The organism is Streptococcus sp. 1004_SSPC, assembly GCF_001069025.1.
Taxonomy (GTDB): domain Bacteria; phylum Bacillota; class Bacilli; order Lactobacillales; family Streptococcaceae; genus Streptococcus; species Streptococcus vestibularis.
In genome coordinates this window covers 1-55417 of sequence record NZ_JWGQ01000129.1, presented here as the reverse complement: position 1 = coordinate 55417, position 55417 = coordinate 1, and the positions used below count along the sequence as shown (strand labels likewise).

Sequence of the window (55417 nt, the reverse complement as noted above, 5' to 3'; positions counted from 1 at the left end):
CTTCTGACAAATGATCCCAAGAAACTTGAAATCTCTTATCAGACAACAGCAGGTCATAGCTTCGTTTCTTCAAAAATGAGCGATTCTGCCATGTCTAAGTTAAAGGATACCGTTTCTAAAAATATTACGTCAACTTATGTTGGAGCAGTGTTTAAGAGTATGTCTCAACTTCAAGGTGGTATGGGAACTGCAGCGAATGGGGCCAGTCAATTATATGCAGGTGCAGGAGCACTTCAATCTGGAAGTCAGACCTTGTCAAATGGTCTAGGGACTCTTGCTGGCTCTACTCAAACATTGGCTACAGGTGTTGATACCTTGAGTTCAGGCGCGTCTGCCTATACTTCAGGTGTGTCAACTTTGTCAGGCGCTTTGTCACAGTTAAACGCGAACTCTGAGGCCGTTAATTCTGCTGCAGGTCAATTTGTATCAGGAGCAGAGGCCATGAATACCTTAGTTACAGGTGCAGATTCGTTGTCAACAGCGCTCAGTCAAATGGCTACAGCAACAAGTTTATCCGAAGAACAGCAAGCACAGTTGTCAACCTTGTCAACTAATTTAACTGATTTAAATACAGCAATTCAAAATCTTAATACAGCGGTAAGTAACACATCATTACCAAGTGGAACATCAACAACATCAGTAGATACAAGTTCAATAGCGACTTATCTTTCAAATATTTCTTCTGCAGCTAGCTCTATAGCTACAGCTAGTGCAACTGATAAAGCAAATGATTTGGCTGCGGTACAAGGAACAGCTGCTTATCAAAGCTTGACGTCAGATCAACAAGCAGAGATTACATCGGCAATTAGTAATGCAGGATCTACAGCTAGTAGCTATGCTTCAACTATTGCATCAGATGTGTCAAGTATGTCAACGGCCTTATCTAGCTTGACAGGTACGACAACAACTAGTAGCGGAGATTCAAGTAGTTTAGCTTCTCTACAAACATCTATTTCAGGTATTGCAAGTTCGGCGAATGCTCTTCTTCCTGTAGCTTCATCAACGGTATCATCAATGCAAGCTAATATTGCTAATGTCAATTCGGTACTTGTCAATCAATTATCACCAGGAGCAATTCAAGTGGCTTCAGGTGTGTCAACCGCTCAAAGTACTCTAGCAACAGGTGCAAGCGCACTTTCAACTGGTTTGTCAACTTATACTGGTGCTGTTTCAACAATTGCCAGTGGCGCTCAAACTCTAGATGCTAACAGTAGTAGTTTAATGACCGGTTTTTCTACTCTTCAAAGTGGTACAAGTGCTCTCAATACAGGTGCCCAACAATTAGCAACTGGAGGGAACACTTTAACAAATGGCTTGACAAGTCTGTCAACTAACCTTTCTACATTATCTAATTCATTAAACAAGGCTAATCAGCAACTCTCTCTTGTTTCTGTAAACTCAGACAATGCAAAAATGGTGAGTGCTCCGCTCAAAGAGAAGAAAACTGATAAGGATAAGGTTGACACTAATGGTGTGGGAATGGCTCCATATATGATTTCTGTTTCTCTTATGGTTGTCGCTCTTTCAACTAATGTTATCTTTGCTAAGAGCTTGACAGGAAGAAAATTTACGAGCCGTTTTGATTGGACTAAAAATAAGTTACTTATCAATGGTATTATTACAACTATGGCTGCTATTGCGCTTTATATTGCCATTCGATTTGTGGGAGTTGAACCAAATCATCCATTAGCTACATTTGGTATGATTCTCCTTGTAGCATGGACTTTAATGGCGCTGGTTACAGCCCTTGTAGGTTGGGATGATAGATATGGCGCATTTGCTTCCATGATTCTGCTGCTTTTGCAACTAGGGGCTAGTGCAGGGACTTATCCAATTGAACTTAGTCCTAAGTTCTTTAAGATCATCCAACCATTCTTACCAATGTCCTACTCCGTATCAGGTCTTCGTCAAACTATTTCAATGACAGGACAGATCTCAGATCAAGTACGTATGTTATTCATTTTCTTACTTATTTTTGTAGTTGTAGGTATTATTATTTATAGACCAAAGTATGAAAATGAATAAACTAAAAGCCAGCTCTAATGTGAGCTGGCTTTTTATGTTATTCAACAGTTATATCACCGAGGTCTGAGGTAATGGTAAGTGTATTATCCTTTGAAATCTTAAGGTTATTTGTAATGTCAACCTCTCCTGAGTGACTATCGGCTTGAACATTGAGCGTGTAATCTTTAAGAGCTATTTCAATATCACCGGTTGTAACATCAAGTTTATTGTGACCATTGAAAATCAGGTTATCTCCAGAGTAATCTCCCATTGCAATAGATAAATCTAAGTTAGTAAAAAGTGTATGATCACTATCAACACTACCAACATCAAGGTTAGCTTTTAGTTGGCTGACAATCATTTTAGTAAAAGTTAGGTCCCCTACATTTAGATTAATGTCTGCTTGTTTGATGGTGCTATTACTTAAATCTAGATTTCCAGTTGCTAAATCAACCTTTAAAAAATCAATCGTTTGTTTTTTAGGGAGTGTAATGACAATGGTTTTATTTCTGACTTCCTCGTTGAGAGTAGAAAGCCTTACTAAATCTTTTAATCCGAAAAAGTTAATATGTTTGTTAGAAGTTGAATCTAATTCAGAGTTGTTATCATTGATAGTCAATTGACCATCCTTTACAGATGTGTCAATTGGATTTTTTGTTTTTTGGTAGTAAGAAAGCGTTGCTTTGTCAACGTCACCATTTTTTATAAGCACATTGTAGCTACTACTTTTAATATCAATTTTACTGAAGTCATCAACTTCTTTCTTGACATAATCTTGCTCACTTTTAGTTTGATTTTGTAAATCTATTAAGCCACCTTGGCTATAACCCCAAGCTACTAATCCTCCTCCTAAAAATAGAGAGGTAAGAGACACTCCGAGGACAATCTTTTTCCAAGTTTTCATGATTTTCTTCCTTTCTTGATGAGCCATTTAATCAATAGGGTAATTAGCTTTTCAATAAGTTTACAGATTTCAAATGAAATCAAAAGTAGTAAGAGTGCTCCTCCAAACATTAATAGACCTAGCCCTATTCCAAACAGTGTTGAAGCTAGTGAAACATTTAAGAGAGAGAAGCTTGTAAAGAAAGTGTAAACACCACTAATGAGTAAGGCAAAAGTAAGAGCTAAGGCAGTCACTATAACTGCAAAAATAATCAAAAGAAGTGTCAATAGCATAGCTAGGAAGAATAGTAGAATTGGTAAGGCGACTGGACTGGCTAAAACAGCTAGGATCGCAATCCAAAGGATAGTTGTTTTATTACGTAAGCTGCTCTTGTCCTCAACAATCTTTTCGTCTAGAAGACGACTAATGACTTCATGTGCGGCTTCCTTAGGTGTACCTAATTCTGCAATAACCTGAGCTTCATTTTCAGGTCCGGCCTCTTCAAAATATTCCATGAAATACTCGAGAGCCTCTTCGTAGTCCTTTTGTGGTAATTTTCGTAGATATTTTGTTAATTTGGCTATATATTCAGTCCTTGTCATGTCTTAATCTCCCTTCAACAATACCATCCAGAGTTTCTTTGTAGGTTAACCATTCTTCATTAAGAAATTGAAGTTGATTTTTTCCCTCTTGGGTAATACTGTAATATTTACGTTTACGCCCTTGATACGCTTGGCTATAGGTGGTCATATAGCCTGCTTTCTCAAGCTTTTTGAGAATAGGATAAAGTGTTGACTCCTTGATATTAGCCGCAAGCTTTATGGTTTGACTAATCTCATAGCCATAAGAGTCTTCTCTATCGATAATAGCTAGTATTAGGAACTCTATCAGGATTGACGATGTTGGAAAATACATAGTGTTCTCCTTTGCTTTTAGGATATGTATAAAAATTATATATAATTATTTTATACATTGAGTGTATCTCTTTTAGAAAGATATGTCAATATTTTATATATAAAAATTTTATATAATAGGGCTATTTTCTTTTTTATGATAATATGAAGTCAAGGAGTTCTTATGACTATTAAAGATAAACTAGCTCATTACGAGCCGAAGCCGCTAGGGGAGAAAAGACGCTATGCGGTGCTTTTACCCCTAATATATGATGTAAAAACTGATAAGTATCAAATTCTTTACCAAGTACGAAGTGAGCATATTTCTCAACCAGGTGAGGTCTCTTTTCCTGGTGGCCGTGTCGAAGATGGTGAGACTTTTCAAGAAGCTGCTATACGAGAAACATGTGAGGAACTAAACTTAATTCCTGACCAAATAGATATTTGGGGAGAGATTGATTATCTGATTCATCAGGGGAGAACTATTCATTGCTTTGTTGGAAAGATAAATATAGAAAATTGGGAGCATATTCATCCAAATGAAGAGGTGAAACGGTTGTTTACAGTTTGTGTTGACACATTGTTGACAGAAGGTCCGATTTATTACAAAGTCACTTCTACCTTGAGTGATGCGAAAGGTTTCCCATTTTTCTTGGTAAAAAACAGAGAAAGATACAATTTTGGGTACAGTGAACGTCATATTCCTTTTTACAGGAACTTGACAGAGAATATATGGGGAATGACAGCTATGTTTACACATAGATTTACAGATATTTTAAAAGGTTTAGAGTCAAAATAAAAGATCAACGGTAATATGTTGATCTTTTTACTATTAGTTTGTTTGTTTACTAGGTGTAAAAAAGTAAAATCCATTTCTGAAATAGGGTATCGGGTAGGTCTTTAAAGCTTAATGTATGGATAGTTAGAGTATTACTAACATTGTTTTCAAAATAAATATTGAGTTTTTTATCTAGGTTGTAAAACTTTATATTGAACAATGACTTTTTCGCTTTATTGTATACTCTCTGCGATAGGAAGGGAGGAGTAAGATATTAATAGAGCCTATTATGCTTTTGTGCTCTTTTGACTAGAACTAATAACTGTTATATTTGGTAATAAAAAAGCCATGAAAATAAGATTTTCATGGCTTCTTTATTCAATTATTTCACCTCAGTAAAGATTACGTGTTTACGCAATTTTGGTGAGTATTTCTTCAATTGAAGACGGTCTGGAGTGTTACGTTTGTTTTTTGAAGTAAGGTACAAGCGTTCACCAGATTCTTTGTGTTCAAGTGTAATATTTACGCGCATGGTATCTCCCTTCTATTATTTAGCTTCGTTAGCTTTAGCGATTTTACGTCCTTTGTAGTATCCTTTAAGTGATACACGGTGAGAACGTGAGTAATCTCCAGTTGTTTCGTCAAATTGTACTGATGGAGCAGTCAATTTGTAGTGTGTACGACGTTTGTTTTTCTTCGCTTTTGAAGTGTGACGTGCAGGTACTGCCATTTCTTTATTTCCTCCGAATTAATATTTATGTTCTTGATTTTAAATCAACTATAACAGAATAACATATCTTTTTTGTAAAGTAAAGTTACTTGACAAAAAAACTTGCCAAGAAAATATATAGTTAAAAACTATATATTGCGATAGTAAATATATATTTCACAGCTATAAGGGTAAGTGCTAGAATAGGCTTATTATAACGTTAAGTGAAAGAATAAAAAGGAGTAAATAACTATGAGTAAAGTACATTATCATTTTGATCATGTTGGTTCTTACCTTCGTCCACAAGCTCTAAAAGAAGCACGTGAAAAATTTGCCAATGGTGAGATTTCGCAAGAAGAATTACTGAAAGTGCAAGATGAATTGGTTAAGGAATTGGTTCACCATGAGGTAGAAAATGGTCTTCAAGTAGTTTCTGATGGTGAATTTGGTCGTTCTTGGTGGCACCTTGATTTTCTATGGAATTTAACTGGTTTTGAAGCTTACCAACAAGAAGATTCATATAAATTCCATGGTGCTAAGACACGTACAACCAACGTTCGTATCAACGGTAAAATTGCCGAAAATCCTAATCATCCCTTCTATCGCGACTTTGAATATCTTAAATCAGTGACTCCTGAAGGAATCACTCCAAAAGTCACTATTCCAAGCCCATCACTCATCATTAACCGTGACCACCGTAGTGATCTCTATGCAGACTACTATGATTCATGGACTGATTTCCTTGATGATTTGGCTAAAGCTTACCATGATACCATCCAACATTTCTACGATTTGGGTGCACGTTATGTGCAATTGGATGATACAACTTGGGGTTATTTGATTCAACAGTTTGAGAATGAAAGAAATAATCCTGAGAAAACAGCTGAGTTGGCAAAAATTGCTGAGGATGATGTGTACACTATCAATAAAGCTTTGAAAGGTCTTCCAGAAGATTTGACTTTGGCTACTCACATTTGTCGTGGGAACTTTAAGTCTACGTACCTTTTTGAAGGTGGCTATGATTCAGTAGCTAAGTATCTTGGTCAATTGAACTATGATATCTTCTTCTTGGAATATGATGATGCGCGTTCAGGTAGCTTCGCACCACTTCCAACGATTTGGAATAACCGTGATCATGTTGAATTGGTACTTGGTGTGATTACTTCTAAGGATCCTAACTTGGAAAATGTAGATGCTGTCATTGATCGTATCTATGCAGCGGCTGAACTTGTACCACTTAAGAACCTTGGGATTTCAACTCAATGTGGTTTTGCCTCAACTGAAGAAGGTAACATTTTGACTGAGCAAGACGAGTGGAATAAATTGCAATTGATTAAAACTATTACTGATAAGGTTTGGTCATAATAGAGAAAGTTCAGAGAACAGGCTCAGCTTGTTCTCTCTTTTTATGAATATAGAAAGGAAGTGTCATGAACTATAAAGAGGCAGGACGGAAGATTAATCATTGTGGCAGGCAAAGAGGTCTGTTTCTTTCTTACGTTGAAAAATCCTCCACCATTTCCCAAAAGCTGTATAATTATGATAGAATAGAGTGATTATATCTGTAATAACGGAAAAGGAGGGCAGGTCTATTTGAGGCCTGTATCATCATTATGAAACTTCAAAAACCTAAGGGAACGCAGGATATTTTACCTGCGGATAGTGCTAAATGGCAGTACGTGGAAAATGTTGCACGTGAAACATTTAAGAAATACAATTATGGTGAAATTCGTACACCTATGTTTGAACATTACGAGGTCATTTCACGTTCAGTAGGTGATACAACTGACATCGTTACTAAGGAAATGTATGATTTTCATGATAAGGGAGACCGTCATATTACACTTCGTCCAGAAGGGACAGCACCAGTTGTACGCTCTTATGTAGAAAACAAACTCTTTGCGCCAGAGGTTCAAAAACCTGTTAAAGTTTATTATATTGGGTCAATGTTCCGTTATGAACGTCCTCAAGCAGGACGCTTGCGCGAGTTCCACCAACTAGGTGTAGAGTGCTTTGGATCAAAAAATCCAGCAACAGATGTTGAAACCATTGCTATGGCTTACCAACTCTTTAATACGCTTGGCATCAAGGATGTTACTCTTCATTTGAATAGCCTTGGAAATACTGAGAGTCGTCTGGCTTATCGTCAGGCCTTAATTGACTACTTGACACCAATGCGTGAAAGTTTGTCAAAAGATAGTCAACGTCGTTTGGATGAAAATCCTTTGCGAGTGCTCGATTCAAAAGAAAAAGAAGATAAGGTTGCAGTTGAAAATGCTCCATCTATCCTTGATTATTTAGATGAAGAAAGTCAAGCGCACTTTGACGAAGTACGTACTATGCTCGATAGTCTTAACATTCCTTACGTGATTGATACTAATATGGTACGTGGTCTTGATTACTACAACCACACGATTTTTGAATTTATTACCACTATTGATAAGTCTGAATTGACAATTTGTGCAGGCGGTCGTTACGATAGTTTGGTTGAATACTTCGGTGGTCCAGAAACAGCTGGTTTTGGTTTTGGACTTGGTTTAGAACGCTTGCTTTTGGTTCTTGATAAACAAGGTATTGAGCTTCCGGTGGAAGAAAGTCTGGATGTGTACATTGCAGTACTTGGTTCAGGTGCCAATGGCAAAGCTCTTGAGTTAGTTCAAGCTATCCGCTATCAAGGATTTAAGGCTGAACGTGATTACCTTGGACGTAAGATTAAGGCGCAATTTAAGTCAGCAGATACCTTCAAGGCCAAGACGGTCATCACATTAGGTGAGAGTGAAGTGGAGTCAGGTCAGGTCAATGTCAAAAATAATGCTACTCGTGAGGAAGTTACTGTAAGTTTCGAAGAGCTAACTAAAAACTTTGCAGCAGTCCTCAAGCAGTTAGAAAAGTAGGGGGCATATGGTTAGTATAGTTGATATGCTCAAACGGAGTGAAAAGTTCAGTTTGGCTTTTGATCGTAGTATGCCCATTCGTTTCCAACAACAGTTTTGGCAGTTGATCGCCTTTCTTGATAAACATGACATTACTTGGTTCAATGATGAGACTGCAAGTGATCATGCGATGTGCCAGCAATTACTTGGTCAAGTTTGGCGTCAAGATTGTCAAGATGTGGTCTTGAGTTTTGAAACCCAGGAACGTTATTTGGGGTGGCAGGTAGACGAGGAAACTGATGAACTTAGTGTTATCATTGAAGATGTTTACGGATTTCGTTGGAATAGCTTGCTTGACTTAGAAACAGCCGATTATCACTTTGAAGATTTTGAAGAGTTTGCTGAAGATTACGTAGATACTAGTGATTTGTTGAAACAATTTGGCAAATAGTTTTATAAAAAAGAAAGTCTATTAAAATTCTAACCTGAAATGGGTGGGGTTTTGATGGGCTTTTTGCTATAATAGTTAAGACTAAAAAATTAACGAAAGAAGTGTATTTATGGAACGTTCTATGTATGCTGGACGTGTTCGTAGTGAACACATCGGAACTACTATTACTTTGAAAGGTTGGGTATCTCGCCGTCGTAATCTCGGAGGTTTGATTTTTATCGATCTTCGTGACCGTGAAGGTTTGATGCAGTTGGTTGTTAACCCTGAAAATGCGGATGCTAATGTTGTTGAAACAGCTGAAAGCTTGCGTAGCGAATTTGTTATTGAAGTAACAGGAACTGTTGAAGCGCGTGAACAAGCTAATGCTAATTTGCCTACAGGTGCTGTCGAACTTAAAGTTGAAGACCTTAAAGTCCTTAATACTGCCAAAACAACACCATTTGAAATCAAAGATGGTGTTGAGGCTAGTGATGATACACGTATGCGTTACCGCTACTTGGATCTGCGTCGTCCAGAGATGTTGGAAAACTTTAAGCTCCGTGCAAAGGTAACCCACGCCATCCGTAATTATCTTGATGACTTGGAATTTATCGATGTTGAAACACCAATGTTGACAAAATCTACACCAGAAGGTGCTCGTGATTACTTGGTTCCAAGCCGAGTTAGCCAAGGTCACTTTTATGCTCTTCCTCAAAGTCCTCAAATCACTAAGCAATTATTGATGAATGCTGGTTTTGACCGTTACTATCAAATTGTTAAGTGTTTCCGTGATGAAGATTTGCGTGGAGACCGTCAACCTGAGTTTACACAAGTTGACTTGGAAACGTCATTCCTTAATGAGCAAGAAATCCAAGATATTACAGAAGGCTTGATTGCTAAGGTTATGAAAGAAACTAAAGGAATTGAAGTTACACTACCATTCCCACGAATGTCTTATGATGATGCCATGAATAACTATGGTTCTGACAAGCCAGATACACGCTTTGACATGCTTTTACAAGACTTGACAGAGGTTGTCAAGGGTGTAGACTTCAAAGTGTTTGCTGAGGCGCCAGCTGTTAAGGCGATTGTTGCCAAAGGAAATGCAGACAAATACTCACGTAAAAGTATTGACAAGTTGACAGAGTTTGCCAAACAATTTGGCGCTAAGGGTCTTGCTTGGGTTAAGATGACTGACGGTGCTCTAGCAGGTCCAGTTGCTAAATTCTTGACAAGTATTGAAGATAAGTTGACAGATACTTTACACCTTGAAGAGAATGATCTAGTTCTTTTTGTAGCAGATACACATGAAATCGCTAACAACACACTAGGTGCTTTGCGTAATCAAATTGCTAAAGAACTTGACATGATTGACAACACTAAATTCAACTTCCTTTGGGTTGTTGATTGGCCAATGTTTGAGTGGTCTGAAGAAGAAGGACGCTATATGTCTGCTCACCACCCATTTACTTTGCCAACAGAAGATTCTGCAGCAGAGCTTGAAGGGGATCTTTCCAAGGTACGTGCTGTAGCTTATGATATTGTCTTGAATGGTTATGAGCTTGGTGGGGGTAGTCTACGTATCAATCATAAAGACCTACAGGAACGTATGTTGAAAGCCCTTGGTTTCTCTGAAGAATCAGCCTATGAGCAATTTGGATTCCTTCTTGAAGCCATGGACTATGGTTTCCCACCACATGGTGGTTTGGCTATCGGTCTCGACCGCTTCGTCATGCTTCTTGCAGGTAAAGATAATATCCGTGAAGTGATTGCCTTCCCTAAAAATAATAAGGCATCAGATCCTATGACTCAGGCTCCAAGTCTTGTGGCTGATAAACAGTTGGAAGAACTTGCCCTTCATGTAGATTTAGAAAATGAATAAAGCACCTCTTCATAAACATGTTAAATTTGTAGCGAAAAAGTCTGCGAAGAAAATGGGTATTTTGCAGGCTGCACGTAGTATTTCCCGTGAAAAATATACTGAAAAAGTCTCAGCTTCTTTACTTTACGGGCTCTTATCGTCAATCGCCGTTAATTTCTTTTTTCAACCTGGACATGTTTACTCCAGTGGAGCAACAGGTTTGGCACAGGTTTTATCGGCATTGAGTGTTAGAACTTTGGGGTTTGAGATACCAGTATCATTGACTTTCTATGCGATTAATATTCCACTTTTGATTTTAGCTTGGTATAAGATTGGCCACAAATTTACCATCTTCACCTTCATTACGGTAACAATGAGCTCCCTTTTTATTCAGGCGATGCCTCATGTGACCTTAACGGAGGATCCATTGATTAATGCTATTTTTGGTGGTCTGGTCATGGGAACAGGGATTGGTTTCGGTCTAAAATCACGTATCTCTAGTGGAGGAACAGATATCGTCAGTCTTACTATTCGTAAGAAAACGGGTCGTGATGTTGGGAATATCTCCTTGATTGTCAACGGAATTATCATGATTTTTGCAGGTATACTTTTTGGTTGGAAATATGCCCTTTATTCAATGGTGACAATTTTTGTCTCAAGCCGAGTAACGGATGCGATTTTCACTAAACAGAAGAAAATGCAGGCAATGATTGTTACAAGTAATCCAGATCCAGTTGTACGAATGATCCAGAAGAAACTCCACCGTGGAGTAACGTTGATTAATGATGCGGAAGGAACATATAATCACGAAAAGAAAGCCGTATTATTGGCGATTATTACGCGTGAAGAGTATACTGACTTCAAGCATTATATGAGAAAAGCAGACCCTAAAGCCTTTGTCTCCATTGCAGAAAATGTACATATTCTAGGTCGTTTTGTTGATTTAGATGACTAACAAAAAAAGAAAGTTGACGAACGTTAGCTTCTTTTTTGTTGGATAGAATTCTTGACGAAATGCTTGCTTGACTTTACAATATCAGTATGATTAGATTTTTAATTCCAACCGCAAAAGAAATGAAACCCAATAAGGAAGTTCCATCCCAAAAACTATCTGAAAAGAGTGTAGCTATTCTAACAGAAATGGCAAAATTATCCACAGATGACTTATCCACAGTTTATAACATTAAACCTGAGCAGGCTCGCAAAGAAAAGCAGCGCTGGGATAGAATTTTGTCTGGAGAAGCAAGGAGCTATCCTGCAATAGAGCTTTTTAATGGCTTGATGTATCGCCATATTAAACGTAGTGACTTATCCACATGTGAAAAAGATTTCTTAAGCCAACAGGTGTTTATAACATCTTCTTTTTATGGGATTATTCCAGCTTTTTATTCAATTCAGGAACATCGTCATGATTTTCATACCAAGGTTAAGGTTAATGGTCAGTCCTTAAAAAACTACTGGCGTTCTGAATATGATAAATTCTTAGAAGAAAGTCAAGTTTCAGTTGTTTCCTTACTTTCAAATGAATTTGAAGATGTCTTTAGTCCAAGTCTTCGTAAGCAGTTATTCACAGTTAGTTTTATGGAAGACCGTAATGGCCTTCTTAAGACACATTCAACGATTTCTAAAAAGGCTAGAGGAGCCTTTTTGACAGCTGTAATGAAGGAAAATTGTCGAACCATAGATGCCTTACGAGAATTATCCTTTGATGAGTTCTACTATCGTAAGGATTTATCTTCTGATAGTGAATTGGTTTTTGTAAAGAAAGTTAAAAAAGCCTGAGTTACAAACTCAGACTTTTTTATATCATGTCTTTACGATCGACTTGCTCATAGTTGTTTTGACCGTCATTCAACTTGTCCCAGATAACAACCTTTCCTTGATCAAGAGATTTTTTGACATCAATAATACGTTGATTAGATGATCCTCGAAACTGGAGCATAAGGTTCTTCTTAGTAATGTCAAAACGTCCATCTACAAGAATGTCAACGAGATGAAGAAGTTCTAGCTTATCAGGAGTTTCAAGCATTAGCTCTTCCCAAGTATAACCAGTCCAAGACCAAATGTCTTTTTCGGGTAGTTCCTTATGAATGCGTTTGACTAGGGGAATGAGAATTCCTGTGTTTAGGAAGGGTTCACCACCAAGTAGCGTGAGACCTTGCACGTAAGGTTGAGCTAGATCCCTCATGATTTGTTCTTCAAGTTCTTTAGTATAGGGAATTCCTGCCTTAAAGGACCAGGTGGCAGCGTTATAGCATCCCTTACAGTGAAACATGCAACCAGATACGTAAAGGGAGTTACGTACGCCTTCACCATCAACGAAATTAAAAGCTTTGTAGTCAATAATGCGTCCTAGGCTAAGTTCTTCAGACTTCCATTCCTGTGGCTTTGGTGTATTCCATGTCATGATTCTACTCCAAATCTATCCAATAGCGCTCAGTTTCATGGCGAATGTCCTCCAACTGACCACCGTTGGCTAATATAACAACTCGGCTAGCAGGATTCTTGATACTACAAGTGACCAGAACACGATGAATATTCTTTTCTTTAGCTATTTGTAAGCCTTGACGGAGAGATTCTTTCGCATAACCCTTTCCTCGTTCGGATGGACGGATAGAGTAGCCGATATGGCCCCCTTTTTCTAGTAAGTAGTCATTTAATCGGAGACGAAGGTTGAGAAAGCCAAGAGCATGGCCTGCTTCGTCAAAACTAACCAGCTGGATAGCAGGAACCCAGTTTTCAGGAATATTTAGTCCCGCTTCCGCTTGAAGATTTTCTTCTAGCCACTCTTCATAAACAAAATTGTCGGGGTTCCAAAATCCACCATCATGGGAAGATTTCTCCCTTTCAAATTCAGTCATCATATCTAAGATAGCTTCTTTATCTGTGTGACTTGGTCGGCGTAAGATCATATTATTTCTTCTTTCCAGCTTTTTTCAAAAGGGCTTGGACACGTGCTTTTTTATCGTTTTTGACGGTTGCATTTTTTTCGTGGTAACGTTCCACTTGTTGCATACCTTTATAATCTAATTGATATTTTCCCATTATATTCCTTTCTAAAAATGAAATAAGCAAAGCAGTTGGAAGGTATCATCCAGCTGCTTCTAGTTTATTATAATGTATTCTAGGTCTTATTAAAGGTGTTTACCTTCATATTTTATGGTTGAACCATTCATATGTTTCACACGGGCAGAGATTTCTTTGTGGCGTCCTTTAACCATAGGGCGAGCCTGTGGATTTCCTAAATAACCACATGTGCGTTTGACGACATCAACTGTTTTTGGATCTGTGTTGCCACAGTTAGGGCACATGAATCCACGTTCTGTTGGGGTGAAGTCCCCTTCAAAGTCACACTTGTAGCATTTATCTATTGGAGTATTCGTTCCAAGATAACCGACACGGTCATAAGCAAAGTCCCAGACAGCTTCGAGTGCTTTAGGGTTTTGCTGGAGGACTGGATATTCACAATAATGGATGAATCCACCAGTTGCGCCAGCTTCTGGGTAAGCTTTTTCGAATTCTAATTTTTCAAATGGTGTTGGATTTTTACGAACATCGTAGTGGAAAGAGTTGGTGTAATATTCTTTATCTGTGATATCAGTCACGACACCGAATTTTTCAGTATCCAAACGACAGAAGCGATCAGTCAAACTTTCTGATGGTGTTGAATAAACAGAGAAATGATAATCATATTCGTCAGACCAACTTTCACAAGCATTTTTCATAGCTTTTACGATATTTAAAGTAAATGCCTTGGCTTCTAGATCTGTCTCCCAGTCACTACCATAAAAAACAGATGCTACTTCATAAAGCCCAATATAACCAAGTGATACGGTTGCACGACGATGTTTAAAGAGTTGATCTACATTGTCGAACTTGCCAAGTCGTTGACCGAATGCACCATACTGATAAAGAATAGGTGCATTGGCAGGTGTAGCTTCTTTTACCCGTTCAACTCGGTAAACAAGAGCATCTTTAGCAATTCCTATTCTTTCTTCAAAAATTTCCCAAAATTTATCCTGGTCTCCTTTAGACTCTAGGGCAATTCTAGGAAGATTAAGGGTGACTACGCCAAGATTCATTCGTCCAGAATTAACTTCAACGCCATTTTGATCTTTCCAACCCTGAAGGAAGGAACGACATCCCATAGGGGCTTTGAAGGAACCTGTCAATTCAATGATTTTGTCATATGATAGGATATCTGGATACATACGCTTAGTAGCACATTCAAGTGCTAGCTGTTTAATGTCGTAGTTAGGTGAATTAGGTTCCAAGTTAAGTCCGCGCTTTAGGGTGAAGATGAGTTTAGGGAAAATGGCTGTACGGTGTTCGGAGCCAAGTCCTAAAATACGAACTTGTAGGATGGCTTTTTGGATTTCACGCTCAAACCAGTTTGTTCCCAAACCAAAACCGAGAGAGGTGAATGGTGTTTGACCATTTGAGGTGAAAAGTGTATTTATCTCGTACTCAAGAGATTGCATAGCATCATAAATATCTTTACGCGTTTTAGCACGAGCATAGTCTTCCTGTTTTTCCTCAGTCACCCATTCTTTAGCATCTGCTAAATGTTTCTTGTAGTTGAGTTCTGCATAAGACGCTAAGAACTCATCGATGCGGTCTGCTGTACATCCACCATACTGACTAGAGGCAACATTTGCGATGATTTGTGAAATTTGTGCTGTTGCAGTTTGAATGGATTTGGGACTTTCTACTTCAGCGTTACCGATTTTAAAACCATTTGCCAACATACTTTTGAAGTCAATCAAACAACAGTTTGTCATAGGCGTGTAAGGGCTGTAGTCTAAATCGTGGAAATGGATATCTCCCTTTTGATGAGCATTTGCTACATGTGGAGGAAGCATCTTAAGTCCAACAGATTTTCCAACAATACCTGCGGTTAAATCACGTTGTGTATTGTATAAATCACTATCCTTATTAGCATTTTCATGAACAACAGCCTGATCTTTATTAACCAGCTTGTTAATGGTGAAATTGATATCAGTAGCCTGAGAACGCTCAAAATCACGTTTGGTACGGTAGTTAATGTATTCTTGAGCAATAGCGTATTCGTTAGCTTCGAGTAACTCATGCTCTACGATACTCTGAATTTCGTATATTTTGATATTGTGAGAGAATCGATCATTGATTTCGGCCACAATACGGGTGGCAATTCCCTCCAATTTAGTCTCAATTATTGGTGTGATAGGTGTAATAGCCTCACTTGCTTTGAGAATAGCTTCATATATTTTACTTGAATCAAAGACAACCATACGACCATCGCGTTTGATGACTTTGATATCAGGGTTGATTGTAACCTTTTCTTTTTCTAATGTAATCATCTAAAAATCACCTCGTTACTAATTATAGCACTAGGCAAAAAAAAATCAATATATTGTGGTATATTTTTATTCCAACCACTATATATTGATTTTTCGACCTATTTTAGGACGTAAACAGTATATCGTTCAACGCCTTTTACAGGGGCTTTTTTATAGTTTTTTGAAAGTGTCGATTTAACCTCAGAAGGCAATTGCGTATCTTGCTGGACAACGATATATTGTGCAGAGTCCTGAATAAGAGTGTCTAAAAGAGCCTTTTGATGACTTGATTTAGCTGTGTTAAGTTCTGGAAGAACAAATGGTGAAGCTGATTTACGATTACTTTTCAAATAAATTTTTGCTGATGAATCATAAACGTAAATAGTTTCATCTTTCTTGGTATTTTTAGCGAGGTAATTTGCGACAGTGCTACGTTCAGCATTATTTCCTAAATTAAATAGGAACATGATGATTGGCATAGCAAAGGCAAATGCAAAAACTATTATAGGTAAGAAATAATTACGGCTAAGGAAGATACCAAAAACTTTTAGCGTGTGGATTTGGTTAGCATTACGACGTCGGTGAGAGGTTCGCTTCGCTCTTTTTTTAATAGCATCATCTAAAGAAAGTGCTGTCAAGACTAGACCATAAGGTACGATGTTGAGAATACTGTAAAGTCCAAAACTTTGAGAGAACAAGCTGTAAACCACTGTAAAGATAAAACTAAGGAGTAGTACCCACTTGATACTCTTATCTTTAGCATCGCCCATAAGGTGGTTGCTTGTAGTAAGTGCACCAATAAGTAATCCAGAGCCGATAACAGCAAAACTTTGGTAAGCTAACGTGAGTAGAAAGTTATTTTTTTCTACAGCGAGTTGTGTAAAGTTGTAAACCAAAACTTGGTTAACATAGTCTGATGTAATTTGTAAATTTAGGATAAAGTAAAGACATAGATACAATACTAGAATGTTACCAAAAATAATACAAAGAACTTGATAAAAACCACGAGCAAAGTGTTTGTTGACAAGATTGTAAACGAAGATTGTCACAAGTGACAATATCCAGAAAATAAGAGTTCGAGCTTCAAAAAGAGCTCCCGCAGTGCCAGCGAAGCCGTAAAGAATAAAGGCTTCATCACGACTGTGACCCGCAAAGTAACGAGTTAAGAAGAAGATGGCACCTAGGACAAAAGGCATGGCAAATTGGATAGGGTAGAGACCACCAAAACCAAATGTGCCGTTAATTATAAAGAAAATGATACTAATTAGAGTGGCAATCTCCTTATTACTTGTCATGTGCATGACAGTCTTGTAAAGGTAAGTACCAGAAAGATAGTAGGTAAGGGTTTGTATAGGAATTAGCCAAAGAGTTGATCCTAAACGGAAAGCCAGAGAAACTAGGAAGTAATAAAAGAACCCACCTGTCGCAAAAAAGTCAGAGTAAGGTAAGCTACCATTGGCAAACATTTTTGCAATGTAAAGGTTTTGAGACTGTATATTATTGGAAAAGTCTGTAAAGTAGGGAACTGATATACTAAAAATACTCAAAATCAAACTGAGAATCAGAATATGACCTTTATGCTTCCGTGAAATTGAAATCTTAGTTTTTTTCTCTGTTTGAGAAGAATTAGAATCGTCTGTATGTCCCTGAATTGTCACTTCAATCTTTTCGGATTGCTTATCTTGTGTATGAGATCGATGGTGGCTTCGATGATAACCTTGGTAGCCACTTGAATCTAAAATATTGTCTTTGTTGTATGGACTCACAATTAAACTCCTTTGTTGACATTTGGAAAGTTATAAATAAAAGGGTCTTATCCCCTAATTGTCTTATTTAAAGTATATCAGATAATACCATTTAGTCAATTTTCCTCTAATTTCTTACATTTAAGAAAAAATTATCTAAAAAAGAGACTGAGATACAATATCCCAATCTCTTTTTAACAAGTCATTTCTTTACCTATGGCATTGCTTATTTATTAGTTTTCGTCGATAAAGCTATTGAAAACTTCTTCAATCATATCCCATTCAGCATCTGAATCTTCAGGGATTGGTTGAAGGTCGCCTTCAGTACCGTCTTCATTTTCAGTGAATGAGTATGCTTGGATTTCAATTTCTCCGTTAGCATCTTCTTCAGCACCAGCTGGTACCAAAAGAACATAGTTTTTACCAAATTCTTCGCGTCCATCAATAGTCAACAAGATTTCAAAAAGTGTTTCATTTCCTTGTTCGTCTACTAAAGTGATGACTTCATGATCATGGTTGTGGTCGTGATTGTGTGACATATTGTTCTCCTTTTTGAAGAGAGCGCTGAATAGTGATGAAAATCTAGTATATTTGCTTGGTAGTTTACTAGATTTTCGTATGGCTATTAGGTCTCTATTACACTTTCTTAAAACATTCGATCGAGGTAGTTTTGTAGAATAAGTTGGGCAGCTAATTTATCAATAACTTTTTTACGTTTACCACGGCTGACATCTGCTTGTTCAACTAACATACGCTCGGCTTGAACAGTTGTCAAGCGCTCATCTTGGTAATCTACAGGAATTCCAAAGATTTCCTTGATTTTGTCTCCATAAGCTTTGCTTGCTTCAACACGCGGTCCTTCAGTGTTATTCATATTTTTAGGAAGACCAACAACAAATTTTTCTATCTTATATTCTTTAACGAGCTCGCCTAGTCGGTCAAAACCAAACTCTTCAGCCTCCTCGTCAATTTTGATAATTTCAACGCCTTGGGCTGTAAAACCGAGGGGATCACTAATCGCAACTCCTACTGTTTTTGAGCCAACATCAAGTCCCATTACTCGCATTAGAGGTCAATTCCATTTCCTTTAAGATAATAGCGAACGAGTTCTTCAACGATTTCATCACGTTCGTATTTACGAATCTGGTTACGGGCGTCATTATAACGCGGAACATAAGCAGGGTCACCGCTCAGAACATAACCGACGATTTGGTTGATAGGATTATAACCTTTCTCAGCCAACGAACGGTAGACATTTGTCAAAGTATTACTGATTTCATCTTTGCTACCGTCGTCTAGGTTGAAACGAACAGTTTCATCTGTAAATCCCATACTGACACCTTCTTTCTATAAGAATTATCTGTTAGTTCTTTATTATAACATAAGTATAGCCAAAAGGGAAAGACGATGAACAAAAAAAGAGATGACTAAAGTCATCTCTCTATATCCAATAAGATTAAACGCGTTCAACTTTACCAGATTTAAGCGCACGAGCTGAAGCCCAAACTTTTTTAGGTTTACCATCAACAAGGATAGTAACTTTTTGAAGGTTAGGTTTAACGGCACGTTTAGTTTTGTTCATAGCGTGTGAACGGTTGTTTCCAGAAACAGTTTTACGTCCTGTAAAGTAACATACTTTAGCCATTTCGTGTTTTCCTCCTAGGTAGAATTTATTACGGATGTGCTAGCACCACATACCAAAACATTCTATCATAAGAATTTAGGTTTGACAAGAACTATTTATAATTTCTTTTTGTAACAAAATAGTATATGCTTATTATAATAAGAAAAAATCAGTTAAAAAAGGAGAGAAGATGCCAGATAATCTTGCTCTACGCATGCGTCCACGTACAATTTCAGAGGTGATTGGTCAGAAGCATTTAGTTGGTGAAGGTAAAATTATTTGCCGTATGGTAGAAGCAAATATGCTGTCGTCAATGATTCTCTACGGGCCACCAGGAATCGGGAAGACCTCAATAGCTAGTGCTATTGCAGGAACAACAAAATTTGCTTTTAGAACCTTTAATGCTACTGTTGATAGCAAGAAACGCCTACAGGAAATTGCGGAAGAGGCTAAATTTTCAGGTAGCTTAGTTCTGCTTCTAGATGAGATTCATCGTTTGGATAAAGCTAAACAAGACTTTTTATTACCACTCTTAGAGAATGGTAATATTATCATGATTGGGGCTACAACGGAAAATCCGTTTTTTTCTGTCACACCAGCCATCCGTAGTCGTGTACAAATATTTGAATTGGAACCACTCTCTAACGAGGATATTAAGGAAGCTATTCTAGGAGTTCTAGAGGATAAGGAGCGTGGCTTTGACTTTGATGTCCAGTTAGATGAAGATGCTCTAGATTTTATTGCTACGGCTACTAATGGTGATTTACGTTCGGCTTATAATTCCTTAGACTTAGCTGTCATGTCGACGCCAGCTTCAGAAGATGGATTTCGTCATATTACTTTAGATACAGTGGAAAATAGTTTACAACGTAGCTATATCACCATGGATAAAGACGGTGATGGACACTATGATGTGCTTTCTGCTTTGCAAAAATCTATTCGAGGCTCTGATGTTAATGCCAGTCTTCATTATGCAGCACGTTTAGTTGAAGCAGGAGATCTCCCTAGTCTAGCACGACGCTTGACTGTGATTGCATACGAGGATATTGGTTTAGCTAATCCTGATGCGCAAGTTCACACGGTTACAGCTTTGGAAGCTGCACAGAAAGTAGGTTTTCCAGAGGCTCGTATTTTGATAGCCAATGTAGTTGTTGACTTAGCTTTATCTCCTAAGTCAAACTCGGCTTATATGGCTATGGATGCTGCCTTGGCAGACCTTAGAAAATCAGGAAATTTACCGATTCCTCGTCATTTGAGAGATGGACACTATGCTGGAAGCAAGGAACTGGGCAATGCACAAGATTACAAGTATCCTCATGCTTATCCTGAAAAGTGGGTTAAACAACAATATCTTCCGGATAAATTAAGAGGTGTGAATTATTTCCAACCCAATGAAACCGGGAAATATGAAAGAGCTCTTGGAGCTAATAAAGAACGGATCGATAAGTTATCTAGGTAATACGAGAGGAATCAACGAAAACGATTGCAAAAAAATTGATTTTTCCTCTTGCAATAATTTTCAAAAGTGGTATTATAAGAACATAGAAATTGCTGTGGTATACGAATCCACATATAAGTGTTGACCGACTAATTTTTGTATTATCGGGAGACAGAGGTCTATTAACAGTGTGCAGGCTGGCTCACCCAGAAGCAACTGAAGTTAGTAGCGAGTCGCCCACCTGCTTTTTACGTCGCGGGTTCAATACAAACCGTGGATCATCGGTACCAATACAGCATCCAGCCTCCTTAGCTCAGTTGGTAGAGCAGTGGACTCTTAATCCATGGGTCACAGGTTCGAGCCCTGTAGGGGGCATAGAAATACAGAAGAAAAAGCCTTGATTTAAAAGGCTTTTTTGCTTGTCTATAACTGATTTGCCCCATCATTTGCCCCATATTTTTTTATGAGCAATCTTTCCAGACATCTTTGATTTGATTAAATTCCTCAAAAATTTTCTCCTCTAAAGTGTGTCCATATACTTCTACTAACATTGAAATATCTCTATGCCCTAGAATTTTTGCAATAACCCCAAGGTCAAATCCTTTGTGCCAGAGGTAACTTCCATAGGTATGACGTGCTCCTTTTGTCGTGATAATTGGATAAATATCTAATTCATTTAAAAGAACACTCAAAGCTTTATTGACACTAGCAATATCTGGTACCATATGAATATATCCATAATGCTGAAAAATCATTTTATACCTGTTCTTGATACCTAGCTCTTTATTAGCCTTCTCTTGTTCAATTTTTAGGACTTGTAATATCTTAATACATTCTTCGTCTATCGGTACCATACGAATAGACGTTTTGTTTTTTGGAGGGACAAATTTATGAGAAAGGGTATTAAACCTTCTATATGTTTTTAACAGTCCTCTGTCAAAGTCAACTTCATTCCAAGTTAACGCTATTAACTCTCCAAACCTCATCCCTGTTTTTAATAGAAAATAGACGATATAAGGAACAATTGATCGTTGGTAATCAAATTTTCTCTTTACTGCTAAAAGTAAATCCAGATAGTCCTTTTCTGTATGCAAATATTTCTCTTCGGTCATCTGTTGTTCTTTGGATGAAAATAACTCGACATGTTGTGTAAAATCATCTATTAGAACTTTGTCGGCAATTGCCATTTGGATGCTCTGATGGATTCCAGTATTCAATCTACCAAGAAAATTTCTACCAACTGTTTGCCCATACTTATTCATTATTCTTTGGTATTCACTCGCACGAATTTGAGTGACTTTTTTATTTCCAAATAATCTTTCAATTGTGTTTTTACGGAGAAGATATTTTTTCTTTGTCTCTTCCGACCTGCTACTCGGTAGAATTTTTAGTTCAAGCCATTCTTGATATAGATCTACAAGAGAAATATCTCTAGAAATTCTTTTCCCTAAACGAAGTTCTTGCAGAATCGGTTCAGCTTCTGACTCTGCAAGCTTTTTTGTTTTAAAACCGCTATTATGAGCAACAGTCTTTCCTTCGTTACGAATTTCATAGGTCCATAAGTTGCTATCTCCTCGCTTTCGATAACGAACACTTGCCATATTACGCCACCTCTGTTCCTAGAATCTCATTTACAACACTTTTTGGAACAACCATCAAACGTTTGCGATTATAAAATGTATAGCCTCGTGATACAAGTAATTCTCTTGCCTGATGAATGATATCATTCGCTGTATGAGGGCGATAGCCCATTTCAATTAATTCTTTGTTACTAATTAAATTATTGTCCATAGTTATCCTCCTTATTTATTTTCTAAATTCAGAAACTCACCTACAAGTAGTTGTAATTCTGTATTTAATTTAGGGAGATTCTGTATTAATACTTCTTTTAATTCTTCCGCAAATTGGTTCGTTTCTTCTCTCAATAGTTTGCGGACTCTTGTTTTTTTCTTTTTGATGCTGTCTGATTTTAAATTTGGAAAAGCCAATGATAACAGTTCAGGATTGTTGAGAAAGATAATTGTAAATGCTCTTTGCTCTACTCGAATATGTTCTAGCTTATAAAATCCGAAATTATCAAGTCGATTCATAATATCTTGGACCATCTCCTCACCAATCGCTTTGGTTCTGAGTTGGAACTCCAGTCTCCACCAAAACGGATTTACAGCCAAATCTAGCTTCTCTTCGCGCTTGTGAGCAATGATTTCTTTATTCTTATCATATAACCTAACTTGTACATTACTACCGTTAGAACCCCAATATTTCGTCTCTAATTCGCCCCCTCGACCATAGAAGACCTTATGGGTAACACCACCTTTAATATGTTGCAAATTAACGATATCAGGCCTGTTGAAAATGTCAAATGCTAAATCAAAACGAGACAAACGTACCATCAATGAATTCAATCTGGCAAAATACATTAATTGCCTCCATACTTTCATTCCATCAAATTCTTTTAAAGTATTAGGATTGAAATCAATTCGAATTAATTGTTCACCTCCATAAGTGGATAATTGAAAAAATATAATATTGATCGAATCATACTCATTAAAAACTTTAGCTAAAGTAAAGACATCATCTCGAACATTATCATATATTTCAAATGAGTCAACTTTTGTACTTATTGCCTGTTTCAGATTTTTGAAAATTCGTCTTAGGGAACCAGTGTCTGTATCCCAGATAACCGTTAATCTATCAATACTGACATCTAACCTCTGTACTAATTCTCCTATTTCACATCGTTCTTGAATGCTTCTTAAATCTTGTATAGAAACCAACAAAATTGTCCTCCCTTCTTTTAGATTTTTTAGGTCTCAGAAACACTGTCAAATCAACGTTTGCTCGTTCCGTCGTTCTTTGGACGTTGTCCTAAGTGTCCCTTTTTGCTGGCTGTTAGAATAGCCAGCTTTTGCTTGGCTAGAAATTGTCTGGACGGCAGTCTTCGGGACTTCGCCTGACTTCCCGTCAGGCTCGTCCTTTGCCCTTGTCCACACACATGGCTGTCTTGCTTCTCACTGATTCATGGATGATTCAAACCGTTTATACCAATCGCTATGGAAAGAACTCTTTATTTAACATGGTAATCATGTTTATCAAATGGGACTTTTACTCTTTATAGCCAATATGATTGGATCTGATTGGCAACAATATTTTCATTATGTCTGTTGGGCTATTGGTACATTAACACTTACCTTATTTTTTCAATATTTGGTTGAGTTTTTTAAAAAATCAACCGATAATGTTCATAGGGAAAGTATCAAAGGTTTTCTATGGATAACAGGTCTACGAAGTTTAGAAATCTATCTAGCAGCTCTTCTTCCTATTTACATTGGAGTCTATATCCTTTATGCTAGTATTCTGCTAACATTTATTACGCCAATTACCTCGATTAGTAAAGATGATCATTTCCAGATAGTTCTCCCCCATTTAATCGAGCGCATCTCCCTTCTTGTCATTATTACGTTTGGAGAGATGATTATGGAGCTAGCTAACTTCTTTACAATCGAGAATTTCTCGATTTATTCGGTTCTTTATTTCATTATTATGATTTCTCTGTTCTTGTTTTATTTTGGTCAATTCGACCATGCTATTGATGAAGAATCTAATCAAAAGGGACTATTTCTAATTTACAGTCACTATCCTATTTTTATTGGAATTCTTATGATGACCGTTTCGATGAGTTTTCTTCTGAATCCTGAAGCTAATCTTCTCTTTGCAACCAGCTTCTTTTATATCGGAATTGGCCTCTTCCAAGCTGCTGTCCTAGCAAATGGGCCCTATAACAAACACTATCTTCGCTATTCGAAAAGTTACTACTGTGTCCAAGCTACACTCTATCTGGCTGCCTTGATTCTCTCTTTAATCTTTGCTTCTAATCCTATAATAGTAGTAAGTATTACAACCATTTTAGCTCTAGCTATAGCTATTCATTCTATTTATTTTTATATGACACAGAATAAAAAATATTCCAAATCTAACTGGGAGTTATTTTAATGAGTTTATAAGATTAAAAAGCTTTGGGAACCAAGGCTTTTTTTTCATTAATTTGTTTTTCCATTTTATCCTCCAATTTGATCTCGCACTGACATTTATTTATAACAAAACTATATATCTAGAATAGCATAATCATTAGGTATTATAGGTTTTCAAACCAAATACGAGTCATTCGTTTTTGCCCCACTTTTGCCCCATTTTTAAATCCTGACATTGAAAACACCTAAAAGTATTTCCCTAAAATCAGCTATATTTCAACATTTTTGTTTATTTTCAATATGAAAAGTTCTTACAAATCCATGTAGGGGGCAGCTTAATATCGAAAAGAGACTTGATTGTAGGTCTCTTTTTTATTTTTCTAAGAAAGAACTCACTTTAAACAGAACTTTACGTGCTTGTTTGTCTAAACGAGAGTTGTTCCCAATGATAATTTCTTCTAAATATATGCTTTGTGTTATGATAATAGTCAAGAAACAGAATTGAAAAAGGAGACATGAGTTGAAAATTGCAATCATTGGCTATAGTAGTTCTGGAAAGTCGACTTTGGCAAGTTTTCTAGGTCAACACTACAATTGTGAGGTGCTTCATTTAGATAAAATTCATTTCACATCAAACTGGAAAGAGCGGACAGTTAATGAAATGACTGATGATATTTCAAAATTTATGTTACAAAAGGATTGGATTATTGAAGGGAATTACTCGGCCTGTCTTTATGAAGAGCGTATGAGAGAAGCTGACTGTATTATATATTTCAACTTTAATAGAGTTAATTGTCTCTATCGGGCTTTTAGGAGATATTTAAAATACAAGGGGCGGACGCGTCCTAGCATGGCGGAAAATTGCAATGAAAAATTCGATTTCGAATTTGTGAAATGGATTCTATTAGATGGACATTCACAAAAGAATGTAACGAAATTTAAAGTTGCTGTAAAAAAGTATCCTGACAAAACAATAGTTTTAAAGAATCAAAAGCAGTTAAACGATTATATTATGAAGAAGGTTAAATAACTGCTATAATAATTTAGTCATAAAATAGTTGGTAGCTCTACATAAGATGTGAGATTAAAAATATATAGTAAAAAATTAGTTGCAATCTTGGTTGTAACTGTCAGAATATTTTGATATAAACGCTTTCATCGTTGAACAATTAGTCTCTTTTCTGATATAATAAAATGTAACGCAAAACTTGTGGGTGAAATTCCCACCGTGAAGTTTTTCAAGAAAGGTGGAGGCAGTCTCGAAAAGATGGAGCTGTCCGTTATCAAAATAATATGACATCAGTAGTTGTTGTGGGTACCCAGTGGGGTGATGAAGGTAAAGGGAAAATTACAGATTTCCTAAGTCAAGATGCCGAAGTGATCGCACGTTATCAAGGTGGAGACAATGCAGGTCACACGATTGTTATCGATGGTAAGAAATTTAAATTGCACTTGATTCCATCAGGTATTTTCTTCCCAGAGAAAATCTCTGTTATCGGGAACGGTGTAGTGGTCAATCCTAAATCACTTGTCAAAGAGTTGGAATATCTTCATGCCGAAGGTGTGTCAACAGAGAGCCTTCGTATTTCTGACCGTGCGCACGTTATCTTGCCGTACCACATTAAACTTGATCAACTGCAAGAAGCTGCTAAAGGTGATAATAAGATTGGTACAACTAACAAAGGTATTGGTCCTGCCTATATGGATAAGGCTGCGCGTGTAGGTATCCGTATTGCCGATCTTTTGGACAAAGAAATCTTTGCTAGTCGCTTGAAGACAAACTTGGCTGAGAAAAATCGTCTTTTCAGTAAGATGTATGAGTCTGAAGAGTTATCATTCGATGAGATTTTCGAAGAATACTACGCTTACGGACAACAAATAAAACAATACGTCACAGATACATCTGTTATCTTGAATGATGCTCTTGATGCCGGTAAACGTGTCCTCTTTGAAGGGGCTCAAGGAGTTATGCTTGATATTGACCAAGGTACTTACCCATTTGTAACGTCATCAAACCCAGTTGCGGGTGGTGTTACAATTGGTTCTGGTGTTGGACCTTCTAAAATTAATAAGGTTGTGGGTGTATGTAAGGCCTATACGAGTCGTGTTGGTGATGGTCCTTTCCCAACTGAGTTATTTGATGAAGTGGGTGAACGTATCCGTGAAGTTGGTCATGAATATGGAACAACAACTGGACGTCCACGTCGTGTAGGATGGTTTGACTCAGTAGTAATGCGTCATAGCCGTCGTGTATCAGGGATTACAAACCTTAGCTTGAACTGTATCGACGTTCTTTCAGGTTTTGATACTGTGAAAATTTGTGTAGCCTACGATCTTGATGGTGAGCGCATTGATTACTATCCAGCTAGCCTTGAGCAATTGAAACGTTGTAAACCAATTTATGAAGAATTGCCAGGTTGGGAAGAGGATATTACAGGTTGCCGTAGTTTAGATGAGCTTCCTGAAAATGCCCGTAATTATGTTCGTCGTGTTGGTGAGTTGGTCGGTGTACGTATCTCTACCTTCTCTGTAGGACCTGGACGTGAACAAACAAACATTCTTGAGAGTGTTTGGTCAAATATCTAATAATGAAGACAAAGAATCTAGAAAACTAGGTTCTTTTTTCTTTAGTCAGTAAACAGAATAAGGCCATATATGACTTGATAACTGTTAGAAAAAAACGCGTGTCAATTTTTCGATAGTATTAGGAAAGAAGTCTTTCTATTTAATTAGTTTTTCGGTATAATATGGTTTGATTAAATGAAAATTAATGAGAACCTACTTTCATAATTTAGGAGTATGTTCACAATTGTAACAAAGAGAATAAGTGAGCAGATTTTCTAAGAGCTTTGGATAAGAGGTGAGTAATGAATAAGGTTGTGTTTGTTTGTCTGGGAAATATTTGTCGAAGCCCTATGGCGGAGTTTGTAATGAAAGCGCTTGACCAGGATGGGTCTTTGCATATCGAAAGTCGTGCAACTTCTTCTTGGGAACATGGAAATCCAGTTCACCAAGGAACCCAAAAGATTTTAAGGCAATATGCAGTTTCTTTTGATTCTTCCAAAAGTTCACAACAGATAAGTCGGTCAGATTTTGAATTCTTTGATCTGATTTTGGGGATGGATGAGTCAAATGTTGAGGATCTTCTACAAGTATCTGCGGGTCGTTATGACGATAAAATTAAGCTCTTTAGACCCGGCGGGGTTCCGGACCCATGGTACACAGGTGATTTTGAAGAAACATACAATTTGGTAACTGCAGGTTGCCAAGACTGGTTACAGTGGATTAAGGATAGACAATGAATTTTAAACAGCTAAAGAATTTTGATTTTAAAAATATTGATCGTAATCGATTTGAGCGTATCACGGTAGGGATTATTATTTTATGTGCTCTGTCCTTGTTGTTGGTGACTATAAAAACGCAACATTCTATTAAAATTGATGGGACTAAAATTACCTATAAAGGCCAGATGCAGAACCATCGTTTAAACGGCCAAGGAACTCTGACTTATGATAATGGTGATACCTATACGGGTGGATTTAAAAATGGTTCCTTTAATGGTAAAGGAACTTTTAAATCTCACGAAGGTTGGACTTATGAAGGTGAGTTCAAATCTGGTCAAGCAGATGGGCAAGGAAAATTGACTACTGAAAATAAGGCTATCTACAAAGGAAAATTTAAACAGGGGATTTTTAAAGGATGAGAATTAACTGGTTTTCTTATATTCGTGTGACAGGGCTTTTTTTGGTTCTTGTCTATCATTTCTTCCCAAGCATTCTCCCTGGGGGATTCATTGGTGTTGATGTTTTCTTTACCTTTTCAGGCTATCTGATTACGTCACTTTTGATTGATGAGGTGGCTAGGACGCAGCGCATTGATTATCTTGGTTTTATGCGACGACGCTTTTACCGTATAGTACCACCACTTGTACTGATGGTGCTTATCTGTACCCCTTTAGCACTCTTGGTTCGAAATGATTTTATTGCAGGCGTCGGGCGTCAGATTACCTCTGTTATTGGTTTTGTAACTAACTATTATGAAATTTTAACTGGTGGGAATTATGAGAATCAGTTTAACCAGCATATCTACCTCCACACATGGAGTCTAGCTATTGAGGTTCATTATTATATTCTTTGGGGTGCCTTACTTTGGTTCCTAGCAAAGCGTGTTAAGCATCAAAATCAATTTAGAGGTCTAGTTTTCATGGTATCTCTTACCTGCTTTACGGTAAGTTTCCTCTCAATGTTTGTTAGTGCTTTCTTTGTTGATGGTTTTTCTCGCTTGTATTTTTCTTCAATTACGCATGCTTATCCTTTCTTTTTAGGTTCGCTTTTTGCGACGCTTTCAGGTGTACATGAGACGACTGCTAGGTTTAAGAAAAATGTTCGCCTATGGGAACTTAAAAAGACGGTCCTTTATATGGTTGGTAGCTTTGCTCTGCTCTTATTGTTGGGCTTAGTCCTTCATTTTGAAGAACGTATTACCTATCTATTTGGGTTTGTTTTGGCTAGTTTGTTTACGGCTGTCATGATTTACTCTGCACGTATTCTCCATGAGAAGTTACCTGGTAAATCAGAGCCTGCGGTTATTAGTTATTTAGCGGAAATCAGCTACAGCGTCTATTTGTTCCATTGGCCGCTATATATTATCTTTAGTCAATTGACCAATAATATTATTGCAGTCATTCTTACAACGATTCTGTCAATTGTTTTTGCAACACTTTCCTACTATATAATAGAGCCATTTATTGCAGGAAGAAAGGCAAGTATCTTTGGAATAGATTTGGACTTGACACCTTACCGACATATTGTGCTCTATGTCTTCAGTGGACTCACCTTAATTACAGTGCTCATTTCTCTCTTTGCACCAGCTGTTGGGAACTTTGAGAAAGACTTGGAAGCTAACGGATTGTCACAAGCTCAAACTAAGATGAAATTGACGCGTACCAATGCGGAGAACAGTCAGGCTACTTCATTTGGTGTGAATAAAGGAGTGACAATTCTAGGGGACTCTGTTGCTCTTAGGTCGAAAGATCAGATTGAATCAAGTATTGATAATGTCGCTATAGATGCAGTAGTAAGCCGTAATCTATCAACAATCAATGACTTACTTAAAGATTATGCGGATAGTAACGCTCTTGCCAAGGATGTTGTTATTGCTGGTGGTGTTAATGAGATTGATGATTACAAAGGTGTTATTAATAAAATCATCAAGAATTTACCTAAGGGTCACCGTATTATCTTTGTGACACCATACAATGGTAGTAAGTCTGGAAATGAAGCTGCATCTTTAGTTCAGTTACGTAAGTATGAGTTAGAGATGGCTAAGAAATATGACTTTGTGACGGTTGCTGATTGGTATCAAATTGCTAAAGAAAATATTTCTATTTGGAATGGTACAGATGGGGTTCACTTTGGCTCTGATAGTGACTCTATTAACCGTGGTGCTAAATTATATACTAATACAATCAAAGAGGCTATCGCGAAAGCAAATAAGAAACCTGTTAAAGGTGGTAAAAAATAATCCAAATAATAAAAAGAGAAGGCAAGGGTTGTCTTCTCTTTTTGTGAACAAATTTTGACTCAGTTTTTTGTTTTGTGCTAAAATAAGCCTATGGCAAGAATATTGGATAATGACTTACTAGGAGATGAAGAGTACGTTGAACGTACCCTTCGCCCTCAGTACTTTAAGGAATATATTGGTCAAGATAAGGTTAAGGACCAATTAAAAATTTTTATAGAAGCAGCTAAACTCCGTGATGAGGCTCTAGACCATACCCTTTTGTTTGGCCCACCTGGTTTGGGTAAAACGACTATGGCGTTTGTAATAGCCAATGAGATGGGAGTGAATTTGAAGCAAACGTCTGGGCCGGCAATTGAAAAGGCTGGTGATTTAGTTGCCATACTTAATGACTTGGAGCCGGGGGACATCTTATTTATTGATGAGATCCATCGTATGCCTATGGCAGTGGAAGAAGTTCTTTATAGTGCTATGGAAGATTACTATATCGATATCATGATTGGAGCAGGTGAAACAAGTCGTAGTGTTCACCTAGACCTGCCTCCCTTCACTTTGGTTGGTGCGACCACACGAGCAGGTATGTTGTCAAATCCTTTGAGAGCTCGCTTTGGGATTAATGGTCATATGGAATATTATGAGTTACCTGATTTGACAGAGATTGTAGAACGTACTTCGGAAATCTTTGAAATGACAATAACACCAGAGGCAGCGTTGGAATTAGCGCGTCGTAGTCGCGGAACACCACGTATTGCTAACCGCCTACTTAAGCGCGTGCGAGACTATGCTCAAATCATGGGTGATGGTATCATTGACGATAAGATTGCAGATAAGGCATTGACTATGCTTGATGTAGATCATGAAGGGTTAGACTACGTTGACCAAAAAATCCTCCGAACTATGATTGAGATATATGGGGGAGGGCCCGTTGGCTTAGGTACTTTATCAGTTAATATTGCTGAAGAGCGAGAAACAGTAGAAGATATGTACGAACCTTATCTAATCCAAAAAGGTTTCATTATGCGTACACGAACAGGACGTGTCGCAACGGTTAAAGCCTATGAACACATGGGGTACGACTACACTCAAGAAAGTTGATAAAAAATCCATCTAAGGTGGATTTTTTGTTTACTCAAAAAAGAAAATAAAGAAAAAGGAAAAAATTTTTAAAAAAACCTTGCAATGAGTGGGGTCTTTTGTTATTATATTATGGTGCTGTAAATACAGCGCTTAGCTATGATACAAGAGGTTGCGACACGCCTGGTTGCACTGCCACGCAATCCGTGTTGGTTTTCTTGAGGAGCTAGCCTATTATCTTAAATAGACGAAAGAGGAGAAAAAATGGCAAACAAAAAAATTCGTATCCGTTTGAAAGCTTACGAACACCGTACGCTTGATACAGCGGCTGAAAAAATCGTAGAAACTGCAACTCGCACTGGTGCGACAGTTGCTGGACCAGTTCCACTTCCAACTGAACGTAGTCTCTACACAATTATTCGTGCGACTCACAAATATAAAGATTCTCGCGAACAATTTGAAATGCGTACACACAAACGTCTCATCGACATCATCAACCCAACTCAAAAAACAGTTGACGCTTTGATGAAACTTGATCTTCCAAGTGGTGTGAACGTCGAAATCAAACTTTAATTTAAAGATTGATTCATTGAGCATAAAAAACGCTCGTTAAAAACTTTTTTGAGCATAAAAAACGCTCATAAAAAACTTTTTGAAATACATTAAAGTAAAGGAAATATTTTCTCATGACAAAAGGAATCTTAGGGAAAAAAGTGGGAATGACTCAAATCTTCACTGAAGCAGGTGAATTTATCCCTGTTACTGTCATCGAAGCTACTCCAAACGTTGTGCTTCAAGTTAAAACTGTTGAAACAGACGGTTACGAAGCAGTTCAAGTTGGTTTTGACGACAAACGTGAAGTATTGAGCAACAAACCTGCCAAAGGCCACGTAGCGAAAGCTAACACAGCTCCTAAGCGCTTCATTCGTGAATTCAAAAACATTGAAGGCTTGGAAGTTGGATCAGAAATCACTGTTGACACATTCGAAGCTGGAGATGTTGTTGACGTAACTGGTACTTCAAAAGGTAAAGGTTTCCAAGGTGTTATTAAACGCCATGGTCAATCACGCGGACCTATGGCTCACGGTTCTCGTTACCACCGTCGTCCAGGTTCAATGGGACCTGTTGCGCCTAACCGTGTTTTCAAAAACAAACACTTGGCAGGACGTATGGGTGGCAACCGTGTGACAATTCAAAACCTTGAAGTTGTACAAGTTATCCCAGAGAAAAACGTTATCCTTATCAAAGGTAACGTACCAGGTGCTAAGAAATCTCTTATCACTATCAAATCAGCAGTTAAAGCTGCTAAATAATAAGAAAGGAGAAATCAGTTAAAAATGGCAAACGTAAAACTATTTGACCAAACTGGTAAAGAAGTTAGTACAGTTGAACTTAACGACGCTATCTTCGGTATCGAACCAAACGAATCAGTAGTATTTGATGTCGTAATCAGCCAACGTGCTAGCCTTCGCCAAGGTACTCACGCGGTTAAAAACCGTTCAGCAGTATCAGGTGGTGGACGTAAACCATGGCGTCAAAAAGGGACTGGACGTGCTCGTCAAGGTTCTATCCGCTCACCACAATGGCGTGGTGGTGGTGTTGTCTTCGGACCAACTCCACGTTCTTACGGATACAAACTTCCACAAAAAGTTCGTCGCCTTGCATTGAAATCTGTTTACTCAGCTAAAGTTGCAGAAGATAAATTTGTAGCAGTTGAAGCTCTTTCATTTGCAGCTCCAAAAACTGCTGAATTCGCAAACGTTCTTTCAGCTCTTAGCATCGATTCTAAAGTACTTGTTATCGTTGAAGAAGGAAACAAATTTGCTGAACTTTCAGCACGTAACCTTGCAAACGTAACTGTTGCAACTCCTGCAACTGCAAGTGTACTTGACATCGTAAACGCAGATAAACTTCTTGTTACTAAAGAAGCTATCTCATCAATCGAGGAGGTTCTTGCATAATGAATTTGTATGACGTAATCAAAAAACCTGTTATCACTGAGAAATCTATGATTGCTCTTGAAGCAGGAAAATACACTTTCGAAGTTGATACACGTGCACACAAACTCTTGATCAAACAAGCAGTTGAAGCTGCATTTGAAGGTGTTAAAGTTGCTAGCGTGAACACTGTAACTGTTAAACCAAAACAAAAACGTGTTGGACGTTACACTGGTTTCACTTCAAAAACTAAAAAAGCTATCATCACTCTTACAGCTGATTCTAAAGCAATCGAGTTGTTTGCAGCTGAAGCTGAATAATCAAAGGAGAAATTAACGTGGGTATTAAAGTTTATAAACCAACGACAAATGGCCGTCGTAACATGACTTCTTTGGATTTCGCAGAAATCACTACAAGCACTCCTGAAAAATCATTGCTTGTTTCTCTTAAGAACAAAGCTGGTCGTAACAACAACGGTCGTATCACTGTACGTCACCAAGGTGGCGGACACAAACGTCACTACCGTTTGATTGACTTCAAACGTAACAAAGATGGCGTTGAAGCAGTTGTTAAAACAATTGAGTATGATCCAAACCGTACTGCAAACATCGCTCTTGTACACTACACTGACGGGGTTAAAGCTTACATCGTCGCACCTAAAGGTCTTGAAGTAGGTCAACGTATCGTTTCGGGTCCAGATGCGGATATCAAGATTGGTAACGCTCTTCCACTTGCAAACATCCCAGTTGGTACAGTTATCCACAACATTGAGCTTCAACCAGGTAAAGGTGCTGAACTTATCCGTGCCGCTGGTGCTTCTGCTCAAGTTTTGGGTCAAGAAGGTAAATACGTACTTGTTCGTCTTCAATCAGGCGAAGTTCGTATGATTCTTGGTACTTGTCGTGCAACTATCGGTACTGTAGGTAACGAACAACAATCACTTATCAACCTTGGTAAAGCCGGTCGTAATCGCTGGAAAGGTATTCGCCCAACAGTTCGTGGTTCTGTAATGAACCCTAACGATCACCCACACGGTGGTGGTGAAGGTAAAGCACCAGTTGGACGTAAAGCGCCATCTACTCCATGGGGTAAACCTGCGCTTGGTCTTAAAACTCGTAACAAGAAAGCTAAATCTGACAAACTTATCGTTCGTCGTCGTAACGAAAAATAATTTAGTCGCTTAGCGCATAACATCCGCCAACTCGGTAGCACTTCTTAGTGCAAGCCGCTGTGGTACATTCAATTTAAAGGAGAAAACTACAAAATGGGACGTAGTCTTAAAAAAGGACCTTTCGTCGATGAGCATTTGATGAAAAAAGTTGAAGCTCAAGCAAATGACGAAAAGAAAAAAGTAATTAAAACTTGGTCACGTCGTTCAACGATTTTCCCAAGTTTCATCGGATACACTATCGCAGTTTATGATGGACGTAAACATGTTCCTGTTTACATCCAAGAAGACATGGTAGGTCACAAACTTGGTGAATTTGCACCAACTCGTACTTACAAAGGTCACGCAGCTGACGATAAGAAAACACGTCGTTAATAGGAGGAGGACACAATGGCAGAAATTACTTCAGCTAAAGCAATGGCTCGTACAGTGCGTGTTTCACCTCGTAAAACACGTCTTGTTCTTGATCTTATCCGTGGTAAGAACGTTGCTGATGCAATCGCAATCTTGAAATTCACTCCAAACAAAGCAGCTCGCATTGTTGAGAAAACACTTAACTCTGCTATCGCTAATGCAGAAAACAACTTTGGTTTGGAAAAAGCTAACTTGGTAGTATCTGAAACATTCGCAAACGAAGGACCAACAATGAAACGTTTCCGTCCACGTGCGAAAGGTTCAGCTTCACCAATCAACAAACGCACAACTCACGTAACAGTAGTTGTGTCAGAAAAATAAGGAGGTAAACTCGTGGGTCAAAAAGTACATCCAATTGGTATGCGTGTCGGGATCATCCGTGACTGGGATGCGAAATGGTATGCTGAAAAAGAATACGCAGATTACCTTCACGAAGATTTGGCAATCCGCAAATTCATTCAAAAAGAACTTGCAGACGCTTCAGTTTCAACTATTGAAATTGAACGTGCTGTAAACAAAGTTATTGTTTCACTTCACACTGCTAAACCAGGTATGGTTATCGGTAAAGGTGGATCAAACGTTGACGCTCTTCGCGCTCAACTTAATAAATTGACTGGAAAACAAGTTCACATCAACATCGTTGAAATCAAAAAACCTGATTTGGACGCTCACCTTGTTGGTGAAACTATTGCTCGTCAACTTGAGCAACGTGTTGCTTTCCGTCGTGCACAAAAACAAGCTATCCAACGTGCAATGCGTGCTGGAGCTAAAGGGATCAAGACTCAAGTATCAGGTCGCTTGAACGGTGCAGATATCGCCCGTGCAGAAGGATACTCAGAAGGTACAGTTCCACTTCACACACTTCGCGCTGATATCGATTACGCTTGGGAAGAAGCTGACACAACTTACGGTAAACTTGGTGTTAAAGTTTGGATCTACCGTGGAGAAGTTCTTCCAGCTCGTAAAAACACTAAAGGAGGCAAATAACAAATGTTAGTACCTAAACGTGTTAAACACCGTCGTGAATTCCGTGGAAAAATGCGCGGTGAGGCTAAAGGCGGTAAAGAAGTATCATTCGGTGAATACGGTCTTCAAGCTACAACTAGCCACTGGATTACAAACCGTCAAATCGAGGCTGCTCGTATTGCCATGACTCGTTACATGAAACGTGGTGGTAAGGTTTGGATTAAGATCTTCCCACACAAATCATACACTGCTAAAGCTATCGGTGTACGTATGGGTTCTGGTAAAGGGGCACCTGAAGGTTGGGTAGCACCAGTTAAACGTGGTAAAGTAATGTTCGAAATCGCAGGTGTTTCTGAAGAAGTTGCACGTGAAGCGCTTCGTCTTGCTAGCCACAAATTGCCAGTTAAATGTAAATTCGTGAAACGTGAAGCAGAATAAGGAGAAGACATGAAACTTGAAGAAATCAAAAAGTTTGTTGCTGAGCTTCGTGGCTTGTCTCAAGAAGAGCTTGCTAAAAAAGAAAACGAACTTAAGAAAGAACTTTTCGACCTTCGTTTCCAAGCTGCAGCAGGTCAACTTGATCAAACTGCCCGTTTGAACGAAGTGAAAAAACAAATTGCACGTGTTAAAACTGTGCAATCTGAAATCAAATAATAGATTGGGAAAGGAGCAATTCTAATAATGGAACGTAATCAACGTAAAACCCTTGTTGGACGCGTAGTATCTGACAAGATGGATAAAACAATCACAGTTGTAGTTGAAACTAAACGTAACCACCCAGTCTATGGTAAACGTATCAACTATTCTAAAAAATACAAAGCACATGATGAAAACAACGTTGCTAAAGAAGGCGATATCGTTCGTATCATGGAAACTCGCCCACTTTCAGCTACAAAACGCTTCCGTCTTGTAGAAGTTGTGGAAGAAGCTGTTATTATCTAATAAAACTAAAAGGAGACAATTGAAATGATTCAACAAGAAAGTCGCTTAAAAGTTGCTGATAATAGCGGTGCTCGTGAAATCTTGACTATCAAAGTTCTTGGTGGTTCAGGACGTAAATTCGCTAACATCGGCGACGTTATCGTTGCAACTGTTAAACAAGCTACACCAGGTGGAGCTGTTAAAAAAGGTGATGTTGTTAAAGCTGTTATCGTTCGTACAAAAACTGGTGCTCGCCGTCCAGACGGTTCATACATCAAGTTTGATGACAATGCTGCAGTAATCATCCGCGATGACAAAACTCCTCGTGGAACTCGTATCTTTGGCCCTGTTGCACGTGAATTGCGTGAAGGTGGATACATGCGTATCGTATCTTTGGCGCCAGAAGTACTTTAATCTGAATTAACACAAACTTAGTCCCCTGATATATTCAGGGTGCCCATTGAGGCGTAAGAAATAATAGGAGAAATACTCAAATGTTTGTAAAAAAAGGCGATAAAGTTCGCGTTATTGCTGGTAAAGACAAAGGAACTGAAGCAGTAGTTCTTAAAGCTCTTCCAAAAGTAAACAAAGTTGTTGTTGAAGGTGTTGCAATCATCAAAAAACACCAAAAACCATCAGCTGAAAACCCTCAAGGTGCTATCGTGGAAAAAGAAGCACCAATCCACGCTTCAAACGTTCAAGTTCTTGACAAGAACGGTGTAGCTGGACGTGTAGGTTACAAAGTTGTTGACGGCACAAAAGTTCGTTACAACAAAAAATCAGGCGAAGTGCTTGACTAATCACGAAGGAAAGGAGAAAGTATTAAATGGCTAACCGTCTTAAAGAAAAATACACTAACGAAGTAATTCCAGCTTTGACTGAAAAATTCAATTATTCTTCAGTTATGGCTGTGCCAAAAGTTGATAAAATCGTTATCAATATGGGTGTTGGTGAAGCTGTAAACAACGCTAAAACTCTTGAAAAAGCTGCTGCTGAGTTGGCACTTATTTCAGGTCAAAAACCATTGATTACTAAAGCTAAGAAATCAATCGCTGGCTTCCGTCTTCGTGAAGGTGTAGCGATCGGTGCTAAAGTTACCCTTCGTGGTGAACGCATGTACGAATTCTTGGATAAATTGGTATCAGTATCACTTCCACGTGTTCGTGACTTCCATGGTGTTCCAACTAAATCATTTGATGGACGTGGTAACTACACACTTGGTGTTAAAGAACAACTTATCTTCCCAGAAATCAACTTCGACGATGTTGATAAAGTACGTGGTATGGATATCGTTATCGTAACTACTGCTAACACTGACGAAGAAGGTCGTGAATTGCTTAAAGGCCTTGGAATGCCTTTTGCAAAATAATCTAGGAGGTAAATAAATTGGCTAAAAAATCAATGATTGCTAAGAACAAACGCCCTGCGAAGTTCTCTACGCAAGCTTACACTCGTTGCGAACGTTGTGGACGTCCACACTCAGTTTATCGCAAATTTAAACTTTGCCGTGTTTGCTTCCGTGAATTGGCTTACAAAGGTCAAATTCCAGGTGTTACCAAAGCTTCTTGGTAAAAACATGGTACATTTAAGTTAGTTCCACCTAATTTGAATGTATTTAACACAATCTGAGCCTAGCTCAATCATTAACTAGCAAGTGAATTATTCAAACTACTAGTAAGAGGAGAAAATATAAAATGGTTATGACTGACCCAATTGCAGATTTCTTGACACGTATTCGTAACGCTAACCAAGCTAAACACGAAGTGCTTGAAGTACCTGCATCAAACATTAAAAAAGGTATCGCTGAAATTCTTAAACGTGAAGGTTTCGTAAAAAATGTTGAAGTTATCGAAGATGACAAACAAGGTATCATCCGCGTATTCTTGAAATACGGACAAAACGGTGAACGTGTTATCACTAACTTGAAACGTATTTCTAAACCAGGTCTTCGTGTTTACTCTAAACGTGAAGATGTTCCTAAAGTTCTTAACGGCCTTGGAATCGCGATCATCTCTACTTCAGAAGGTCTTTTGACTGATAAAGAAGCTCGTCAAAAGAACGTTGGTGGAGAAGTTATCGCTTACGTTTGGTAAGAAGCTGGTACTAAGTACTTATCTCAAATGATTTGTGCGAGTTTCATTGATTATATTCGCTGAAACTCATCCCCGTGAAAACTAGTCACTTTGTGGCTTGATAATCTAACAGGAGAATTAAATACTATGTCACGTATTGGTAATAAAGTTATTACTTTGCCTGCTGGTGTTGAAGTAACAAACAACGATAATGTTGTTACTGTTAAAGGACCTAAAGGCGAACTCACTCGTGAGTTTAACAAAAACATTGAAATCAAAGTTGAAGGCAATGAAGTTACACTTCACCGTCCAAACGACTCAAAAGAAAACAAAACAATCCACGGTACTTCACGTGCAAACTTGAACAACATGGTTGTTGGTGTTTCAGAAGGTTTCAAAAAAGAACTTGAAATGCGCGGTGTCGGATATCGTGCGCAACTCCAAGGAACAAAACTTGTTCTTTCAGTTGGTAAATCTCACCAAGACGAAGTTGAAGCTCCAGAAGGTATTACTTTTGAAGTACCATCTGCAACTTCAATTGTTGTTAGCGGTATCAACAAAGAAGTTGTTGGTCAAACAGCAGCTTACATCCGTAGCCTTCGTTCACCAGAACCTTACAAAGGTAAAGGTATCCGTTACGTTGGTGAATACGTACGTCGTAAAGAAGGTAAAACTGGTAAATAATAGGATTTCATCCTTGTGGCTATTCTTTTTGGATTGCCTACTTACCAAAAGCTCTCATGAGCAAGCATTATAATTAAGAGGTGAAAATTGTGATTTCGAAACCAGATAAAAATAAACTCCGCCAAAAACGCCACCGTCGCGTTCGCGGAAAACTCTCTGGAACTGCTGATCGCCCACGTTTGAACATTTTCCGTTCTAATACAGGCATCTACGCTCAAGTTATTGATGACGTAGCGGGTGTAACGCTCGCAAGTGCATCAACTCTTGATAAAGAAGTTTCTAAAGGAACTAAAACAGAACAAGCCGTTGTTGTCGGTAAACTTGTTGCTGAACGCGCAGTAGCTAAAGGTATTTCTGAAGTGGTGTTTGACCGCGGTGGATATCTCTATCACGGACGTGTTAAAGCTTTGGCTGACTCAGCTCGTGAAAACGGATTGAAATTCTAATAGGGAGGACACTTAATAATGGCATTTAAAGATAATGCAGTAGAACTTGAAGAACGCGTAGTTGCTATCAACCGTGTTACTAAAGTTGTAAAAGGTGGACGCAACATGCGTTTTGCTGCTCTTGTTGTTGTTGGTGACCGTAATGGTCGCGTAGGATTTGGTACTGGTAAATCTCAAGAGGTTCCAGAAGCTATCCGTAAAGCAGTTGAAGCAGCTAAGAAAAACCTTATCGAAGTTCCTATGGTTGGTACAACTATTCCTCACGAAGTTCGTTCAGAATTTGGTGGAGCGAAAGTATTGTTGAAACCAGCTGTTGAAGGGGCTGGGGTTGCCGCTGGTGGTGCAGTTCGTGCCGTCATCGAATTGGCTGGTGTTGCTGATGTAACATCTAAATCACTCGGTTCAAACACTCCAATCAACATCGTTCGTGCGACTGTTGAAGGATTGAAACAACTTAAACGTGCTGAAGAAGTTGCGGCTCTTCGTGGCATCTCAGTATCTGACTTGGCATAAGAAAGGAGATAACAATGGCTCAAATTAAAATTACTTTGACTAAGTCTCCAATCGGACGCAAACCAGAACAACGTAAAACAGTTGTTGCTCTTGGACTTGGTAAATTGAATAGCTCAGTTGTTAAAGAAGACAACGCTGCTATCCGTGGTATGGTCAACGCAGTATCTCACTTGGTAACTGTAGAAGACGTTAAATAAAAATTGATTTAAGTCGTGAGGGTTCCCTTGCGACTTAAACTGAATTTCATGTATAGGCGAGTTTCTAATTAAGCTACCTTACTTGGTTAGAGGCGCTAGCATTTTACAAAAAGAGGAGAAAATAATAATGAAACTTCATGAATTGAAACCTGCTGAAGGTTCTCGTAAAGTCCGTAACCGTGTAGGTCGTGGTACTTCATCTGGTAACGGTAAAACTTCAGGCCGTGGTCAAAAAGGTCAAAAAGCTCGTAGCGGTGGTGGTGTACGTCCAGGATTTGAAGGTGGACAAACTCCATTGTTCCGTCGTCTTCCAAAACGTGGATTCACTAACATCAACGCTAAAGAATACGCACTTGTAAACCTTGATCAATTGAACGTCTTTGAAGATGGTACAGAAGTAACTCCAGCAGTTCTTAAAGAAGCTGGAATCGTTCGTGCTGAAAAATCAGGCGTTAAAGTTCTTGGTAACGGCGAATTGACTAAGAAATTGACTGTTAAAGCAGCTAAATTCTCAAAATCTGCTGAAGCAGCTATCACTGCTAAAGGTGGTTCAATCGAAGTCATCTAATGAGGGGTAACTCATTATGTTCTTTAAACTATTAAAAGACGCATTGAAGGTCAAAAACGTTCGTAATAAGATTTTATTTACAATCTTCATTATTTTCGTTTTTCGTGTAGGGACTCATGTAACAGTTCCTGGTATCAATGCGGAAAGTTTGAAACAATTAAGTGATTTACCTTTCTTGAACATGCTTAACTTGGTGTCTGGTAATGCCATGAATAACTTCTCTATCTTCTCGATGGGGGTTAGTCCTTACATTACAGCATCAATCATTGTCCAACTTTTGCAGATGGATATCTATCCAAAATTTGTGGAGTGGGGCAAACAAGGGGAAGTTGGTCGTCGTAAATTGAACCAAGCGACTCGCTACATCACTCTTGTTTTAGCCTTTGTTCAATCGATTGGTATTACAGCAAGTTTTAATACTCTCTCATCAATTTCATTGGTTAAAACACCAAATGTTTCAACCTACCTATTGATTGGGACAATCCTAACTGCTGGTAGCATAATTGTGACATGGCTGGGTGAACAAATCACAGATAAAGGTTTTGGTAATGGTGTGTCAATGATTATTTTTTCAGGGATCATTGCTTCTATTCCAAAAATGTTCTCAACAATTTACGAGGATTTCTTTGTCAACGTTCGTTCAGGAGAATTGACTCGTTCATATATCATAGTAGTTTTGCTAATTGTGGTAGGTTTGGCGATTGTCTTCTTTACGACATTTGTTCAACAGGCAGAATATCAAATTCCAATTCAATATACTAAATTGGTTCAAGGGGCTCCAACGAGTTCTTACCTTCCATTGAAAGTTAATCCGGCTGGTGTTATTCCCGTTATCTTTGCTAGCTCGATTACAACAATTCCTAGTACTATTCTTCCATTCTTCTCTAAGGTTACATGGTTATCAAACTTACAAGGACTACTCTCGTATAATACACCTAGTGGAATGCTTACTTACGCGATATTGATTATCTTGTTTTCATTCTTCTACACATTTGTCCAAGTAAATCCTGAAAAAACTGCTGAAAATCTTCAAAAGAATGGGTCTTACATTCCTAGCGTTCGTCCAGGTCGTGAGACTGAAAAGTACATGTCTTCATTGCTTAAGAGATTGGCAACAATCGGAGCTGTATTTCTCGCGTTTATTTCATTGGCTCCTATTGCGGCTCAACAGTTTATGCACCTTACAAGCTCAATCGCGCTTGGTGGTACATCTCTCTTGATCTTGATTTCAACTGGTATCGAAGGTATGAAGCAACTTGAAGGTTACCTATTGAAACGTCAGTACGTTGGATTTATGAATCTTGAAGACTAAGTCTTCTCATGAACAATTGAGAGGGAAAGAAAGGTTACTTTCTGTCCCTTCTCTTTTGTTTTTTGATAACTCTACCAATGTTTTAAAACCTTGATAGAGTTATTTGAAAACAAAAATAAGGAGTTCGTAAGATGAATCTTTTAATTATGGGTCTACCAGGTGCTGGTAAAGGGACTCAAGCTGCAAAAATTGTTGAAGAATTTGGTGTAGCTCACATCTCAACTGGTGATATGTTCCGTGCTGCTATGGCTAACCAAACAGAAATGGGAACTTTGGCCAAATCATTCATCGATAAAGGTGAATTAGTACCAGATGAAGTAACAAACGGAATCGTTAAAGAGCGTTTGGCTCAAGACGACATTAAGGAAAAAGGATTCCTTTTGGATGGTTTTCCTCGCACAATCGAACAAGCTCATTCCTTGGATCAAATCTTGGTTGATCTTGGTTTGGAGCTTGATGGAGTAATCAATATCGAAGTGGATCCATCTTGCCTTCTTGAACGCTTGAGTGGTCGTATTATTCACCGCGAAACAGGTGAAACTTACCATAAAGTATTCAACCCACCAGCTGACTACAAGGAAGAAGACTATTACCAACGTGAAGATGATAAACCTGAAACTGTTAAACGTCGTCTTGACGTAAACATTGCTCAAGGTGAGCCAATTATTGCACATTATCGTGAGCTTGGTCTTGTATCAGATATTCAAGGTAACCAAGATATCGATGATGTATTTGCTGATGTTAAAAAAGCTATTGCAGCAATTAAATAATTATATAATCTTACTTGCGTATCAGACTTAAGCATGTTATAATACTTTAGTCTGGCTTATAATTGTTACCTCTGTGCTTAGAGGAAATCAAATCGAAATTTTAGGGGGTACTTTTGCGTGGCAAAAGAAGACGTGATTGAAATTGAAGGTAAAGTTGTCGAAACTATGCCTAATGCTATGTTTACTGTTGAATTGGAAAATGGACACCAAATTTTGGCGACAGTTTCTGGTAAAATCCGTAAAAACTACATTCGTATTTTGGTCGGTGACCGTGTGACTGTTGAAATGAGTCCTTATGATTTGACACGTGGACGCATCACATACCGCTTTAAATAATCGAAATAATTGGAGGGATTAAAACATGAAGGTAAGACCATCGGTTAAACCAATTTGCGAATACTGTAAAGTTATTCGTCGTAACGGTCGTGTTATGGTAATTTGTCCAACAAATCCAAAACACAAACAACGTCAAGGATAATATAGAAAGGAGAAATCATGGCTCGTATTGCTGGAGTTGACATTCCAAACGATAAACGTGTAGTAATTTCACTTACTTACGTATACGGTATCGGACTTGCAACATCTAAGAAAATCTTGGCTGCTGCAGGCGTTTCTGAAGACATCCGCGTTAAAGATTTGACAAATGATCAAGAAGACGCTATCCGTCGCGAAGTGGATGCAATCAAAGTTGAAGGTGACCTTCGTCGTGAAGTTAACCTTAACATCAAACGTTTGATGGAAATCGGTTCATACCGTGGTATCCGTCACCGTCGTGGACTTCCTGTCCGTGGTCAAAACACTAAAAACAATGCTCGCACTCGTAAAGGTAAAGCTGTTGCGATTGCAGGTAAGAAAAAATAATTAAAATAAAATAGGAGGTAAAAACATTGGCTAAACCAACACGTAAACGTCGTGTGAAAAAGAATATCGAATCTGGTATTGCTCACATTCACGCTACTTTCAATAACACTATTGTTATGATTACAGATGTGCATGGTAATGCTGTAGCTTGGTCATCAGCTGGTGCTCTTGGTTTCAAAGGTTCTCGTAAATCTACACCATTTGCTGCTCAAATGGCTTCTGAAGCTGCTGCTAAATCTGCACAAGAACACGGTCTTAAGACAGTTGAAGTAACTGTTAAGGGTCCTGGTTCAGGTCGTGAGTCTGCTATCCGTGCTCTTGCTGCTGCTGGTCTAGAAGTAACAGCAATCCGTGATGTAACTCCTGTACCACATAATGGTGCTCGTCCTCCAAAACGTCGTCGTGTGTAATTTTTAATAGCAATAGTACACAAGATTCGTTTCGAGGGAGTATAATAAATGATTGAGTTTGAAAAACCAATAATAACAAAAATTGATGAAAATAAAGATTACGGCAAATTTGTCATCGAACCACTAGAACGTGGTTATGGTACAACTTTGGGTAACTCTCTTCGTCGTGTACTTTTGTCATCACTTCCAGGTGCTGCCGTAACATCAATTAAGATTGATGGAGTACTCCACGAATTTGATACCGTACCAGGCGTACGTGAAGACGTGATGCAAATTATTCTTAATATTAAAGGACTTGCTGTAAAATCTTACGTCGAAGACGAAAAAACAATCGAACTTGATGTCCAAGGTCCAGCTGAAGTTACTGCTGGAGATATCTTGACTGATAGTGACATTGAAATTGTTAACCCTGATCATTATCTTTTCACTATCTCTGAAGGAGCTTCTTTAAAAGCGACTATGACAGTAGCTACAAACCGTGGTTATGTTCCAGCAGATGAAAACAAGAAAGATGATGCACCAGTGGGAACATTGGCTGTAGATTCAATCTACACACCAGTGAAAAAAGTCAATTATCAAGTTGAACCTGCTCGTGTAGGTAGCAACGATGGTTTTGATAAATTGACAATCGAAATCATGACAAACGGAACAATCATCCCTGAAGATGCCCTCGGTCTCTCGGCTCGCGTTTTGATTGAACACTTGAACTTGTTTACTGACCTTACTGATGTTGCTAAAGCTACTGATGTAATGAAAGAAACTGAAAAAGTGAACGATGAAAAGGTGCTTGACCGTACCATCGAAGAACTTGATTTGTCTGTACGCTCATATAACTGTTTGAAACGTGCTGGTATTAATACCGTTCATGATTTGACAGAAAAAACTGAGCCTGAAATGATGAAAGTCCGTAACCTAGGTCGTAAATCTCTTGAAGAAGTCAAAGTTAAGTTGGCTGATCTTGGACTTGGACTCAAAAACGATAAATAATAATATAGGAGGATAACATGGCTTACCGTAAACTTGGACGCACAAGCTCACAACGTAAAGCGGTTCTTCGTGATTTGACAACAGATCTTATCATTAACGAAGCAATCGTTACAACTGAAGCACGTGCTAAAGAAATCCGTAAAACAGTTGAAAAAATGATCACTCTTGGTAAACGTGGTGATTTGCACGCACGTCGTCAAGCAGCTGCATTTGTACGTAACGAAATTGCATCTGAAAACTATGATGAAGCAACTGATAAATATACATCAACAACTGCTCTTCAAAAACTTTTCTCAGAAATCGCACCTCGTTATGCTGAACGTAACGGTGGATACACTCGTATCCTTAAAACAGAACCACGTCGTGGCGATGCTGCCCCAATGGCAATCATCGAACTTGTTTAATTTTTATCAATTTTGTTGAGTGTTATGATGATGGAATAGCTTAGCTTTTCTTAGTCTAGCTCTGGTCTACCGCTAGGCATACGCCTAGCGGGAACACTCATCATAAAAATGGGAATAAATAAGCATGTAACGCTTGTTTACGAAAGGTAATACTGTTATTTTTCGTAAGCAGGCGTTTTTTTGGGCTATAAATCGTCTGAATATTTTGATATAATGGAATAAGCTTATTTTAAAAAGGGGGACATTATTTTGACAACAGCCAAGGAACTGCTTAAGCAAAGGTATTATGAGCCAATTAAGGAGCAACCCGAATTATTTGTGGGGATTGAGTTGGAATACCCAGTTGTTAATTTGAGTGGTAATGCTACAGATGTCTCTCTTACAAAACGGTTACTAGCCTATCTCTTGGATAATTTTGATTTTCAAGCTGATAAGTATGATTCGGATAACAATCCTATTCAGCTTATTGATAAAGATTCTGGAGATATGATTCTTTTTGAAGTCTCCTACAATACGATTGAGTTTGCTTTTGCAAAGGCTGAAAGAATCTCTGAGGTTGAGGAACGTTTGGATACTTACCTCGGTATAATTCAACCTTATCTTCAGAATGATAATCATGAGTTGCAAGGTTGGGGAGTGAATCCAAACTGGGCAAAAAATGACAACAGACCTGTTAAATCTCCTCGTTATGAGATGCTTATGGATTTTCTCGGGCTATCTAAAGCTAAGAACAATCCTTTCTTTCATGATTATCCAGAATATGGTTCTTTCATCTGTGGGAGTCAGGTACAGTTAGATGTTTCAAAAACGTCCTATTTAAGAGTTTTAAATGCTTTTAATCAAATAGAGGGACCCAAGGCAGTATTATTGGCAAACTCTGATTTTTGGGGTTCTGATTGGGATTTAGCGCTTTCTCGTGATGTTTTCTGGGAGAATTCCATGCATGGTGTGTTTAAGGAAAATGCAGGGGTATTTCCTAAGGTGTTTAAGAGCGAAGATGACTATTTTTCTTACTTGTCTGAGACAGCCATTTTTACTGCTAAGCGTGGTGACGAAACCTACTATTTTGAACCAATACGTGCTAAAGACTATCTAAGTACGCCATCTGTCAAAGCACGCTCTATTCATGGCGAAGTAGTCACTATTGAGCCAAGTGAGGAAGATTTTAAGACTCACCGTTCTTATCAATTTCAAGATTTAACGACTAGGGGAACTGTTGAGTTTCGAAGTGTTTGTACTCAGCCTTTCTCAGCAACTTTTGCGCCAGCAGCCTTTCACCTTGGTCTTTTAGTTAACTTAGAGACACTAGAAAGTATTTTAAAAGACACATCTTTATTTGAAGTTTTTGACTATGATTATCTTAGAATTCGTTGCTTGTTTTCGAAAAAGGAAATCTCAAAGGATGATTTCAAATTGATTTTGCCTTTGACAGAGGCTCTACTAACTTGTGCAGAGGATGGGCTCAAAAATCGTGGCTTTGGAGAAGAAGTTTACTTAGCTCCTCTTCAAGAACGATTAGCTGCTTTGAAAAATCGTTTAGACTAATTCCAGATAGTATATAATGTTTCAGAAAAACAAAAAAGTCAAAAAGCTTATTGACAATAGCATACAATAAATGGTATTATATAATAGTTGTTTCGAAAGAGACAAAAGATAGTTTTAAGAAAAAACTTTCAAAAAAGTATTGACACTAATTGTCAAACTTGATATAATGATTAATGTAGTTAGCGGAAATGGCGGAATTGGCAGACGCGCAGGACTAAGGATCCTGTGACCGCTTTAGGTCGTGAGGGTTCAAGTCCCTCTTTCCGCAGAGCAACCAGTCAAGAGACTGGTTTTTTTGTATTAAAAAATCAAAACGCTTACAAATTGTAGAAAAACTAGTTTTTTGAATCTAATTGTGATAGAATAAACAAGTAAACGGGTTCAAGCCCAAAAAAATATAGGAGGCCTTTATAATGGCAATCGTTTCAGCAGAAAAATTTGTCCAAGCAGCTCGTGACAATGGTTACGCAGTTGGTGGATTTAACACAAACAACCTTGAGTGGACTCAAGCTATCTTGCGTGCAGCAGAAGCTAAACAAGCTCCAGTGCTTATCCAAACTTCTATGGGTGCAGCTAAGTACATGGGTGGTTACAAATTGTGTAAACTTCTTATCGAAGAATTGGTTGAATCAATGGGTATCACTGTACCAGTTGCTATTCACCTTGACCACGGTCACTACAATGATGCTTTGGAATGTATCCGTGTAGGTTACACTTCAGTTATGTTTGACGGTTCACACCTTCCAGTTGAAGAAAACCTTGAAAAAGCAGCTAAAGTTGTTGAATTTGCACACGCTAACGGTGTATCAGTTGAAGCTGAAGTTGGTACAATCGGTGGTGAAGAAGATGGTATCATCGGTGACGGTGAATTGGCACCAATCGAAGATGCTAAAGCTATGGTTGCAACTGGTATCGACTTCCTTGCAGCAGGTATCGGTAACATCCACGGTCCTTACCCAGAAAACTGGAATGGTCTTCACCTTGACCACTTGCAAAAATTGACAGAAGCTGTTCCTAACTTCCCAATCGTATTGCACGGTGGATCAGGTATTCCTGACGATCAAATCCAAGCAGCTATCAAACTTGGTGTTGCTAAAGTTAACGTTAACACTGAATGTCAAATCGCATTTGCTAAAGCAACACGTAAATTTGTTGCTGAATACGAAGCAAATGAAGCAGAATACGACAAGAAGAAACTCTTCGACCCACGTAAATTCTTGAAACCAGGTTTCGAAGCTATTACAGAAGCTGTTGAAGAACGTATCGACGTATTCGGTTCAGCAAACAAAGCATAATTAGCTTATTAAAACAAGGTCTTTTCTGGATCTTGTTTTTTTGTACTAAAATAAATAGTTGGTATCTGCCAATTAATCTGTGATTGAGAGTGAATAAATTTTAAAGAATGGATATGGCTTTGGTTGATAGATTCTATTTCCTAACTTTTTAAGATATGCTATAATATGAATATGTTTGATAATTATATTGTACCTGTATTTTTTGGTGGTGGAGCTCTTGCTCTACTAGGTTTAGTGTTATTTGGTTGGGCCTTGCCTTCATTTTTGAAGGGTAAGTGGTCTTATTTGATTTCTTTGCTAGGTTTAGGTTTGGTTGCTTTTGCCTATTTTGATTCGGCGATTGTTATCACTTATAAAATCTGGCTTGGATTGATAGGTGTTATCATGGTTGGTTGGGGACTTCCTTTCAACAATCGCAAGGGACGCCGTGCAATGATTATTTTTTGGGCTATCATGGCAATCGTTGTGGGTATTGCTGCTATTGCATTCACTATTGCTTATGGTGTTATTAACCGCCGCTAACATGAAACTGTAAAACATGCTATAATAATGGCATGTTTTATTTTATGACCCTATCATTTATTATCATGCCTGCCTTGGGTTGCTTCTTAATAGGTTTGGCTTTTGCTAAATCAAATCGTTGGGACTTTTCCTGGAGTCTATCCTTAATAGGTTTGGCGGCCTTTATTTCTTCTTTTTGGCATATAGCACGTGTAGATTTATGGTTTATGCTAAGTTATAGTGTTGGTCCTTTTTTGATGGGATTTGGTTTCTCCTGGGACCTAAGTAAGAAACGCCGTAGGCAGTTATTATTATTAGGGGCATTTTTCCTTGTCTTTTTTGTGATTCTGTACTATCTTATTGTGCGAATCCTGAATACAGCTGTTGTCTAAAGGAGGACTGTTGTGATGTTGCTAGATTTAGAAGAGAAGACACGTGTGCTTGTAGAAGATATTGTTGAACGTTCAGCTATTGGGAGAGGAGCTATCTTTGTCTTGGGACTGTCTTCCAGTGAGGTTGCTGGTGGGACTATCGGCAAAGCCTCTAGCCGCGAAATCGGTCAACGAATTGTGAAAACTATTCTTGAGGTTTTGGAACCTAAAGGGATTTACTTGGCTGTTCAGGGCTGTGAACATTTGAATCGTGCTTTGGTTGTCGAGCGTGAGCTTGCCATGGCTAAAGATTTGGAAATTGTGAATGTTCTTCCGACCTTGCACGCTGGTGGAAGTGGTCAGCTGGCTGCTTTCGACTACATGAAGGATCCTGTTGAGGTGGAGGAAATTGTCGCTCAGGCTGGTATTGATATTGGGGACACCTCTATTGGTATGCATGTGAAGAGGGTCCAAGTTCCTCTTCGTCCTATTACTCCAGAATTAGGTGGTGCTCATGTGACTGCTTTGGCTAGTCGTCCTAAGTTAATTGGTGGAGCTCGTGCAGAGTATCTAGCAGATCCTATCCGTAAAAACTAAAAAGTATCGGACATTCTTGTCCGATACTTTTTCTATTAGCAGAGCCCTTTCTTTCAATGATGACGCTTGGCATAATCGACAAATTTGAATTTTTCAAGTTTGTGGCGACTTTCCGTAAATTGGAACTGTTTTCCATTGTTTAAATAAACTTTTGAACGGACACAGACAACGTGCTGGTCCTTACCTAGGTCAATGAGAATCTTATCCTGATCGATAGCATTATCGATAGTGATTTCTTTAAAGGCGTGGGAAATGCTAAGGTTGAGCTGATTCTCAATGTAGTCGTAAATAGAGTATTCAGCAATACTACGGTTTAGTTGCGGAACAAGGCTGGCATCTAGGTAATCAATATCTATAACAGAGGCACAGCTATCAACGACTCTTTGACGAACAACACGCCAAACCTGTCGGCTATTAGAAAAACCAGTTCTTTCTGAGAGTTTGGAATCAACGATGATTTTATCCAGAGAAATAACGTTGGTTTGCGAATTAAGGCTTTGTTGTTCGATTAGTTCCTGGTAACTAGTGAGGTCAGACACAGGAAAGTTGATTTGTTCTTGGTTAATAACCTGGGAGCCAGAGCCATGAATTTTTTTGACCAAGCCTTCTTCGCGCCTTTCGTTATCACTGGTCTTCACCATATGACTAATGCTATTGATCTTGAATTGGTGCGTACGGCAGGTGGTACTGGTTTATGGCCAATGATTGCCTTCTCTAATATTGCGCAGGGTTCAGCAGTATTTGCTTACTACTTTATTAAACGTCATGATGAACGTGAAGCACAGATTTCACTTCCAGCAACTATTTCAGCTTATCTTGGAGCACTATTTGGTGTTAACGTTAAGTATGTCTATCCATTAGTAGCAGGGATGTCTGCTTCTGCCTTATCAGGATTGCTTTCAACAGTCTTTGGTGTTCAAGCAAACTCTATCGGTATTGGTGGTCTTCCAGCTATTCTCTCTATTAAACCTCAATATTGGGCAATTTTTGCGATTATCATGGTTGTTGATATTGTAGTTGCTATGGTATTGACATTCCTCTTCCACAAAACTGGATTTTTAACGAAAACAGAGGAAGATGGCACGTACAAGAAGCTTCAGAAGGTTTGGTACAACCAACGGCTCTTGCTGAATCAGCAGAGGTTGTTAGCCCACTTGCTGGCCAAGTTAAACCACTTAGCCAAGCCACAGACCCAGTCTTTTCATCAGGTGTAATGGGACAAGGTGTTGTCATCGAACCAAGTCAAGGCGAATTGGTTTCACCAGTGAATGGTACAGTGACAGTACTCTTCCCAACTAAGCACGCAGTAGGTATCGTTTCTGAAGAAGGTGTTGAAATGTTAATGCACATTGGTATGGATACGGTTAGCCTTGACGGAAAAGGCTTTGAATCACATATTAAACAAGGTGATAAAGTTGTTGTTGGTCAACAATTGATTAGCTTTGATATGGATATTATCAAAGAAGCTGGTTTGGTCACTGAGACTCCAGTTATCATTACAAATCAAGATGATTTCCAAGCAGATGTTGAAGGGAATCTTCCACGTGATATCAAACGTGGTGATGTTCTCATGATTGCTCATCGAACAAAATAAGCTAAGGGGTGGAGACGTCACGGTTCCACCTCTTCATATAAAGAACAAAAGAGGAAAAATTACATGGCATTAGATAAAACAAAGGTTGTATACCAAATTTATCCAAAATCATATAAGAACACTACAGGAAATGGAATCGGTGATTTCAGAGGAATCATTGAAAAGATTCCCTACCTAGCAGAGTTAGGCGTGGATATGGTGTGGCTCAATCCTTTCTATCCAAGTCCACAACGTGACAATGGCTACGATATTTCAGACTACACAGCCGTCAACCCTGTCTTTGGGGATATGGCTGATTTTGAAGAAATGGTTCGTGTCGCTAAAGAGCACAAGATTGACTTCATGCTAGACATGGTGCTTAACCATTGCTCAACGGAGCATGAGTGGTTCCAAAAAGCATTGGCTGGTGACAAGTATTACCAAGATTTCTTCTTCATTCAGGATCAACCAACTGATTGGTTGTCTAAATTTGGTGGTTCTGCCTGGGCTCCTTTTGGAGATACAGGAAAATACTATCTTCATCTCTTTGATGAAACACAGGCAGACCTCAATTGGCGGAATCCCAATGTCCGCAAGGAGTTGTTCAAGGTAGTCAACTTCTGGCTAGACAAAGGTGTCAAGGGTTTTCGTTTTGATGTGATTAACTTGATTGGTAAGGATGAGGTTTTAGTAGATTGTCCGAAAAATGAAGGGAAACCTGCCTATACGGATAAACCAATCGTGCATGATTATCTTCACATGATGAATGAAGCGACCTTTGGTTCTGACGATAGTTTTATGACAGTTGGGGAGATGTCTTCAACAACTATTGACAACTGTGTTCTCTATTCAGCACCGGAGCGTCACGAGTTGTCTATGGCCTTTAACTTCCACCATTTAAAAGTGGACTATGAAGATGGACAAAAATGGACTATTGCTCCCTTTGATTTTGAAGAACTTAAGCGTCTCTACCACACCTGGGGCAAGGAAATGAGCGATCGTGGTGGATGGAGTGCCCTCTTCTGGAATAACCACGACCAACCTCGTGCCTTGAATCGTTTTGTGGATATCAAGAACTTCCGTAATGAAGGAGCAACCATGCTAGCCGCTAGCATTCACTTGTCACGTGGAACACCTTATATCTACATGGGTGAAGAGATTGGAATGATTGACCCAGACTATGATTCGATGGCAGATTACGTGGATGTGGAATCCATCAATGCTTACCAAATGCTCTTGGACCAAGGTAAATCTCCTAAGCAAGCCTTCAAGATTATCCAAGCTAAGTCACGTGATAATTCTCGTACGCCAATGCAATGGGATGCTTCTGAGAATGCAGGTTTTTCAACAGGTACTCCATGGTTGAAAGCTGGTAAATCTTACAAAGACATTAACGTTGAAAATGAGATTAATGGACCAATCTTTAAATTCTATAAAGAATTGATTCGCTTGCGTAAAGAAATGGCTATCATTTCAGAAGGAAGCTATCAGCCAGCATTTGAAGATAGCAAGAAGGTCTACGCCTTTGAACGTCACTTAGACGGTCAAAAACTCTTGGTACTCAATCATTTCTATGAAAGTGAAGCTGAAGTGGCGATTCCAGCAGAATACCAGTCAGGGCGCGTACTCTTGTCCAACTATGACGATGCGGAGCTTGCTGAAAAGGTAGTTCTTAAACCATATCAAACCTTGGCAATCCTAGTTAAATAAGCCAATTTCTCCTCGGCAAATGCTTTTGCTGGGGAATTTTGTTATAATGAAAGCACTTTTAATGTTGATGGAGGAAGTGTAATGACACGCTTACAAGATGATTTTTACCATGCGATTAATGGTGAGTGGGAAAAGACAGCTGTGATTCCGGATGACAAACCACGTACAGGTGGTTTCTCAGATTTAGCAGATGAAATAGAAGACCTCATGCTTGAAACAACTGATCAGTGGTTGGCAGGAGAAAATGTTCCTGACAATGCTGTTCTACAAAACTTCATTAAGTTTCACCGTATGGCTGCGGACTTTGACAAACGTGAGGCAGTTGGTATCGAGCCTGTTAAGCCTTTGATTGAAGAATACAAGCAACTCTCGTCATTTTCAGAGTTTGCTTCGAAAATTGCTGAGTACGAGATGGCTGTTAAGCCTAATGCGTTCCCGTTTGGTGTGTCTCCAGACTTTATGAATGCCCAACTAAATGTTCTTTGGGCTGAAGCGCCACGTATTATTTTACCTGATACAACCTATTACACTGAGGATAATGAAAAGGGCAAGGAGCTTTTGGGAATTTGGCGTGAGATGCAGGAAGAACTCCTTGAGAAATATGGCTTCACAGCTGAAGAAATCAAAGATATCTTGGACAAGGTTATCGCTCTTGATGCTAAGTTAGCCAAGTATGTCCTTTCGAGTGAAGAATCTTCCGAGTATGTAGAACTCTACCACCCATATGATTGGGCAGACTTTACTAAGCTGGCGCCAGAACTCCCACTTGATAACATTTTCACAAAAATCTTGGGTCAAGTCCCTGATAAAATTATCGTTCCTGAAGAACGCTTCTGGACAGAGTTTGCGGCAGAATATTACTCAGAAGCAAATTGGGAGTTGCTTAAGGCGGACTTACTTATCGATGCTGCTACATCTTGGAATGCCTATTTGACAGACGAGCTTCGTATCTTGGCTGGCAAATATAGTCGTGCGCTCTCAGGAACACCACAAGCCATGGAAAAGAAAAAGGCTGCCTTCTATTTGGCACAAGGGCCTTACAATCAGGCTCTAGGACTTTGGTATGCAGGTGAAAAATTCTCACCAGAAGCAAAAGCAGATGTCGAAGCCAAAGTAGCAACCATGATTGATGTTTATAAATTACGCCTTCAAAAAGCGGATTGGTTGGCACCTGAGACACGTGAAAAGGCTATTACGAAACTGAATGTCATTACACCTCATATCGGTTATCCAGAAAAACTACCTGAGACATATGATAAGAAGATTATTGATGAGAACTTGTCACTTGTTGAGAATGCACAGAAGTTAGTCGAAATTTCAGTTGCACATAGTTGGAGCAAGTGGAATCAACCTGTTGATCGAAGTGAGTGGCATATGCCTGCCCACATGGTTAATGCTTACTATGATCCGCAGCAGAACCAAATTGTTTTCCCAGCAGCTATCCTGCAAGCACCTTTCTATGATATTGCACAAAGCTCATCAGCCAACTATGGTGGTATTGGGGCTGTTATTGCTCACGAGATTTCCCATGCCTTTGATACTAATGGTGCTTCCTTCGACGAAAACGGTAGTCTTAAGAACTGGTGGACTGAAGAAGATTACGAAGCCTTTAAGGAACGTACTGACAAGATTGTGGACCAGTTTGACGGTTTGGACTCTTACGGTGCTAAGGTCAACGGCAAACTGACTGTTTCTGAGAACGTGGCAGACCTTGGTGGTGTGGCCTGTGCCTTAGAAGCAGCTAAACGTGATGAAGATTTTTCGGTTCGAGAATTCTTTGTTAACTTTGCGACGATTTGGCGTATGAAGGCGCGTGAAGAATACATGCAAATGTTGGCCAGCGTGGATGTCCATGCTCCCGCTAAATGGCGTACCAATATTATCGTGAGCAACTTCGACGAATTTCATAAGGAATTTGACGTCAACGAGGGCGACGGTATGTGGCGTGCCCCAGAAGATCGCGTGATTATTTGGTAATGATGATGAAATCTGTCCAAAATGGGCAGATTTCTTTATTATGTGACTTTAAGTCCGTTTCGCTCCAAAGGTGCGAAACAAATAAACCACCCGCTAT

The 55417-nt window shown here is 38.7% G+C and carries 68 protein-coding genes, 2 tRNA genes, 1 other RNA gene and 3 pseudogenes (1 of these 74 cut by a window edge); 56 read left to right on the top strand and 18 right to left on the bottom strand.

From position 1 onward, the window contains the following. On the top strand, positions 1–2025 hold the 3' portion of the coding sequence (locus ADF62_RS09855; RefSeq protein ID WP_048788689.1) for a YhgE/Pip domain-containing protein. The gene continues 345 nt to the left of window position 1, outside the view; the window shows 2025 of its 2370 coding nt (coding positions 346–2370); its start codon lies beyond the left edge, outside the window; its stop codon occupies positions 2023–2025. Between the two features lie 37 nt (positions 2026–2062). Here the strand turns inward: ADF62_RS09855 and ADF62_RS09850 are convergent, their stop codons facing one another. From ADF62_RS09850 to ADF62_RS09840, 3 genes are read right to left on the bottom strand one after another with little or no spacing between them, the layout of a single operon-like run. After that, on the bottom strand, positions 2063–2908 hold the full coding sequence (locus tag ADF62_RS09850; protein WP_082162602.1) for a DUF4097 family beta strand repeat-containing protein: 846 nt from the start codon (positions 2906–2908) through the stop codon (positions 2063–2065). Next, positions 2905–3489, bottom strand: coding sequence for a DUF1700 domain-containing protein (locus ADF62_RS09845; protein ID WP_048788687.1), 585 nt, complete (start codon positions 3487–3489; stop codon positions 2905–2907). Before ADF62_RS09845 ends, ADF62_RS09850 begins: the two co-directional genes overlap by 4 nt. Then, a complete protein-coding gene (locus ADF62_RS09840) occupies positions 3476–3802 on the bottom strand; it encodes a PadR family transcriptional regulator (RefSeq protein WP_002887098.1) in 327 nt (108 codons plus the stop codon). The genes ADF62_RS09845 and ADF62_RS09840 overlap by 14 nt, the downstream gene beginning before the upstream one ends. Before the next feature lie 162 nt (positions 3803–3964). Here ADF62_RS09840 and ADF62_RS09835 point away from each other — a divergent pair, with 162 nt between their 5' ends. Next, on the top strand, positions 3965–4579 hold the full coding sequence (locus ADF62_RS09835) for an NUDIX hydrolase (RefSeq protein WP_048788686.1): 615 nt from the start codon (positions 3965–3967) through the stop codon (positions 4577–4579). Positions 4580–4940: 361 nt separating this feature from the next. Here the strand turns inward: ADF62_RS09835 and rpmG are convergent, their stop codons facing one another. After that, complete coding sequence (gene rpmG, locus ADF62_RS09830; RefSeq protein ID WP_002262412.1) at positions 4941–5090, bottom strand: 50S ribosomal protein L33; 150 nt, start codon at positions 5088–5090, stop codon at positions 4941–4943. A gap of 15 nt (positions 5091–5105) precedes the next feature. Then, entirely contained in the window at positions 5106–5288 is a 183-nt protein-coding gene (rpmF, locus tag ADF62_RS09825; RefSeq protein WP_000290414.1) for a 50S ribosomal protein L32, read from the bottom strand. A 231-nt stretch (positions 5289–5519) separates the two neighbouring features. Between rpmF and ADF62_RS09820 the strand changes: the two genes are divergently transcribed. The 6 genes from ADF62_RS09820 to yaaA all read left to right on the top strand — a co-directional run bounded on the left by ADF62_RS09820 (position 5520) and on the right by yaaA (position 12213). Beyond that, on the top strand, positions 5520–6632 hold the full coding sequence (locus ADF62_RS09820) for a vitamin B12 independent methionine synthase (RefSeq protein WP_048788685.1): 1113 nt from the start codon (positions 5520–5522) through the stop codon (positions 6630–6632). Positions 6633–6880: 248 nt separating this feature from the next. Continuing rightward, positions 6881–8161 carry a histidine--tRNA ligase gene (gene hisS, locus ADF62_RS09815; protein WP_048788684.1) on the top strand — a complete coding sequence of 427 codons (1281 nt, stop codon included), beginning with the start codon at positions 6881–6883 and terminating at the stop codon, positions 8159–8161. Between the two features lie 7 nt (positions 8162–8168). Then, complete coding sequence (locus tag ADF62_RS09810) at positions 8169–8591, top strand: hypothetical protein (RefSeq protein WP_048788683.1); 423 nt, start codon at positions 8169–8171, stop codon at positions 8589–8591. A gap of 109 nt (positions 8592–8700) precedes the next feature. Continuing rightward, positions 8701–10452, top strand: a complete 1752-nt coding sequence (aspS, locus tag ADF62_RS09805; protein ID WP_048788682.1) for an aspartate--tRNA ligase — start codon at positions 8701–8703, stop codon at positions 10450–10452. Beyond that, positions 10445–11386: a YitT family protein gene (locus tag ADF62_RS09800; RefSeq protein ID WP_003091998.1), complete on the top strand. Its 942-nt coding sequence runs from the start codon at positions 10445–10447 to the stop codon at positions 11384–11386. Before aspS ends, ADF62_RS09800 begins: the two co-directional genes overlap by 8 nt. 86 nt (positions 11387–11472) lie before the next feature. Further along, a complete protein-coding gene (gene yaaA / locus ADF62_RS09795; protein ID WP_048788681.1) occupies positions 11473–12213 on the top strand; it encodes a peroxide stress protein YaaA in 741 nt (246 codons plus the stop codon). Between the two features lie 19 nt (positions 12214–12232). Here the strand turns inward: yaaA and nrdG are convergent, their stop codons facing one another. From nrdG to rpmB, 9 genes are all read right to left on the bottom strand, one after another. Then, on the bottom strand, positions 12233–12838 hold the full coding sequence (gene nrdG / locus ADF62_RS09790; RefSeq protein ID WP_003092012.1) for an anaerobic ribonucleoside-triphosphate reductase activating protein: 606 nt from the start codon (positions 12836–12838) through the stop codon (positions 12233–12235). A gap of 4 nt (positions 12839–12842) precedes the next feature. Further along, positions 12843–13343 (bottom strand): GNAT family N-acetyltransferase, encoded by a 501-nt coding sequence (locus ADF62_RS09785; RefSeq protein WP_048788680.1) that lies wholly within the window; start codon positions 13341–13343, stop codon positions 12843–12845. Position 13344: 1 nt separating this feature from the next. After that, complete coding sequence (locus ADF62_RS11730; RefSeq protein WP_002885877.1) at positions 13345–13476, bottom strand: hypothetical protein; 132 nt, start codon at positions 13474–13476, stop codon at positions 13345–13347. Positions 13477–13565: 89 nt separating this feature from the next. Continuing rightward, entirely contained in the window at positions 13566–15770 is a 2205-nt protein-coding gene (nrdD, locus tag ADF62_RS09780) for an anaerobic ribonucleoside-triphosphate reductase (protein ID WP_048788679.1), read from the bottom strand. 98 nt (positions 15771–15868) lie between these two features. Then, positions 15869–17515, bottom strand: coding sequence for a membrane protein (locus ADF62_RS09775; protein WP_048788678.1), 1647 nt, complete (start codon positions 17513–17515; stop codon positions 15869–15871). Between the two features lie 212 nt (positions 17516–17727). After that, the gene (locus tag ADF62_RS09770; RefSeq protein ID WP_002887079.1) at positions 17728–18033 is read right to left on the bottom strand and encodes a DUF1292 domain-containing protein; all 306 of its coding nucleotides are present in this window, start codon (positions 18031–18033) and stop codon (positions 17728–17730) included. A 107-nt stretch (positions 18034–18140) separates the two neighbouring features. Further along, positions 18141–18560, bottom strand: coding sequence for a Holliday junction resolvase RuvX (ruvX, locus tag ADF62_RS09765; RefSeq protein WP_048788677.1), 420 nt, complete (start codon positions 18558–18560; stop codon positions 18141–18143). Then, positions 18560–18826 (bottom strand): IreB family regulatory phosphoprotein, encoded by a 267-nt coding sequence (locus tag ADF62_RS09760; RefSeq protein ID WP_002885737.1) that lies wholly within the window; start codon positions 18824–18826, stop codon positions 18560–18562. The genes ruvX and ADF62_RS09760 overlap by 1 nt, the downstream gene beginning before the upstream one ends. Before the next feature lie 124 nt (positions 18827–18950). Beyond that, complete coding sequence (gene rpmB / locus ADF62_RS09755) at positions 18951–19139, bottom strand: 50S ribosomal protein L28 (RefSeq protein ID WP_002885786.1); 189 nt, start codon at positions 19137–19139, stop codon at positions 18951–18953. A gap of 169 nt (positions 19140–19308) precedes the next feature. Between rpmB and ADF62_RS09750 the strand changes: the two genes are divergently transcribed. The 3 genes from ADF62_RS09750 (at position 19309) to ADF62_RS09745 (ending at position 20931) form a co-directional block, all read left to right on the top strand. After that, the gene (locus tag ADF62_RS09750) at positions 19309–20577 is read left to right on the top strand and encodes a replication-associated recombination protein A (protein WP_003092076.1); all 1269 of its coding nucleotides are present in this window, start codon (positions 19309–19311) and stop codon (positions 20575–20577) included. Between the two features lie 86 nt (positions 20578–20663). Next, positions 20664–20858, top strand: a non-coding RNA gene (ssrS, locus tag ADF62_RS09960) — 6S RNA. Further along, positions 20859–20931, top strand: a tRNA-Lys gene (locus tag ADF62_RS09745). Positions 20932–21017: 86 nt separating this feature from the next. On the opposite strand, the gene ADF62_RS09740 is transcribed toward ADF62_RS09745, so the two are convergent. The 3 genes from ADF62_RS09740 to ADF62_RS09730 are packed head-to-tail and all read right to left on the bottom strand — an operon-like array spanning position 21018 to position 23336. Further along, complete coding sequence (locus ADF62_RS09740; RefSeq protein WP_003091984.1) at positions 21018–22157, bottom strand: tyrosine-type recombinase/integrase; 1140 nt, start codon at positions 22155–22157, stop codon at positions 21018–21020. Between the two features lies 1 nt (position 22158). Further along, positions 22159–22347 (bottom strand): DUF3173 domain-containing protein, encoded by a 189-nt coding sequence (locus ADF62_RS09735; RefSeq protein WP_000369785.1) that lies wholly within the window; start codon positions 22345–22347, stop codon positions 22159–22161. An 11-nt stretch (positions 22348–22358) separates the two neighbouring features. Continuing rightward, on the bottom strand, positions 22359–23336 hold the full coding sequence (locus ADF62_RS09730) for a replication initiation protein (protein ID WP_048788676.1): 978 nt from the start codon (positions 23334–23336) through the stop codon (positions 22359–22361). 203 nt (positions 23337–23539) lie between these two features. On the opposite strand from ADF62_RS09730, the pseudogene ADF62_RS09725 reads away from it, so the two are divergent. The 42 genes and pseudogenes from ADF62_RS09725 to ADF62_RS09530 all read left to right on the top strand — a co-directional run. Continuing rightward, positions 23540–24549: pseudogene (locus ADF62_RS09725) on the top strand (low temperature requirement protein A); the annotation flags it as partial. Positions 24550–25047: 498 nt separating this feature from the next. Next, complete coding sequence (locus ADF62_RS09720) at positions 25048–25557, top strand: DNA topology modulation protein (protein WP_003092030.1); 510 nt, start codon at positions 25048–25050, stop codon at positions 25555–25557. A gap of 263 nt (positions 25558–25820) precedes the next feature. Then, the gene (locus tag ADF62_RS09715; protein ID WP_003092081.1) at positions 25821–27113 is read left to right on the top strand and encodes an adenylosuccinate synthase; all 1293 of its coding nucleotides are present in this window, start codon (positions 25821–25823) and stop codon (positions 27111–27113) included. A 281-nt stretch (positions 27114–27394) separates the two neighbouring features. Continuing rightward, positions 27395–27829, top strand: coding sequence for a low molecular weight protein-tyrosine-phosphatase (locus ADF62_RS09710; protein WP_037621236.1), 435 nt, complete (start codon positions 27395–27397; stop codon positions 27827–27829). Next, positions 27826–28230 (top strand): membrane protein, encoded by a 405-nt coding sequence (locus ADF62_RS09705; RefSeq protein ID WP_003092069.1) that lies wholly within the window; start codon positions 27826–27828, stop codon positions 28228–28230. Before ADF62_RS09710 ends, ADF62_RS09705 begins: the two co-directional genes overlap by 4 nt. Continuing rightward, positions 28227–30050 (top strand): acyltransferase family protein, encoded by a 1824-nt coding sequence (locus tag ADF62_RS09700; RefSeq protein ID WP_003095826.1) that lies wholly within the window; start codon positions 28227–28229, stop codon positions 30048–30050. Before ADF62_RS09705 ends, ADF62_RS09700 begins: the two co-directional genes overlap by 4 nt. Before the next feature lie 90 nt (positions 30051–30140). Continuing rightward, positions 30141–31142 (top strand): Holliday junction branch migration DNA helicase RuvB, encoded by a 1002-nt coding sequence (gene ruvB / locus ADF62_RS09695; RefSeq protein ID WP_003095828.1) that lies wholly within the window; start codon positions 30141–30143, stop codon positions 31140–31142. 243 nt (positions 31143–31385) lie between these two features. Further along, the gene (gene rpsJ, locus ADF62_RS09690; RefSeq protein WP_002885653.1) at positions 31386–31694 is read left to right on the top strand and encodes a 30S ribosomal protein S10; all 309 of its coding nucleotides are present in this window, start codon (positions 31386–31388) and stop codon (positions 31692–31694) included. 113 nt (positions 31695–31807) lie between these two features. Continuing rightward, a complete protein-coding gene (gene rplC / locus ADF62_RS09685; RefSeq protein ID WP_002885755.1) occupies positions 31808–32434 on the top strand; it encodes a 50S ribosomal protein L3 in 627 nt (208 codons plus the stop codon). 24 nt (positions 32435–32458) lie between these two features. After that, positions 32459–33082, top strand: coding sequence for a 50S ribosomal protein L4 (gene rplD / locus ADF62_RS09680; protein WP_002885795.1), 624 nt, complete (start codon positions 32459–32461; stop codon positions 33080–33082). Further along, the gene (locus tag ADF62_RS09675) at positions 33082–33378 is read left to right on the top strand and encodes a 50S ribosomal protein L23 (RefSeq protein WP_002887066.1); all 297 of its coding nucleotides are present in this window, start codon (positions 33082–33084) and stop codon (positions 33376–33378) included. The genes rplD and ADF62_RS09675 overlap by 1 nt, the downstream gene beginning before the upstream one ends. A gap of 17 nt (positions 33379–33395) precedes the next feature. Further along, positions 33396–34229, top strand: coding sequence for a 50S ribosomal protein L2 (gene rplB, locus ADF62_RS09670; RefSeq protein ID WP_003091907.1), 834 nt, complete (start codon positions 33396–33398; stop codon positions 34227–34229). A gap of 93 nt (positions 34230–34322) precedes the next feature. Further along, positions 34323–34601 (top strand): 30S ribosomal protein S19, encoded by a 279-nt coding sequence (gene rpsS, locus ADF62_RS09665; RefSeq protein ID WP_000533765.1) that lies wholly within the window; start codon positions 34323–34325, stop codon positions 34599–34601. A gap of 15 nt (positions 34602–34616) precedes the next feature. Continuing rightward, positions 34617–34961 (top strand): 50S ribosomal protein L22, encoded by a 345-nt coding sequence (gene rplV / locus ADF62_RS09660; RefSeq protein WP_002887063.1) that lies wholly within the window; start codon positions 34617–34619, stop codon positions 34959–34961. 12 nt (positions 34962–34973) lie between these two features. Beyond that, entirely contained in the window at positions 34974–35627 is a 654-nt protein-coding gene (gene rpsC, locus ADF62_RS09655) for a 30S ribosomal protein S3 (protein WP_002885727.1), read from the top strand. A 3-nt stretch (positions 35628–35630) separates the two neighbouring features. After that, on the top strand, positions 35631–36044 hold the full coding sequence (gene rplP, locus ADF62_RS09650) for a 50S ribosomal protein L16 (protein ID WP_000960950.1): 414 nt from the start codon (positions 35631–35633) through the stop codon (positions 36042–36044). Positions 36045–36053: 9 nt separating this feature from the next. After that, positions 36054–36260 carry a 50S ribosomal protein L29 gene (gene rpmC / locus ADF62_RS09645; RefSeq protein ID WP_002885754.1) on the top strand — a complete coding sequence of 69 codons (207 nt, stop codon included), beginning with the start codon at positions 36054–36056 and terminating at the stop codon, positions 36258–36260. A 27-nt stretch (positions 36261–36287) separates the two neighbouring features. After that, the gene (gene rpsQ / locus ADF62_RS09640) at positions 36288–36548 is read left to right on the top strand and encodes a 30S ribosomal protein S17 (RefSeq protein WP_002885836.1); all 261 of its coding nucleotides are present in this window, start codon (positions 36288–36290) and stop codon (positions 36546–36548) included. A 24-nt stretch (positions 36549–36572) separates the two neighbouring features. Continuing rightward, positions 36573–36941, top strand: a complete 369-nt coding sequence (gene rplN, locus ADF62_RS09635; protein ID WP_002885711.1) for a 50S ribosomal protein L14 — start codon at positions 36573–36575, stop codon at positions 36939–36941. Positions 36942–37021: 80 nt separating this feature from the next. After that, on the top strand, positions 37022–37327 hold the full coding sequence (gene rplX / locus ADF62_RS09630) for a 50S ribosomal protein L24 (RefSeq protein ID WP_003095832.1): 306 nt from the start codon (positions 37022–37024) through the stop codon (positions 37325–37327). A 26-nt stretch (positions 37328–37353) separates the two neighbouring features. Continuing rightward, on the top strand, positions 37354–37896 hold the full coding sequence (rplE, locus tag ADF62_RS09625) for a 50S ribosomal protein L5 (RefSeq protein WP_002887058.1): 543 nt from the start codon (positions 37354–37356) through the stop codon (positions 37894–37896). A gap of 17 nt (positions 37897–37913) precedes the next feature. Beyond that, the gene (locus ADF62_RS09620; protein ID WP_001085699.1) at positions 37914–38099 is read left to right on the top strand and encodes a type Z 30S ribosomal protein S14; all 186 of its coding nucleotides are present in this window, start codon (positions 37914–37916) and stop codon (positions 38097–38099) included. A gap of 122 nt (positions 38100–38221) precedes the next feature. Next, positions 38222–38620, top strand: a complete 399-nt coding sequence (gene rpsH, locus ADF62_RS09615; protein ID WP_002885642.1) for a 30S ribosomal protein S8 — start codon at positions 38222–38224, stop codon at positions 38618–38620. 126 nt (positions 38621–38746) lie between these two features. After that, positions 38747–39283, top strand: a complete 537-nt coding sequence (rplF, locus tag ADF62_RS09610; RefSeq protein WP_002887056.1) for a 50S ribosomal protein L6 — start codon at positions 38747–38749, stop codon at positions 39281–39283. An 89-nt stretch (positions 39284–39372) separates the two neighbouring features. After that, positions 39373–39729 (top strand): 50S ribosomal protein L18, encoded by a 357-nt coding sequence (gene rplR, locus ADF62_RS09605; RefSeq protein ID WP_002885810.1) that lies wholly within the window; start codon positions 39373–39375, stop codon positions 39727–39729. 18 nt (positions 39730–39747) lie between these two features. Beyond that, complete coding sequence (gene rpsE, locus ADF62_RS09600; RefSeq protein ID WP_002885626.1) at positions 39748–40242, top strand: 30S ribosomal protein S5; 495 nt, start codon at positions 39748–39750, stop codon at positions 40240–40242. A 14-nt stretch (positions 40243–40256) separates the two neighbouring features. Continuing rightward, on the top strand, positions 40257–40439 hold the full coding sequence (rpmD, locus tag ADF62_RS09595) for a 50S ribosomal protein L30 (protein ID WP_002885773.1): 183 nt from the start codon (positions 40257–40259) through the stop codon (positions 40437–40439). A gap of 127 nt (positions 40440–40566) precedes the next feature. Next, positions 40567–41007 carry a 50S ribosomal protein L15 gene (gene rplO, locus ADF62_RS09590; RefSeq protein ID WP_002885849.1) on the top strand — a complete coding sequence of 147 codons (441 nt, stop codon included), beginning with the start codon at positions 40567–40569 and terminating at the stop codon, positions 41005–41007. 16 nt (positions 41008–41023) lie between these two features. Then, complete coding sequence (secY, locus tag ADF62_RS09585; RefSeq protein WP_003095834.1) at positions 41024–42319, top strand: preprotein translocase subunit SecY; 1296 nt, start codon at positions 41024–41026, stop codon at positions 42317–42319. Positions 42320–42450: 131 nt separating this feature from the next. After that, positions 42451–43089: an adenylate kinase gene (locus tag ADF62_RS09580; protein ID WP_003092019.1), complete on the top strand. Its 639-nt coding sequence runs from the start codon at positions 42451–42453 to the stop codon at positions 43087–43089. 117 nt (positions 43090–43206) lie between these two features. Then, positions 43207–43425: a translation initiation factor IF-1 gene (infA, locus tag ADF62_RS09575; RefSeq protein ID WP_001040189.1), complete on the top strand. Its 219-nt coding sequence runs from the start codon at positions 43207–43209 to the stop codon at positions 43423–43425. Between the two features lie 25 nt (positions 43426–43450). Then, a complete protein-coding gene (rpmJ, locus tag ADF62_RS10615; protein ID WP_000868345.1) occupies positions 43451–43567 on the top strand; it encodes a 50S ribosomal protein L36 in 117 nt (38 codons plus the stop codon). Between the two features lie 17 nt (positions 43568–43584). Further along, a complete protein-coding gene (rpsM, locus tag ADF62_RS09570; protein ID WP_002885820.1) occupies positions 43585–43950 on the top strand; it encodes a 30S ribosomal protein S13 in 366 nt (121 codons plus the stop codon). A gap of 26 nt (positions 43951–43976) precedes the next feature. Further along, the gene (rpsK, locus tag ADF62_RS09565) at positions 43977–44360 is read left to right on the top strand and encodes a 30S ribosomal protein S11 (RefSeq protein WP_002887520.1); all 384 of its coding nucleotides are present in this window, start codon (positions 43977–43979) and stop codon (positions 44358–44360) included. A gap of 48 nt (positions 44361–44408) precedes the next feature. Beyond that, positions 44409–45347, top strand: a complete 939-nt coding sequence (locus ADF62_RS09560; RefSeq protein WP_003091894.1) for a DNA-directed RNA polymerase subunit alpha — start codon at positions 44409–44411, stop codon at positions 45345–45347. Between the two features lie 17 nt (positions 45348–45364). Beyond that, a complete protein-coding gene (rplQ, locus tag ADF62_RS09555; RefSeq protein WP_003091981.1) occupies positions 45365–45751 on the top strand; it encodes a 50S ribosomal protein L17 in 387 nt (128 codons plus the stop codon). Positions 45752–46000: 249 nt separating this feature from the next. Continuing rightward, positions 46001–47296, top strand: coding sequence for a hypothetical protein (locus ADF62_RS09550; RefSeq protein ID WP_003092099.1), 1296 nt, complete (start codon positions 46001–46003; stop codon positions 47294–47296). Positions 47297–47478: 182 nt separating this feature from the next. Then, a tRNA-Leu gene (locus ADF62_RS09545) sits at positions 47479–47564 on the top strand. 145 nt (positions 47565–47709) lie between these two features. Then, entirely contained in the window at positions 47710–48591 is an 882-nt protein-coding gene (locus tag ADF62_RS09540; RefSeq protein ID WP_003092040.1) for a class II fructose-bisphosphate aldolase, read from the top strand. A gap of 165 nt (positions 48592–48756) precedes the next feature. Next, a complete protein-coding gene (locus ADF62_RS09535) occupies positions 48757–49113 on the top strand; it encodes a hypothetical protein (protein WP_003095837.1) in 357 nt (118 codons plus the stop codon). 32 nt (positions 49114–49145) lie between these two features. Further along, positions 49146–49484 carry a hypothetical protein gene (locus ADF62_RS10610; RefSeq protein WP_081448729.1) on the top strand — a complete coding sequence of 113 codons (339 nt, stop codon included), beginning with the start codon at positions 49146–49148 and terminating at the stop codon, positions 49482–49484. A 15-nt stretch (positions 49485–49499) separates the two neighbouring features. After that, the gene (locus ADF62_RS09530) at positions 49500–50060 is read left to right on the top strand and encodes a TIGR01440 family protein (protein ID WP_003092046.1); all 561 of its coding nucleotides are present in this window, start codon (positions 49500–49502) and stop codon (positions 50058–50060) included. Positions 50061–50113: 53 nt separating this feature from the next. Here the strand turns inward: ADF62_RS09530 and treR are convergent. Continuing rightward, positions 50114–50674, bottom strand: a pseudogene (treR, locus tag ADF62_RS09525) (trehalose operon repressor); the annotation flags it as partial. Here treR and ADF62_RS09520 point away from each other — a divergent pair. The 3 genes and pseudogenes from ADF62_RS09520 to ADF62_RS09510 all read left to right on the top strand — a co-directional run. Then, positions 50663–51654 (top strand): annotated as a pseudogene (locus ADF62_RS09520) (glucose PTS transporter subunit IIA); the annotation flags it as partial. The pseudogenes treR and ADF62_RS09520 sit on opposite strands and share 12 nt — an antisense overlap. Positions 51655–51717: 63 nt before the next feature. Beyond that, a complete protein-coding gene (gene treC / locus ADF62_RS09515; RefSeq protein ID WP_003095856.1) occupies positions 51718–53343 on the top strand; it encodes an alpha,alpha-phosphotrehalase in 1626 nt (541 codons plus the stop codon). An 81-nt stretch (positions 53344–53424) separates the two neighbouring features. After that, the gene (locus ADF62_RS09510; protein WP_003095858.1) at positions 53425–55320 is read left to right on the top strand and encodes a M13 family metallopeptidase; all 1896 of its coding nucleotides are present in this window, start codon (positions 53425–53427) and stop codon (positions 55318–55320) included. Positions 55321–55417: the final 97 nt, after the last annotated feature.

Coding starts and splice junctions, on each gene's coding strand:
- rplP (WP_000960950.1), top strand. CDS start 35,631: ATGTTAGTACCTAAACGTGTTAAACACCGTCGTGAATTCCGTGGAAAA.
- rplE (WP_002887058.1), top strand. CDS start 37,354: ATGGCTAACCGTCTTAAAGAAAAATACACTAACGAAGTAATTCCAGCT.
- rplO (WP_002885849.1), top strand. CDS start 40,567: ATGAAACTTCATGAATTGAAACCTGCTGAAGGTTCTCGTAAAGTCCGT.
- ADF62_RS09820 (WP_048788685.1), top strand. CDS start 5,520: ATGAGTAAAGTACATTATCATTTTGATCATGTTGGTTCTTACCTTCGT.
- ADF62_RS09675 (WP_002887066.1), top strand. CDS start 33,082: ATGAATTTGTATGACGTAATCAAAAAACCTGTTATCACTGAGAAATCT.
- nrdD (WP_048788679.1), bottom strand. CDS start 15,770: ATGATTACATTAGAAAAAGAAAAGGTTACAATCAACCCTGATATCAAA.
- treC (WP_003095856.1), top strand. CDS start 51,718: ATGGCATTAGATAAAACAAAGGTTGTATACCAAATTTATCCAAAATCA.
- rplC (WP_002885755.1), top strand. CDS start 31,808: ATGACAAAAGGAATCTTAGGGAAAAAAGTGGGAATGACTCAAATCTTC.
- ADF62_RS09540 (WP_003092040.1), top strand. CDS start 47,710: ATGGCAATCGTTTCAGCAGAAAAATTTGTCCAAGCAGCTCGTGACAAT.
- ruvX (WP_048788677.1), bottom strand. CDS start 18,560: ATGCGAGTAATGGGACTTGATGTTGGCTCAAAAACAGTAGGAGTTGCG.
- rplN (WP_002885711.1), top strand. CDS start 36,573: ATGATTCAACAAGAAAGTCGCTTAAAAGTTGCTGATAATAGCGGTGCT.
- rpmC (WP_002885754.1), top strand. CDS start 36,054: ATGAAACTTGAAGAAATCAAAAAGTTTGTTGCTGAGCTTCGTGGCTTG.
- ADF62_RS09510 (WP_003095858.1), top strand. CDS start 53,425: ATGACACGCTTACAAGATGATTTTTACCATGCGATTAATGGTGAGTGG.
- rpsH (WP_002885642.1), top strand. CDS start 38,222: ATGGTTATGACTGACCCAATTGCAGATTTCTTGACACGTATTCGTAAC.
- rpsM (WP_002885820.1), top strand. CDS start 43,585: ATGGCTCGTATTGCTGGAGTTGACATTCCAAACGATAAACGTGTAGTA.
- ADF62_RS09800 (WP_003091998.1), top strand. CDS start 10,445: ATGAATAAAGCACCTCTTCATAAACATGTTAAATTTGTAGCGAAAAAG.
- ADF62_RS09810 (WP_048788683.1), top strand. CDS start 8,169: ATGGTTAGTATAGTTGATATGCTCAAACGGAGTGAAAAGTTCAGTTTG.
- nrdG (WP_003092012.1), bottom strand. CDS start 12,838: ATGACATGGAATACACCAAAGCCACAGGAATGGAAGTCTGAAGAACTT.
- ADF62_RS10610 (WP_081448729.1), top strand. CDS start 49,146: ATGTTTTATTTTATGACCCTATCATTTATTATCATGCCTGCCTTGGGT.
- ADF62_RS09840 (WP_002887098.1), bottom strand. CDS start 3,802: ATGTATTTTCCAACATCGTCAATCCTGATAGAGTTCCTAATACTAGCT.
- yaaA (WP_048788681.1), top strand. CDS start 11,473: ATGATTAGATTTTTAATTCCAACCGCAAAAGAAATGAAACCCAATAAG.
- ADF62_RS09700 (WP_003095826.1), top strand. CDS start 28,227: ATGAGAATTAACTGGTTTTCTTATATTCGTGTGACAGGGCTTTTTTTG.
- rplF (WP_002887056.1), top strand. CDS start 38,747: ATGTCACGTATTGGTAATAAAGTTATTACTTTGCCTGCTGGTGTTGAA.
- ADF62_RS09785 (WP_048788680.1), bottom strand. CDS start 13,343: ATGATCTTACGCCGACCAAGTCACACAGATAAAGAAGCTATCTTAGAT.
- ruvB (WP_003095828.1), top strand. CDS start 30,141: ATGGCAAGAATATTGGATAATGACTTACTAGGAGATGAAGAGTACGTT.
- ADF62_RS09850 (WP_082162602.1), bottom strand. CDS start 2,908: ATGAAAACTTGGAAAAAGATTGTCCTCGGAGTGTCTCTTACCTCTCTA.
- ADF62_RS09735 (WP_000369785.1), bottom strand. CDS start 22,347: ATGGACAATAATTTAATTAGTAACAAAGAATTAATTGAAATGGGCTAT.
- rpmB (WP_002885786.1), bottom strand. CDS start 19,139: ATGGCTAAAGTATGTTACTTTACAGGACGTAAAACTGTTTCTGGAAAC.
- ADF62_RS09740 (WP_003091984.1), bottom strand. CDS start 22,157: ATGGCAAGTGTTCGTTATCGAAAGCGAGGAGATAGCAACTTATGGACC.
- rplX (WP_003095832.1), top strand. CDS start 37,022: ATGTTTGTAAAAAAAGGCGATAAAGTTCGCGTTATTGCTGGTAAAGAC.
- ADF62_RS09835 (WP_048788686.1), top strand. CDS start 3,965: ATGACTATTAAAGATAAACTAGCTCATTACGAGCCGAAGCCGCTAGGG.
- ADF62_RS09530 (WP_003092046.1), top strand. CDS start 49,500: ATGTTGCTAGATTTAGAAGAGAAGACACGTGTGCTTGTAGAAGATATT.
- rpsS (WP_000533765.1), top strand. CDS start 34,323: ATGGGACGTAGTCTTAAAAAAGGACCTTTCGTCGATGAGCATTTGATG.
- secY (WP_003095834.1), top strand. CDS start 41,024: ATGTTCTTTAAACTATTAAAAGACGCATTGAAGGTCAAAAACGTTCGT.
- ADF62_RS09560 (WP_003091894.1), top strand. CDS start 44,409: ATGATTGAGTTTGAAAAACCAATAATAACAAAAATTGATGAAAATAAA.
- rpmF (WP_000290414.1), bottom strand. CDS start 5,288: ATGGCAGTACCTGCACGTCACACTTCAAAAGCGAAGAAAAACAAACGT.
- ADF62_RS09845 (WP_048788687.1), bottom strand. CDS start 3,489: ATGACAAGGACTGAATATATAGCCAAATTAACAAAATATCTACGAAAA.
- aspS (WP_048788682.1), top strand. CDS start 8,701: ATGGAACGTTCTATGTATGCTGGACGTGTTCGTAGTGAACACATCGGA.
- ADF62_RS09750 (WP_003092076.1), top strand. CDS start 19,309: ATGCCAGATAATCTTGCTCTACGCATGCGTCCACGTACAATTTCAGAG.
- rplQ (WP_003091981.1), top strand. CDS start 45,365: ATGGCTTACCGTAAACTTGGACGCACAAGCTCACAACGTAAAGCGGTT.
- rpmJ (WP_000868345.1), top strand. CDS start 43,451: ATGAAGGTAAGACCATCGGTTAAACCAATTTGCGAATACTGTAAAGTT.
- ADF62_RS09710 (WP_037621236.1), top strand. CDS start 27,395: ATGAATAAGGTTGTGTTTGTTTGTCTGGGAAATATTTGTCGAAGCCCT.
- ADF62_RS09770 (WP_002887079.1), bottom strand. CDS start 18,033: ATGTCACACAATCACGACCACAACCATGATCATGAAGTCATCACTTTA.
- hisS (WP_048788684.1), top strand. CDS start 6,881: ATGAAACTTCAAAAACCTAAGGGAACGCAGGATATTTTACCTGCGGAT.
- ADF62_RS09715 (WP_003092081.1), top strand. CDS start 25,821: ATGACATCAGTAGTTGTTGTGGGTACCCAGTGGGGTGATGAAGGTAAA.
- ADF62_RS11730 (WP_002885877.1), bottom strand. CDS start 13,476: ATGGGAAAATATCAATTAGATTATAAAGGTATGCAACAAGTGGAACGT.
- rpmG (WP_002262412.1), bottom strand. CDS start 5,090: ATGCGCGTAAATATTACACTTGAACACAAAGAATCTGGTGAACGCTTG.
- rpsQ (WP_002885836.1), top strand. CDS start 36,288: ATGGAACGTAATCAACGTAAAACCCTTGTTGGACGCGTAGTATCTGAC.
- ADF62_RS09705 (WP_003092069.1), top strand. CDS start 27,826: ATGAATTTTAAACAGCTAAAGAATTTTGATTTTAAAAATATTGATCGT.
- ADF62_RS09535 (WP_003095837.1), top strand. CDS start 48,757: ATGAATATGTTTGATAATTATATTGTACCTGTATTTTTTGGTGGTGGA.
- rpsJ (WP_002885653.1), top strand. CDS start 31,386: ATGGCAAACAAAAAAATTCGTATCCGTTTGAAAGCTTACGAACACCGT.
- rplV (WP_002887063.1), top strand. CDS start 34,617: ATGGCAGAAATTACTTCAGCTAAAGCAATGGCTCGTACAGTGCGTGTT.
- rpmD (WP_002885773.1), top strand. CDS start 40,257: ATGGCTCAAATTAAAATTACTTTGACTAAGTCTCCAATCGGACGCAAA.
- rplD (WP_002885795.1), top strand. CDS start 32,459: ATGGCAAACGTAAAACTATTTGACCAAACTGGTAAAGAAGTTAGTACA.
- ADF62_RS09760 (WP_002885737.1), bottom strand. CDS start 18,826: ATGGGATTTACAGATGAAACTGTTCGTTTCAACCTAGACGACGGTAGC.
- ADF62_RS09580 (WP_003092019.1), top strand. CDS start 42,451: ATGAATCTTTTAATTATGGGTCTACCAGGTGCTGGTAAAGGGACTCAA.
- rpsE (WP_002885626.1), top strand. CDS start 39,748: ATGGCATTTAAAGATAATGCAGTAGAACTTGAAGAACGCGTAGTTGCT.